The sequence below is a fragment of the Microcoleus sp. bin38.metabat.b11b12b14.051 genome (assembly GCF_013299165.1).
In the GTDB taxonomy this organism is placed as follows: domain Bacteria; phylum Cyanobacteriota; class Cyanobacteriia; order Cyanobacteriales; family Microcoleaceae; genus Microcoleus.
Genome location: NZ_JAAFKD010000004.1, coordinates 1 through 57,671 on the forward strand (window position 1 = coordinate 1; position 57,671 = coordinate 57,671).

The window sequence follows — 57,671 nt, forward strand, 5'->3', positions numbered from 1 at the left end:
TGGTTCGCGGATGCCGTCGATGTCCACGGGAGGGGCACCGATGAAGGCGATGACGTAGCAGATTGTGGCAGTGAGCAAGGTAGGAATCATCAAGACGCCGAACCAGCCTACATAGAGGCGGTTGTCGGTGCTTGTGACCCAGTTGCAGAACTGCGACCAGATATTAGCGCTTTCGCGCTGTTGTAAGGTTGCTGTCATGTGTTTATGATTGCTATTGGTTTTTCAATGTTCGGATGATGTTTCTATTATTAACGGTATCGTTAAGGTTTGTAAAGGGGTGTAACGACAGTTTAACTGATGAGGGTCATCAGGAAAGCTGATGAGGGTGACGGCGAGGGGGAAAAGTCGTGAAGCGTAGCTATCCCGTAGGGAATGGCCCGCATGAATTGATGGTTTGAGGATCGACTGGTATCTGGCACCTGTCGCGACAGTCATGCACGCCTGGCCGATGAGATGCCGGCCCAGAACCAGTTGATTGCTGGTGGAACCCTCACGTGCAGCGGTTCCGGGCTTTGGTGCAATATGGGAGATTGACGCACTACGCGCAATTTCTCGCAGTGGCCGCCATGTATATACAGTGTTTTGTAGGGGCAATCTCCGCCTCGGTAGCCACAATCGATCGGATGGGGTGCCAGTCTCAGCTAGGAAAATAATTGCAAAAAGAATATAAATGCGGGGCGGGGAATGCCAGTTAGAAGGCGATCGCCCCGTTTTAAACAGCTTGTTACTCAAGTCATATATATTAGAAAAATGCTGTCAGCCGTTGTGCATTTAAATTGTATATTTCGATGACCATCAAAAATCCTCTTCCTCTATCACCCTCTCCGCTTCTCCTCCTCTCCCGCTCGAACACCATACACAATCTAGATCCACAACAGCTTAGCAGTTGGGCGCCTAAGGCCGCTTCAATCAGAACAGCGATCGATCGACAATCCTAGCTAGTGCGCTCCGCCATGCACGAAAGTGTTAGTTGGTAGTTATAAAACCATCCGAGCCAATCGACTAGAAATTTTCTTTAAAAGACGATATAATAGAGTTGAGAATTATCACAATAAACAACTATCAATGCTTGCTAAAGTAACCCCAAAATAGTAAAATATATGTCAGAAAATTATATAAAATTAGATTACAAAGATTACGAGTCAGTCCAAAGCGAGCTAGAAACTCTCAAAGCGCGCGTTGCCGAACTAGAGTCGGCTACTAAACCAGAAGCGGCTAGAGTTGCCAAACAAAAGGCGCTGTTTGCTGTAGTGACCAAAATTCGAGAGTCTCTAGACTTAGATATTATTTTTAAATCAACGGCTAGGGAAGTGCGTCAACTTCTGAATGCGGATCGAGTGGCAATATTTCGATTTTATCAGGATTCAGGATTTGACGACGGAGAATTTGTGTCTGAAGACGTGCTGCCAGAGTTTGAGTCAGTAAAAGCTGTAAAGGTGCACGATCACTGCTTTGGAAAACAATATTCACTGCGATATCAGCAAGGAAGAATTCAGGCAGTTAATGATATCTATCAAGCCGGGTTGAGCGCTTGCCATATTGCAGTTCTTGCTCAATTTAATGTCCTAGCAAACTTGATCGTACCATTAGTTAAAGGCAAGAAACTTTGGGGATTGCTGTGCATTCACCAATGTCGCGCTCCCCGCCAGTGGCAGGAAGATGAAATTGAGTTTGTCAGTCAAATTGCGGTGCATTTAGGAATAGCAATACAGCAAGCAAAACTTTTAGATGAAGCTCAAAGGCGCTCGACAGCACTCCAGACTACTTTAGAGGATCAATTGCGAAAACGGACTGAAGAGCTGGTCAAGGAAGCAGACCGAGAACGAGCAATAACTCGGATGATTGACAAGATCCGCCAAACCTTAGATATGGAAACAATTTTCCAGACAGCAGCCACAGAAGTCCGCAAACTTTTGAATGTCGATCGCATTGCCATTTATCAATTCCGTGAAGACTATTTTGGCGACTTTATCTTTGAATCGGAATCCGGAAACTGGCCGAAATTGGTAGGCAGCGGCTGGGAAGACCCATACTTAAACGAACACCAGGGAGGCCGATTCCGGTACGCGGAAACTTTTATTGCTGACGATATCTACAATGCAGGACAGAGCGATTGTCACATAGAAGCTTTGGAATATTTTGGCGTCAAATCCTGTGCGGTAGTTTCTATTTTTAAAGGAGAAAAACTATGGGGATTGCTCAGCGCATTTCAACACAGAGGCCCGCGGCACTGGGAAGAAACAGAAGTCAAGTTACTGAATCAAATTGGCACTCATTTGGGAGTAGCTTTGCAGCAGTCGGAGTACCTAGAACAAATACAGTTTCAAGCTAAACAGCAGGCGAAAGCAGCGGAACAGGAGCGCACATTAACTAGAGTAATTGAACGGATTCGCCAGACGCTAAATATTGACAAGATATTTAGCGCTACGACTCAAGAAGTGCGCCAAATCCTCAACTGCGATCGGGTTGGAGTTTACCGTTTTTTCCCAGACTGGAGTGGAGAATTTGTGTCTGAATCGGTAGCAGAAGGTTGGATACCTTTAGTCACTGATAAAATTAAAACAGTCTGGCAAGATGATTATTTGCAAAAAACTGAGGGCGGCAGGTATCGCCATCAAGAAATTTTTGTAGTTGATGACATCTATAAAATTGGTCACTCTCCCTGTCACGTGGAAATTCTCGAACAAATTCAAGCGAAAGCATATTGTGTAGCGCCTGTTTTTGTGGGGGAAAATCTCTGGGGTTTGCTAGCAGCTTACCAGAACTCCGGCCCCCGTGAGTGGGAAGCGGGAGAAGTGAGGTTGCTGGCTCAGGTGGGCAGTCAATTGGGAGTAGCCATGCACCAAGCAGAATTGCTCGATCGCACTAAAAAGCAGTCCTGGGAATTGCGGACGACTTTGGCAGACTTAAATGCGATCGTTGACAATTTGGCTGACGGGTTATTAGTCACTGATATTGAAGCTAAAATCACCAGGTTTAATCCGGCATTGCTGGCGATGTTTGAATTGAAAGATGTTGACCTGAAAGGAAAAAAAGTATCAGAAATTTTTCCTAAAAAATTAGCTCAATTGGTCGAGGCGACAGAGCATCGAGAGGGAGAAATTGTGACGCTGGAAGTGGAACTAGGAAATTCTCGGATCGGTCAAGCTTTAGCGACAACTATCCTAAAAGAAGCGGTCAAAGACGAAGCAGATCGATCTCTCGGTTCCGTAATTTTGATTAGAGATGTGACGGTGGAACGAGAAGTTGATCGCATGAAAACTGACTTTCTGGCTACAGTTTCTCACGAACTGCGGACGCCTTTAACTTCGGTTTTGGGTTTTGCTTCGCTGATCAAAGAAAAGCTAGAAGAAGTGATTGTTCCAGCAGTTCCAGCAGAAGATAAAAAAATCAAAAAAGCCTTGAATAAAGTGGTAGACAATATCAACATTATTGTGTCTGAAGCTGAGCGGCTGACATCTTTAATTAATGATGTTTTGGATATTGCTAAGATGGAAGCAGGGCGGGTTGAATGGCAGTTAGTTCCGACAAATCCAGTGCAAATCTTAAAACAGGCGATCGCTGCCACCTCATCTTTACTAGAAAAAAATAATTTGAAGTTGATTAAAGATTTTAGTCCGGGACTGCCGCAGGTATTGGTAGACCGCGATCGCATGGTTCAAGTGGCGATCAATTTAATCTCAAATGCAGTCAAGTTCACAGAATCAGGTTCTGTCACCTGTCGGGCAAGAGTAGAGAGCGACGAGCTGGTTATTAGCATTATCGATACTGGCATAGGCATAGCACCCGAAGACCAAAGCAAAGTTTTTGAAAGATTTAAACAAGTGGGAGATATCCTGACAGAAAAGCCGAAAGGCACTGGCTTGGGGCTGCCAATTTCTAAACAAATCGTTGAACACCACGGCGGTAAAATTTGGCTAGAAAGTGAATTGTGCCGCGGCAGCACTTTTTTCTTTAGTATACCGCTAGTAAAAAATATTGAGTCGGTGGAAAAATACAAAAATATCAATGATTTAATCAGGCAACTAAAACAGCAAGTCGTCACGAGAACTCCGATCGGCTTTAAAAAAGACCAGCAGATTTTAGTGGTTGACGATGAGCCTAATATCCGGGAAATGCTGAGGCAGTCACTGGAACAAGAAGGGTACAAAGTGGCCGAGGCAATTAACGGTATAGAGGCGATTTCTAAGGCTAAAGCAGTCAAACCGGATTTAATAATTTTAGATGTAATGATGCCTCACATTGATGGTTTTGATGTGGCAGCAGTTCTGAAAAATGACCGGGAAACTCGGGGAATTCCGATTATCATCGTCTCCCTGATTCAAGACAGAGAAAGGGGAGGCCGTTTGGGGGTTGATAGATATTTTACGAAGCCTATAAATGTAACCGTGCTGTTAAAAGAGATCGGCTTGCTCCTGCGGCAAGAGATGTCAAATCAGACGGTGTTGGTTGTTGTTAGCAATGCTTCTGCTCTCAAAACTTTGTCAGATGCGTTGGTTTTTCAGGGATATAATGTGATCGAGGCATTTGATGCTCGCTCCTGCGTCGATCGACTTAGATCGATCGAGCCGGATTTGATTATTATTGACGAAGTGTTATCTCAAGATCAAGAATTGGTTAAAATTTTGCGGCTTACTCAGGGCTTGAAAAATGTCTCCATAATTGTTTTGGGAGATATTGCAGACGATAACGAGCACAAAAAACTAATTAATGAGGGATTGCTGTGAAAAAAGTTTTAATTGTGGATGACGAACCGAATATTCTGATTTTGATGGAGCAGGCTCTAGAAAAGTTGGAAGATGAGGATGATGTAGAGTTGCTGACAGCGAGAGATGGACTTGAGGCGTTGAACATAATTAAGGAAGAAAAGCCGGATTTGGTTTTTCTCGATGTGATGATGCCGAAAATGAGCGGGTTAGAGGTATGCAATACCGTAAAAAATGAACTAGGTATGGAGGAGGTTTATATTATTATGTTGACAGCTAAGGGACAAGAGTATGATAAGCAAAACGGTATGGCTGTAGGGGCAAATCTTTATATGACTAAACCTTTTCGCCCGAAAGAAGTGCTGGTAAAAGCTAGAGAAATTCTGGGTTTGATTGCAGAGATTTGAGTAGAGGCAGACTATTAATTGACAATAACATTATGTGGTGTTTTGTCGTTTGTGACTCGCTAAAAAACGAATACAATCCCCGGACTCCTGTGGTGGATATCCACCAATTTTAGACTAAGGTTAAAGCTCCCACATTCCATCTGTAGAGTCAATCTAACATCTAAAATCGTTAGACACTTCTCTAAGCGAGCGATCCCGTGCTCGCGAAGACCTCAGTCTAGAATCTAAAATCGACTGGCTGGTTAAAAATTAATGACTAACGCTCGATCGCTCACTCATGACTAATAGCAAAGTAAATGGTTCGCATCAACCTCAAAAAATTGATTTCTAAGAAAGATTTGCGGGTGGTTATTGAGGGCGCGCTCGGTGTTTTAGACGCTCCGATCGCTATTCGCAACTTTGAAGGAGCTATCTTATTTGGCGAACACTGTCAGAGTTCCTTCAATACGTATCCGATCGTCTTAGCCGATGAAGTTATCGGTTACGTAACTGGAACTCAAAAAGCCGCATTTATTGCGGATCTGCTGAGTTATGCTGCCAGTGCAGACTTGGATATAAGAACTTTGGCAGTAGATACTTTAGATAAGTACGAAGAAGTCAATTTCTTGTACGAATTTTCGAGCAAAATTGCTACTTGTTTGGGTGTTTCAGAGGTCAGTGAATTAGTGGTAACTGAAGCTAAAAAATTGATTGAAGCTACTAATATTTCGGTGATGCTGCTCAATAAAAAAGTTGGTAAATTGGAGATTATTTCGGCGCGCGGCAAAGAGTACAACCACAAAACAAAAATTGGGCCAAATATAGGGATAGCAGGTCATATTCTTGTTTCGGGAAAAGCAGAAATAGTTAATGATGTGTTGTCGGATCAGAGATATCTTCCGGGAGATAATGAGATGCGTTCTCTGATTTGTGCACCTCTAACCACTCAGAACGGTACGCTCGGCGTGATCAATATTAGTCATAGCGAACTTATTAACTATACTGCACAGGATTTAAAATTATTTACGGCTTTGGCTTCGCAAGCGGCCGCGGCGATCGAGAATGCACTTTTACATGAAAGTAAATTGAAGGAAGAACGAATTAAAAATAATTTGGAAAGATACCTTTCTCCGCAGGTGGTGCAAGCAGTTATCGAAGCTAAGGGAGAAATTTCTTTGAGTCCAACTAAGCGCAATTTAACGGTTCTTTTTTCGGATATTAGAGATTTTACTACTAAGTGTGAAGAGCTGCCTGCTGAAAAAATAGTGATGTATTTAAATGAGTATTTCACGGAGATGGTAGAGGTGATTTTTAGTCATGAAGGTACTGTGAATAAGTTTGTGGGAGATATGATTGTGGCAATGTTTGGGGCGCCTTCGGAAGTGGCAGATCGCGAAAGAAAGGCGATCGAAACGGCGATCGATATGCAGCGCCGGATCGAGAGAATGTCGATTCCTTGGATTACGGATAATTTTCTGACAGGTATTGGGATTAGTTCGGGGGAGGTAGTTGTTGGTAATATTGGTTCGCCACAGCACATGGACTATACTGCTATAGGGGATGAGGTGAATATTGCATCTAGGTTGCAGTCAATGGCTGAGGGAGGACAAATTTTGGTTAGCGATAGTGTTTACAGCGTTACTAAAGATATCTTTGAGTTTAGGAAAATTGGCTCGGTGATTGTTAAAGGTAAGAAGAAAGCTATCGAAACTTTTGAGGTGATTTATCACAAGTGAAGTCATTAGTCATTAGTCATTAGTCAGTTGTCATTAGTCAGTTGTCATTAGTCAGTTGTCATTAGTCAGTTGTCATTAGTCAGTTGTCATTAGTCAGTTGTCATTAGTCAGTTGTCATTTTAGCCTCCGAGCGAAGTTGAAGGCTGGTCAGTTGTCATTAGTCCTGCTGTCCAACGTCAGAAGTGCCAGCGTCCTCGCTCGCTTTTATAAACCCATGGGAGTTCCTCACTCGCACTACAAAAGCAAAAATAAGATGTTGCTGTCATTAGTCTGATGGCAGAATCAAGAGGGAATTATATCGAGTTTTGCAGTCTTGCTTGTTTATTTGCTAAGCTAGAGTTTGCGCTCTGTCAATAAACCTTAGATTTATGCACAGGTTATTAACTGGAAAACTGCGGGTAGACTGTTTAACAATACCGATCGCAAATCTTCCAGCAAATCTATCGGGTACTAAAATTGTACAGCTTACGGACTTTCACTATGACGGGGAGCGGCTGTCGGAATGGTTGCTAGAAGAGGCGATTGCGGCGGCGAATGAAGCGGAAGCAGACTTAATTTTTTTAACGGGGGATTTTATTACTTACGATCCGGCACCTATTCACGACTTAGTGCAGCGCTTGAAAAACTTGCAAAGTCGGGTGGGAGTTTACGCGGTTTTGGGAAATCACGACCACTATTTTCCGGGGGCAAAAATAGAGGTTGCTAATGCTTTGAATAACGCAGGTATTCGGGTTTTATACAATGAAGTAGTCTATCCTTTGGGGTCGGAATTGGCTTTAGTTGGGTTGGCAGATTTTTGGTCGGGCGATTTCCAGCCTGCACCTGTAATGGTATCAATAAGTCAGGGAATTTCTCGGATTGTTTTGTCTCACAATCCTGATACTGCGGAAAAGTTGCAAAAGTGGCGGATTGATTTGCAGTTTTCTGGACACACTCATGGCGGTCAAATTGTGATTCCTGGTATGGGGCCGTTGTATGCTTGGGTGAGAAAAATTGGTTATTTGATTCCTCCAGCAATACGAAAGTTCATTCCTTTTATGTCGGCTTGCGATCGAGTTGTTTGTCATTGGGAGTGGGCTAGCGGTTTGCATCAAGTTGGGAGTAATTTGTTATACGTGAATCGTGGTTTGGGAACTTATGCGCCGGGGAGGTTATTTTGTCCGCCGGAGGTGACAGTAATTACTTTGGTTTGTCCAGAACACTCGGCGGTTGAAACCGCTTCTTGTCAGACAAAACCCGCCTCCGCGGGTTGAAGATTGGAGGTATGGTTGAAATCGCCGTCTGATCTACGAGATTTTTTGGGCAATTCCTATTAATTTGCTTCTGCAAAGTTCTGAACACTCGGCGGTTGAAACCGCTTCTACACAAACAAAACCCGCCTCCGCGGGTTGAAGATTGGAGGTATGGTTGAAATCGCCGTCTGATCTACGAGATTTTTTGGGCAATTCCTATTAATTTGCTTCTGCAAAGCGATAGCCTCTCCCGTAGACTGTGTGAATTAGGACGGATTCGCCCGGTGATTCTATTTTTCGTCGCAGGAGGCGAATTTGAGCTGCTAATACGTTGCTGCTGGGTTTTTCTGCTTCATTCCACAAATATTGATGGATTTGTTCGTGTGTTAGCAATTGACCGGGATGTCGCATTAAGTATTCTAGTAATTGACATTCTTTTTCTGATAGGTCAATTGTCCGATCGCGCCGATAGGCTATTTGATTGTCGTAGTCTAGCTGTAAATCTGCAACTTGCAGTCGCCCGACAGCCATTTCGGGGTCAAAAGTTGGGGGGCGGCGCAGCAAGGCGCGGACTCTGGCGAGGAGCTCTCGCAGTTCAAAAGGCTTGACTAGATAGTCGTCGGCCCCTGCGTCGAGTCCCTGTACGCGATCGTCTACGGTGTCTTTGGCGGTGAGAAATAGGACTGGGGTATTCCGTCCTTGCGATCGCAATTGCTGGCAAATTGCTAATCCGGTTTGTCTCGGTAGCATCCAATCCAAAATTAGTAAATCGTAATTTCCCTGCATTGCTAAATTGTTACCGCTGGCGCCGTCAAATGCTACATCAACTGTATAACCTTCGCGGGTTAAAACTCGACTCAAAGGGTCAGTTAACTCAACTTCATCATCAACTAAAAGAATCCGCATTCTGATTTTAGATTTTAGATTTGAGCATGAATTGCGCCAAGCTTGCACCCAAAGCAGGTTTTGTAGGAGGGGCTTTCCCCCCGTGGCTGTCCCCATCAGTCGGGAGGTTGCGATCGCGAACTGTTTAGGTTAAGCAAACTGATTTTTGCTAGACTTTAAAATGTGGAATACTTTCCGATTCGTTGCAAGCTGCTGCTAGCCATTCCTGCATTGCAGGGAGTGCCAAAAGTGCCTCGCTATAAGCTTGTGCTTCAGAATCTAATTTGACTGCGTAGGTGACGAAACGCATGACAACGGGGGCAAACATAGCGTCAGTAACTGTGAATTTTCCGAACAGCATATCGCCGCCTGTTCCGAATTTTTGGCGACATTCACGCCAGATGGTGAAGATGCGATCGATCTCTGCTTCGACACCGGCAGTCATCCCTTCGCCGGGATAGCGGTTGCGGCAGTCCATCGGCATATTTTCGCGGAGATTTTGGAACCCTGCGTGCATTTCAGCACAGATGGAACGGGCGATCGCCCTTTGCGCGATATCAGTCGGCCACAAATGATTTGCAAAGCGTTCCGCAACGTATTCGCAAATTGCTAAAGATTCCCACACTTTCAAGTCGCCGTCAATTAAAACTGGCACCTTTCCCGAGGGAGAATAGCGCCGAATTTCTGCGTGGGTTATCGCCCCGTCTAGGGGAATTCTCACTTCGGCAAATTCCAGCCCAGCTTGTTTCATCGCCAGCCAAGGGCGCAGCGACCAAGACGAATAATTTTTGTTGCCGATTACCAGAGTTAGTTTGGTCATATTTTTGCTTTCAGCTATTATATATTCAGCCGACAATGGTTAATAAAATAATATTTTACTTTGCGCCTCAATACAATATATACACAAACACAATTATTAGCAATACCTAAACTTGTTTTGATATTTGAACATTTTGTGGTATTGTGGTTGAGGAAAAAGCTGTTTCCGCTCGGGCAGCGCCGATTCCGAATCCCAAATTCAGCAATTTAGAATTTCAGATCAATATGATTACCGTAGCACTTCCCAAAGGCGGACTGTTAGGAGATAGCATTCGACTGTTTAAATCCGTTGGATTAGACTTCAGTGCTTTTCTCGATTCCTCTAACCGACAACTGCAAATTTATGACACTACCGGAACTGCAAAAGCTTTACTGGTAAGGACGCACGACGTGCCGGTTTATGTGGAATACGGTCAAGCTGATTTGGGGATTGCTGGTTATGATGTTTTGCGGGAAAAAACTCCGAAAGTTGCAAACTTAATTGATTTAAATTTTGGCAAGTGTCGGCTGTCGGTGGCGGTGAAGGAATCTAGTTCTTATCGGCGCAGTGTGGATTTGCCTCCTCACGGTAGAGTTGCTTCTAAGTTCGTGCACTGTGCGAGGGAATATTTTCACAATTTGAATTTGCCGGTGGAAATTGTGCCGCTTTACGGTTCTGTGGAGTTGGGGCCGATTACGGGTATGTCAGAGGCGATTGTGGATTTGGTTTCGACTGGCAAAACTTTGCGCGAAAATGGTTTGGTGGAAATTGATATTTTGTTTCAAAGTTCGGCTTATTTGATCGGTCATCCTTTGAGTTACCGTTTGAATGCGGGCGGGGTTAATGAGTTGATTGGGAAGTTGAGAGAGCAAGTTTTGACAACTGTTTGATCTGTACTAAAATGAGAATGTTCTGATAGGTTCGTAGTGAGGACTTTAGTCCTTGGTTAGATGTACTAAAATGAGAATGTTCTGATAGGTTCGTAGTGAGGACTTTAGTCCTTGGTTAGATGTACTAAAATGAGAATGTTCTGATAGGTTCGTAGTGAGGACTTTAGTCCTTGGTTAGATGTACGCTAACATGAGAATGTTCTGATAGGTTCGTAGTGAGGACTTTAGTCCTTGGTTAGATGTACGCTAACATGAGAATGTTCTGATAGGTTCGTAGTGAGGACGAAGAGTGCTGATTGGCGCTGAGACTGAGGGCTGAAGTCCTTACTATAAACCTGGGAACGGACTGAAGTCCTCACTACGAACCTGGGAACGGACTGAAGTCCTCACTACGAACCTGGGAACGGGCTGAAGTCCTCATTACGAACCTGGGAACGGACTGAAGTCCTTACTACGAACCTGGGAACGGACTGAAGTCCTTACTACGAACCTGGGAACGGACTGAAGTCCTTACTACGAACCTGGGAACGGACTGAAGTCCTTACTACGAACCTGTTTTATTTAGCTCATTTCTGAGCTGGTATTTGTAGTAGGTATAAGACCTAATTTTTCCAGGCATTTTTCTATATAAAAACGGACGACTGTATCAGCAGGGTTTTGTTCGATTAGTTGCTGAAAATATCCTAAGGCGGCGGCAAATCTTTCGGATTGCCATCCTTGAATTCCTTTATCAAATAAAGCTTGGGTAAGCTGCTTCGCCTCGGAGTCGGGACTGGAGGCGGGCCAGATTTCGTAGATTTCAATGGCTTGCTGTTTGCCGCGCGGGATTACTCGATCGATCCAGCGATAGTAATAGTTGTTGCTGGGCGAATGGCAGTCGGCGGCTGTTGCGTGAGAAGTTGCAATCATCCTCTCCGGTGTTTCGGCTTCCAAGTCGCACTTTAATAATAGACTTTCTTGTGAGTTTGAGTTCGGATGTATGTTGTTGATAAATTCTCTGGCATGAAGGATCGCATTTTCGCTAACAATAATTTGACAACCGTATATTTTAGTTAAATTTTCTAAGCGAGAAGCTGTATTTACCACATCCCCGATTACTGTAGAGTCCATCCGGCGATCGGAACCTAACGTGCCAATCATGCCGATACCCGTGTTAATTCCCGTACCAATATTGACAGGATATTCTAAATTGTATTTGTGGCGGATCGCATTAAATTCCTGTAAACTTTCTTGCATTGCTACAGCGGCTTCGATCGCATTTATAGCGTGAGAGTTCGGCTGGTCGAATACTGCCATGATAGCATCGCCTAGGTATTTGTCAATAAACCCGCCGTGGGACGTGATACATTCGTTCATTTTAGTAAAAAAAGCGTTCAACCATTCAAAGGTTTCGCGTGCTTCTTGAGATTCGGCGATCGCAGTAAAGCCGCGAATGTCACAAAATAAAATAGTTAGTTCTTCTTCTGTGACATTGCCCAACTGAATTGATTCTATCCCTTTCGGGGCAATGCGTTCGAGAAGCTGCTCCGGTACAAATAGATGAAATTTTTCGGAAAGATATTCGTTAGCTTCCCAGGCTGCGGCGATTTGGCGCTTGCTTTGCTCTTTTACCTGCTGGTTGAATTGGGAAGATACAACTTGCGATCGCATTTGACTCAACTGCAAAATATTTTCAACTTTCGCCAGCAGCAAGCGACTGTTAAATGGCTTGGTTAAATAATCATCGGCCATCGTTTCTAACCCTCGGATGCGAGAGGTGTCATCATTGAGGGCTGTCAAAAAAATCACGGGTACAGTTTGCAATGCCGTATCCTTCCGCAGGAGATAGCACACATCAAAACCGTCCATGTCCGGCATCATAATATCCAGTAAAATTAAATCAGGTCGAGATGCGCGGGCGAGGGAGAGCGCTTCATCGCCAGATAGTGCTGATACTGTGGCGTATCCTTGCAGGTGCAATAACTCTTCCAATAAAATCAGATTAGCTGGCTCGTCATCAACCAACATGATGCAGGGCGACTTGTTTGACATGGAATATGATATAGTACATTGAATGAGAGCGGGTAACTTTCGCGCGAGTCACTCGAAACCGGGTTAATTCGTATATTTCTCGTTATTAAACTCGATATTTTTCGCAGGAACCGGGTTTCTGAGGCAAGTGCGCGCAAGTCCTACAGATATTTATCTACTATTGAGTTTAACCTTTCTAGTTAGAACTGGTAATGAATTGCATTGCTGGAACTATAAATAATTATTTATTGTTAGTTGAGAAAAGAACGGACTGTAGCGATCGCCAAATTCAGATCCAGCGGCTTGCTCAAATAAGCCGAAGCGCCAGCTTCCAAACAACGATCGCAATCGCCAGCCATCGCCATCGCCGTCACCGCAATCATCGGTACCGACTCCCAGACAGGATCTGCTTTGACTCGGCGCATCAACTCAAACCCGTCAACATCCGGCAATTGAATGTCCATCAAAATCAAATCCGGCAGCAACTCCGGTGCAGTAGAGGCGGCCAGAATGCGATCGACCATAGCCTTCCCATCCGCGATAATCTCTACCCGGTAGCCCTCCAATTCCATCACCTCAGAAATTAACATTTGGTTAAACGGCTGATCTTCGACAACCAAAATCCGCTTGCTGCCAATTGGTAGTACGATCGCAGAAGCAGGAACTAACTTAGAGTCCAAAGCACAAGCAGCAAAGCTGCCCAACTCTTGACGCATTTCCGTCAAAGGCAGCCAAACGCGGAACAGACTGCCGCGATCGCAAACAGATTGAAAAGAAACAGTTCCCCCGTGCAATTCAGCCAAACGTTTAGTTAAAGCCAAACCCAAACCTGTACCTTCGTGGCGCCTGCTGAGGGAAGAATCCACCTGTTGAAAAGGTCGAAATAGCAAGTGCCAGCGCTCTTGAGGAATGCCGATACCGGAGTCTTTCACCTCAAGACAAAAGTAAGGAGTGCTGGCATTTACCGGAGAACAATCAGGGCGGTAGTCGCCGTTCATTTCGCCACCGTAGGCCAGACGCCCGCTGAGTTTAACTTGTCCGCGTTCCGGGGTAAACTTGATCGCATTGGAAAGTAAATTAATCACAATTTGTCGCATTCGCCGCTCGTCGAGCAAAACTTTAGTAATGCGGTAGTCGAGTTCTAAAGACAAAGCGATGCGCTTTTTATCTGCCCGCGGCTGAATCATTTTTAGACAATCTGTAGCGAGTTCGTGAACGCGCACCGGCTGTAAATTGAGTTCTACTTTCCCGGCTTCAATTTTAGAAAGATCGAGAATATCGTTGATTAACTGCAACAAGTGCTGGCCGCTTTTTTCAATCAGTTCTACATAGTTGATTTGTCGATCGCTCAACTGGCCGGATGTTTGGCGCAGCAGCAAGTCAGAAAAGCCGAGAATGCTGTTGAGAGGCGTCCGCAATTCGTGGGACATCGAGGCTAAAAACTCGGATTTTAACTGAGAAGAATACTCTAATTGTTGGTTAACTTGGCGCAGGTGTTCTTGTGTCTGAGCCCGCTCGATCGCCGCCCCCAGAGTCCGACAAGCAGCCGTGAGCACTTCTTGGTGGAGGGAGGCTTGCAGTTTTTTGACATTGCGGGACTCCAGGGTGAGGACTCCGATGATGGTACCGTCGGTAGATGCGATCGGAAAAATGCCCAATTGTCCGATTCCCGGATGCCGAAATTCCGGCACAGCATTGGGATGTCGGGCATAATCATCGACAAACAAAGGTTTACCGCTTTCCACCACTTCCCACAGCAAACCAACGCCGTAGGGAATGCCTCTGTCGAGCAATTCTTGCATTTCTTTGGCTACTGGTTCCCCGTAACTAGCCAGAAATTGAGTTGAAACTTGGTTGGAAATTGCCGCCGCTTGCCGCTCTTTTCCCTTGCCGCTAATCACTTTTACATCTCCGAAAGCAGCATTCGTCGCTTCCACCAAATATGTGAGAGCAAACTGACCTATTTCTTGCAAACTGTGAGAGTTTTGCAGGCGTTCTGTTAAACCTAAAAGAAAGCTCAGCCGCCTGACTTCTGCATTCAAGCTAGCTTGGGATTTTTGGTATACCGTAACATCTCGAAAGGTAAACAGTCGCCCGCCGCTGTTGGTAATTGTGACGAAGACTTCCAAACAAACCGCATTGGATTGCTCGAAATAAAATGATAAACTTTCAGCCTGAGATGTTTGTAGTGCTTGCTGAAACTGTTCCCACTGCTGAAGGGATAAATAACCGCGATCGACAATTTCGGCAAACAGCAACTCGCACTTAGGCTGTGTAGCGAGCCATTCTGGGGACAGTCCCCAAGTCTCGGCCAATTTTTTGTTAAACAAAACTAAGCAGTCAGACGAGTCGAACAGAGCGATCGCATTGTCTACTTGGTTGAGTATCAGTTCTTGGTCTGCCCTCAACTGCTGCAAGTCTATCTCCATTTTGTCTCTGTCTGTAGCTCTTAGTTTTGTTGTCATAACTGTCTAAGGATATGGCATGAGTTATTTTATAACCCCTTACTTAATTTGACATATTTTTAGGTTTTTGGGCAGTGAGGGCGATCGATCGGCTTTGTGATCTGAGACACTTGTTGCGTGAGGACGGGCGAGGGGAGTGGTTTTTTGAGTTCCATTGTGCAACAAGTACGCGCGATCGCAGCTATCCCCAGGGTGAATCTACATGAAGAGTTCCATTGTGCAACTCGTGCGATCGACCTTTTTAGTTGCATTGTGCAAGAAGTGCGATCGACCTTTTTAGTTGCATTGTGCAAGAAGTGCGATCGACCTTTTTAGTAAATTGTGCAAGAAGTGCGATCGACATGAAGAGTTGCATTGTACAACTCGTGCGATCGACATGAAGAGTAAATTGTACAACTCGTGCGATCGACATGAAGAGTAAATTGTACAACTCGTGCGATCGACATGAAGACTTGCATCACACACTTAAGTAAAACTACTTGCATACAACACTTAGACTCACTTGAGGCAAGTTCGAGACGAAATTGTATTTTTTCCTGCTGTCGAATCACCAATTTTACAGTCAATCGCATACGATGTATAACCCTCAGCAACAATCTGTTTTGAAAAGCCCGTCAACTTAACTGACACTCGTGTAAAAATTCTGTAAACTTAACTTCATCGTACCTACATATAAATACCCATATTGTGTCATTTACCATGTTTTATTAACTTAAAGTAAGCAGAAATTACTAATGTATATGAGTTTTATTTATTAATAATATGTGTACGATAGTTTTTATAACTATTGCCAATCTATTTAATTACCGCCTAAGGTTGTCCCATCGCTATGAATCTCTTCGTTCATTAATCAGGGACATAAAAAGGAAGAGTTATGAACTACCGCCAAGAACGCTACGGTGACAAGCATTACTGCAAAAAATATAATTGCAGACACCCTTCAAAGCTCGAATACCATCAATTTTGTAGCAGTTTCTATCAAACAATTAGACCTAATCAGACTGGCGACTATAAGTTGGATTTTGTACCGCTGACGGCGAAGCAAATTGCTGATCAGCAAAGCCTACCGCAGCATTGGCGTCTACAAATATCCTACGGTTTTGGGCCTAGTGGAGTTCGGATGCCGGAAGATTATCGGTCGAAATCTGTGTTTGATTGGCCGATGTATAGACCAGTTCAGCACTATACTCAGCCAGTGCAGGGATATTACAAGTACACTTTGATTAAGTCGCCTGGAGAGTCGAGTGTTCGTGGCGGTAAATTGTTTTGGATGATGGTAATTGGTGCGGCGGTTTGGTTCTGGTTTTTCCGCTGATTGTCCGGTAATTCAGGGAGCGAGCGATGAGGTATTTTCTCCGGTTTTTATTGGCTTTAGTCATGGCGGCGCTCCTGGTAGTAACCTATGGAAGTATACAAGCTGTTGGCAATGAGCATTTAAAACATGAAAGGGTAGCAAAAATGACATCTCAAGCATCGAATTACAGCAATCAAGTTAAACAAGATGGTCTCCAACTGGAAATCATAGGGCCAGAAACTGTGGCACTATCCATCCCTGAAAACAAGCCCGGAGTCAATGCTCCATTGAGCTTTACTGTCAGGGTTACCAATAATACACAAGCCCCTATTCCATTCATAGATGATGATGCTTTAATTCCAGAAATATTTGGGCCATCTGGTCAACCACTGCACCGAGTAGAACCGATAAATAGGCAAGTTGGGAACCGAGAATATCATGGCTCGTTAGTTGGGGTCGGGCAGCAGACATCTCAATCTATGCAGGGAAGACTGTTTTGGAAAAATAATTTACTTCAACTGATATTACATCGCCCAACCTACGATGAAAGCCCTATTGACCTCGATAAATCTTGGTCTTTTGATACTGTGGGACCCGGAGACTATCAGATTCGATTCACTTCTGAAACTCCTACTGGGACGATGTTATACGTAAATCCATTTACTTTTGTTCAGACTAGACAACTAGAGAAGATAGAAGTAACTGGGACAGGTGAGTTGGTAACTCCCTTAGCTAATTTTGGGCTACTTCAACCTGTTGGATTGAATAACAGTGCAGTGGAAGTAGATGGTATTCGTTTTGAAACTTTCATACCGGAGCCATTGTTAACCGTGCCAAATAAGAGTGACAATTCATACCAATCTGTACAGATTGGTATGCGGATTACCAACAACACGCTAACCTCATTTTACTTCAGCTTTTATGGCAGTTTTGCCCCAAGTCTTGTCATACCAGATGGTCAAATATTGCGGGGAGGCTATATTAGCGACTGGATGAGAGGGCCTGAAGAATCTGATTTTCTGTTAGTCACACCTGGACAAAGTGTGACATTTTTTCCAGATATCGACCTTTGCTGGAGGAAGTGGGACCAACTTTCGCTTGGTGTCTCTGACGGCAGTGGTGGTGCATGGTCTTTTAACGAACTCAAGCCAGGTATATATCACTTCCGCTTCCGGTATGAAAATATCAGTAATACCATACAGCAGAAAAACCTTGCAGGGCAGTCGATCACAAGTCGGCCAATAGAAAAAGTTTGGACTGGGCGGGTGGATACTCCCTTTGTTGAATTCCGTATAACCCAGCCTTGAATGGCGAATCACTATTTCTTTTTATTTAATTTCAAAAGTCGGTAAAAACAATGCAATTCAGAGATTTTTTTTTCGTATTATCAACTAGCTTAATAGCCACGCTTTCCTGTCAATCTAGTAGTGCGTTTACTCTCACACAGAATCGTGGACTATTCAATTACATATCTGAGTCTGAATTGCCCAATGGAAAAGGCTATACTTCTTTAAATGTACTAGATCCAGATGACCCTTTTAACTTAAGTAAGGCTAGCCCCTTCGTTAGCGAGATAAAACTAGGAGGTAGAAACAGATTCCTAGAAAACTTAAGAATAGTTTACGGAGAAGAAGGTTGGACTTTTAAGAAAGGACAGAATTTAAAAGGGAGTTTTAATGTCAAGCTTCAGTACCCATGCGGTATTAAGACTAATTGCGGTCAGGGTACTAAATTAACCCCAAGTCAGGGGGGAATTGGCTCTGCACTTAGTTTGATTTACCGTCCCGGTACAAGCAAAAGACAGCCTAATCCTGACCCTAAAAATAGCTAAAATTTACTTTATTGGATTCAGCGCGTTACTACTAACTACCCAGGAAGTGAGAAAATTGGACCAGTCGGTGCTACGATAAGCTATATTGACAACATTCCTCTTCGGGGGCAGAATGAGGGGAGAAATAGTCTCTCTCCATACTATGGTTCAGGCAATCCTCTGAAGCCAAATGGTTTATTTGAAGATCGCCCCTTTCGCCCCTATGAAATCACAAATTTAAATCGAAATTATTTCTGGACTGCGGAACTTTACCTAGCTCAAGCGAATCCAAAGAATCAACAAGAAGTCACGATTTATAACGGAGTCAAATGGGGTTGGGTGTACGAGTATTTTCCTGATAAAAATCCTGTTCCCATCCCTGCTCCTGTTCCAAAGCCAACTCCGACTCCAGTTCCAGTTCCCCAGGAAATTTGTCCACCACCACCAGGTTTCTTTAATAACAGCGGTAGCGTGATTATCGCCAGCAGTAGCAGCGGTGGTGGCGGGATAGGTTGTGTCACACCATCGCCGTCACCATCACCAACACCAAGACCATCGCCTACTCCCATCCCCAGTCCGCGTCCAGCACCAAGCCCTCGTCCAGCACCAAGCCCTCGTCCAGCCCCCAGCCCGCGTCCAGCCCCCAGCCCGCGTCCAGCCCCCAGTCCGCGTCCAGCACCAAGCCCGCGTCCAGCACCAAGCCCTCGTCCAGCCCCCAGCCCGCGTCCAGCACCGAGTCCCAGTGGTGGCGGTCGTCCGATTCGGGCGGTTCCCGCTTCTTCTCTCAGAAGCGCTAATGCCCTTACCTTACCCCAGAAGCCACTTTTTGAAAGTGCTAACCAAGGTAACAATAACTACGCCACCGATTACGTGGACGTAGCAAGCGTCAGCCGCGATTTACTTGTCAGTCCAGAACTATCATCAACTCCTAGCAACTCTGAAGATGTAAACGTAGCTAGCATCAGTGGGGAACTGCTAAAAAATCCAGAACTATCATCAACTCCTAGCAGCGAAAAGAAGGTAGATTTAACTGACATCAGCAGCAATCTACTCCTTGATTCAGAACTATCATCAACAGACAACAACGAAAACCAAGTTGATTTAGCAAATATCAGCGGCGACTTACTTGAAGACCCAGAATTATCATCAACAGACAACAACGAAAATGAACTTGATTTAGCCAGCATCAGTGGCGACTTACTTGAAGACCCAGAATTATCATCAACAGACAGTAACGAAAATGAACTTGATTTAGCAAGCATCAGCGGCGACCTACTTGAAGACCCAGAACTAGCCTCAGAGGATAACAACTCCCTAGCATCCAAAACTACAAACCCTAACGACGATGCCCTCCCCGCCGAAGCCGTTCCCGAACCCACCACCGGATTAGGTGCTTTCTTAGCACTCGGTGGATTAGGTTTACTCAAAAAGCTCAAAAACAGGAAAACCAAAGAGTAATGAAAACCCTTTACACCATCCTGTACGCCCTCAGCATCATCCTCATCAACCCCTGGGGAACTACGCGGGGGCTCATCTGGACATCGCCCAAAGTATTGATTATTTGGCTCATAATTTCCCTCAACATCGCGCTTTTATTATCGCAAAAAACATCGATCGCAATTCCCCAAAACTGGAAAAATAGCCTGATACTTTGGACGATATTTCTCTCCATAGGAGCCATCTCTACCCTGCACAGTCCCTTCCCTTTAACCTCTTTTCTCGGTCAAGACCAAATGGGCGACGGTTGGCTCTACTGGCTGTTAATCGCTGCCTTTACTCTCAGCAACAGTTTGCTCTTAATCGCACGCCCGCAACTGATCAATTCACAATTCCAAGGATTGCTAATTGGTGGTATTATTCTCGCCATCAGTATCTTTCCCCAAATCATGGACTGGCGCATCGACTACACCGCTACAATGGGCAAACTAATTAGGGGCGATGTTTTAGCTAGCAGTATTTTTCAAGGACAACAACCAATAGGATTGTACTCTCACCGCGGCCACGCAGCTATAGTTTTAGCGTTGACGGCAATTACTGCGATTGTCGGTTGGTTTTGGAGATTTACGAATACTACATTAACTGCTATTACTTTGATTTTAACTGTTCCGGCACTGCTACTAACTTCTACTCGCAGTGCAATTGTAGCTTTGATTGTTGCCTGTGCTTATTTGTTGGGACGACCTTATTACAAAATTATCACCGCCATAGCTCTCCTGGGCGCCCTCGCTGTGGGCATTATGACTCTCAACAGACCCCTTAACTGGGAAAAACCGAGCATCGAACAAGTCATGTCCAGCCGATCGCCTATGTGGGAACTCGCAGCCAGAGGTATCAAAAAACGCCCGTTATTTGGATGGGGATTTGACGGCTTAGGGATTGCCTATCCCTATATCAGGAATCCTCAAGTAACTCCGAGAGTTGTCAACTTGAACGAGTTTACCTACGACTATATTAACATAAAAGGTGAAATTAGCACCAGAGAAATTCCTACTTATAAAGCTCACAATTGGATTTTGGATACAACGGTATCAGTTGGGATTTTGGGGCTGATTGCTGCGATCGCACTTTGGGGATATTATTTCTCTTTGGCGCTGCAATCTTCCATTCGCGGGATTGCAGCCATTGCTATTGCTTATCTGGTTTTTGCTGTGACTTGGTTCGATGGTGCTCAATACGCACATATTGCCTGGTGGACGCTCAGTTTCGCCACAGTTAGATATCCTTATTCTCAAGATAACGAGAAAAGAAGATTGATTTCAAATCAAGTTCAGGTTTATATATTTTTGAGTTTATTTATTATATCGTTGATCGGAAGTTTTTATGTAGGTAATTTCAATAACATTAACAACTTTATTGTCAAAGCAAAATCATCGCTATTTCCCGGACAACTGTTAGGCTGCGGAAGTTCCAGCGGCGGGCCGACGGATAATCCCATAGATTCTCGATACGGCAAAAAATCTTATCCTTGGACATCGGAAATTAAATGGAGTTGCGTATACAATATCCAAGATTTTCAAGGTGGCACTCTGATTGACAAGTTTAACTTTGTCAGAGATATTGCTGCTGCTAACGGTGGCGGAGTTATCTATTTTCCAGCGGGGACTTATGACTTTGCAGACAGTATCTATTTGAAGTCGGGAGTAGTCATTCGAGGGGAAACTCCGCTAGCAAATGACGCCAAACAAAGTTTGTACAATCCTCGGACAAAATTTGTGTTTCCTAAATACAAACCGCAACTTTCAGGGAAGGGAACTCTCAACAGCACGGCTTTTAAAAGAATCTTTACTGAAAATCCTAATACTGATAGCAATATCGGTGTTGTCAATCTAGATATTAACCGATCGCCAATTTACTTGCTCAGCAACCTCGACTACAGTCAAAATAGCAATATTGTGGTTTACGGCCTCCGCAGCAATAACGTTGCCGAACCCAGCCCCTCAGTCCCAAACCTGAATTTTCAAGCAGCGTGGCAGCGATATGCCAATCCCTATGTCGCTAATATCAAAATTAATGCTTTGGCTAATGTGTTAATTGCCAACAATCGGCTTAACGATAGTATCACAGATAATTACCAACAACCTGAATATCAAGTAAAATCTGGCGAGTCTGGCGCGATCGCCCAATATGATGTTAGATTCGACTACAGCAACCATTTCGGTATTTTAGTCAACCGTTCCAAGGCTGGCAAATCTGAAGAAAGTTTTGTGCCGGCGGCGGAACCAAAGGCTGAGCCGGGTTTGTTTCGCAAAGGGATTGCGATTCGCGATAATTGGGTTTATCATACGATGAGGGCGGGAATCCGAGCGTCGGGCAATGGCTTGGTTGTCAAAAATAATGCGATTAGAGATGATGCTCGCAAGCGCTGGTGGACGGATGAGACAGGCGCGCGAGTCGCTGGAAAAGAGACGAGTTTTAACAGTCGGGCGATCGAATGGGCTGGCTGGAATGTTTTAATCCAAGATAATGATTTTCAAGTGTACAGACATCGACTGAAAAATTCAAAGTTTCTCAGCAATGATGGAGGGGGAATTGTGATTCATGCTTGCTGCGGCGGAACTTCGGTTCAGCAGGCGAATATTGTAGGTAATTCTGGCAATTCTTACATTGGGATTGTTGAAGTTCCTCGGATTCGAGATGTGAGGATTTTTGGGAATAAGTTGTTGTCGAATGTTAAGGGCGATTGGCCTTTAATTTATGTGAAGGCGGATACTGAGCAAAAAAATTATGGGATGCAGAATGTAATTGTAGAAAATAATACGATTAAAGGGAGTATGTTAGCAGTCGCGAGTCAGGGAGGAAGGGGAAATGCGATTAGAAGTAACAGCGGTTTTAATGTTGGTTCGATTAAATTTTCTTGTCACGTTGCGGTTAGTGAAAATCAGGGGTTTGGAAGTTTGCCTTGCTGGCGGCGCAGAAACATAGACGGCGGTTGAAACCAGGTTTACAAAAACGAAGACGGCGGTTGAAACCAGGTTTATAAAAAAGAAGACGGCGGTTGAAACCAGGTTTACAAAAAAGAAGACGGCGGTTCAAACCGCGCCTACAAAAACGAAGACGGCGGTTCAAACCGCGCCTACAAAAACGAAGTCTGCCTCCGCAGACTCAAGAGCATAATATAAATAATCTAATAGGGTTCACTTAGCCTACAAAAAAGAAGACGGCGGTTCAAACCGCGCCTACAAAAACGAAGACGGCGGTTCAAACCGCGCCTACAAAAACGAAGTCTGCCTCCGCAGACTCAAGAGCATAATATAAATAATCTAATAGGGTTCACTTAGCCTACAAAAAAGAAGACGGCGGTTCAAACCGCGCCTACAAAAACGAAGACGGCGGTTCAAACCGCGCCTACAAAAACGAAGTCTGCCTCCGCAGACTCAAGAGCATAATATAAATAATCTAATAGGGTTCACTTAGCCTACAAAAAAGAAGACGGCGGTTCAAACCGCGCCTACAAAAAAGAAGACGGCGGTTGAAACCGCGCCTACAAAAACGAAGTCTGCCTCCGCAGACTCAAGAGCATAATATAATCTTCACAATCCCTTCTTCAGCCCGCGGAGGCGCGTGAGTGTTTGTATAGAACCCATTTGACATCTTTGAGTTTTTGGGTTGGGTGACGAGAAATACCGAGATTAACCCGGTTTCTGAGATTTACGCCCGGGGCAAGAAACCGGGTTTCTACGAGTTTTTGGGTTGGTCACGAGAAATACCGAGAGAAACCCGGTTTCTGAGATTTACGCAGAATAGATCTCAAATGGGTTCTATAGACGCGGTTAAAACCGCCCAGTCTTCTTGTTAGTGTTTCTTAGGATTTTTGGGAAAAGGAATTCCTAAACTTTCATGGAAAACAAGCTGAGTTTTATACGTCAAGCGGCGGTTGACTTGTTTGATAATTTTTTCCAAAAGCGCATCGCCGGTTTTTTCAATTAGAGGTTGAGACATCGATCGAATAAACTTAGGAAAGCACACCCCCACGGCTAAATCCAGTTTCCACGTCGCACTGGTAATCGCAGGCGGTAGCTGGGCACGTTGCGAGGCGGGCCAATCGGCGGCAAACTCGTCAGATGGTATCTCTACTAGCTTCATTGCCGATCGAAAATCCACTTCATATCCCGGCGCTGTATAATTGGGAACCGGAATAGTCTTAATCAAATAGCGGCCTTCAGCGTCAGGTGGGAGCAACTCTAAACCGATTCTCGCTTCAACTCGGTAGCCGAAGGCCCCAAAACGCCCGATTAACAGATCATAGCCGTTTTCGCCGATCGGCTCAGCCTTCATCGGCAAAGCGCACTGACAAAACCAATTCTTGTGGTTGTTCAAATGCTGCGCCACTGTAGCAGCATCCGCGTACATCTCCATGCTGTCTTCAAAATGGGTGTGAAACCAAATCGGTTCAGCTTCCTCTGCTGCATCCGCACCTCCACTTTGGGGGTTTCTGAAACTCGGATCTGGGTAACAATTTTCGTCAGAAGCTTCAACAGTTTGATATTCAGCGGAATCCTGCCTCATCGTATGCTCTCCTGTAATACACGCCAATCGATCGACTTGGGAATGTGGTAAGGGAGGAAACTCCCTACAATTGAGAAATAGATAGTAACAAAACTTACCCTAGACCAGCATAACTCGACTTATGAAAGCATTTGTAGCAGGAGCCACAGGTCAAACTGGCCGCCGAATTGTCACAGAATTAGTTAAGCGGGGCATTCCCGTGCGCGCCCTAGTCCGAAATCTAGAGACGGCTAGGCAAATTTTACCACCGGAGGCAGAGTTAGTTACTGGAGATGTATTAAATGCGACTTCTCTGGGCGATGCCATAGGCGACAGTACGGTGTTGCTCTGTGCGACGGGGGCGGCCCCAGGTTTTGACCCAACTGCGCCTTACAAGGTAGATTTTGAGGGTACTAAAAATTTGGCGGAGGCAGCTAAGGCTAAGGGAATTGAGCATTTTGTGCTGGTGACTTCTCTGTGCGTTTCTCAGTTTTTTCACCCGCTAAATCTGTTTTGGCTGATTTTGGTTTGGAAAAAACAGGCGGAGGAATATTTGCAAAAATCTGGTTTAACTTATACGATCGTCCGTCCGGGCGGTCTCAAAAATGAGGATAATTCAGATGCGATCGTCATGAGGAGTGCGGATACGCTGTTTGAAAGCAGCATTCCCCGCACTAAGGTAGCTCAAGTCTGCGTAGAAGCGCTATTTCAGCCGGCTTCTCGTAACAAGGTTGTGGAAATTGTGGCGAAGTCAGAGGCCCCGCAAAAGAGTTTTGAGGAGTTGTTTGCTGGCGTGGTTTGATTGAATGAGTAGCTTGGGTTCGGTGCGTCAGACAATAACCATTCGACTAGAGTCAAAAATTTGGGCTGACGCACCCTACAACTTGAAAAAAACCCGGTTTTTGTCTAAATTATGAACTACCTGAAGTTGAGCGCTGGTTCTTTACAAAGGTTAACAGCATCCAATTCTGTGAATTTGCCATCCGAGTATTCGGCTCTGACATCAAAAATACAGCCCGCATCCACGCCTTCGTAGTCACCTTGATTCCACTCAAAATCTGCCTTTTCCCGATCGGCAATGGGCCCACCTAGCTCGTTTTCTCCCCACGTATTCTTACTGGGAGCAGACATATAGACGGCTGTCATCGTCTTGCCGCTGTTGTTGATCACGGCAACTCTCACCACCCGAGCGAAAACACTAGGTGCTGTCACCCCTAACAGCGACAGGGACAGCCCCGCAGCGATCGTGACTTTGCTTAATAACTTGTTAACCATTGACCAATCAACCTCAACATTAGATATCCTCCAAGCTTAGCTTTATACTTGAGAACTCACAAGTAAGAGGCGTAGGGTGCGTCAATCTGAGCGCCCAAGCGCAACTACGTACCTTAGAGAGCGCCCAAGCGCAACTACGTACCTTAGAGAGCGCCCAAGCGCAACTACGTACCTTAGAGATTAGAGAGCGCCCAAGCGCAACTACGTACCTTAGAGAGCGCCCAAGCGCAACTATAGCGGTTCTCAAAAAAGTGAGGATAGCCATAGCCATAGCCCTATGCCATAGCCATAGCCATAGCCCTATGCCATAGCCATAGCCCTATGCCATAGCCCTATGCCATAGCCCTATGCCCTATGCCCTATGCCCTATGCCCTATGCCCTATGTACGTACCTGAGTGCAATTTTTCGATCGCCAAATCTGGCAAAATCTTAAGAGTTTGACAATCCGCCATGGAAATTTCCCTCTCTCAGCATGAAAACTCTCAAGTGGCCAGCTTGGTTCCCCTATCCGATTTCGTGGTTAAGGGCATTTGCTCTTGCTCAGAGTTTTAGTTTTGTCCTTCGCAGGGGCATTCCTTTCGCCAGCGACGATCTCGGCTTTCTGACTGTACTGCTGGCGGCTTGGCTGATTCAGTTACCTTTGTTCTTTGTCGCCCACTTTTTAGCAGTCAAAATCCTCAATCCTTTACTGGCTATGCTGCCGGCTCGCTTTCGGGTGGCGCGGAAGTTCAAGCGGCGGCATACTGGAGTGCGATCGCACTTGCGAGAAGGTTTGAATGCTGTTGTAGTGATTTTCTTTGCCTTTAGCCTAGGGCTGTTGGTGCAACTGGCGATTTATTATTGGCCCGCGCGATCGATCGATCCAGCGCAAATGCTCGCAGGAATCTCTACTTTGACAAAGGTGGCGATCGCGGGTGAATTCGATTTCTGGCTGGTAAAATTGGCGGGGGTTTTATCGAGTTTAACGCTATTAGCCGCGCCGTTATATCAACACGATTTTCGGGTGCGCCGGATGCGGGCGGCTAGAAAATTAGCCGAAATCACCGAAATGGAAATGACTGCATTTGAAACCGAGAAAATCCGCCGCCGTAAAAAAAGTTTGCTGAGGCGATCGGAAATTCAAATCCTAGGATTTCTAATTGCGATCGGCGCTGTCATTAGTAGCGCTGTTTTTTTGGTAGCCAATTTGCGCGGAAATCAGCAGTTTTCGCAGTCGGCGAGTGAAGTGAGAAAAATGCCACCGCTGGCGATGAAAACCGGTGATCCTTACATTCGAGCTTTGATGCGGACTATTTCTGCTAGCGAGTCAAATGTTTCTCGGCCTTATCACGTTGTTTACGGCGGCAAATATGTCTTAGATTTGAGCCGTCATCCTGATTGGTGCGTGAAAATTGTCAACGGCCCAAATGTCGGCAAATGTACCACAGCAGCGGGTAGGTATCAATTTTTGACTTCAACTTGGAAAGATAAAGCGAAGCGATATCACCCGCAGCCTGGTAATTTTGTATTGTGGCAAGATTACAGTTTTGAACCGGAATATCAAGATGCTGTGGTTTATGCTTGGTTGAGCGATCGCAAATTTTGGAAAGCCGATATTCCTGAGATGTTGCGCCAGGAAAAATTAACTGAGGTTTTGCGGATGTTGTCGGGAACTTGGACAAGTTTGGGATATGGAATTGAGAACAATTCAATGAGTTCTAGTTTGCCCAAAGTCTACCAGAAAGTGCTGCGAGAAGAATTGGCAAATGCTGGCTCTTAGGAAATTAGATCGAATCCGCAACAACCCAAAAAATCAAATAAGTACGTTCGTAGTGCGGACTTTAGTCCGCAACAACCCAAAAAATAAGTACGTTCGTAGTGCGGACTTTAGTCCGCAACAACCCAAAAAATCAAATAAGTACGTTCGTAGTGCGGACTTTAGTCCGCAACAACCCAAAAAATCAAATAAGTACGTTCGTAGTGCGGACTTTAGTCCGCAACAACCCAAAAAATCAAATAAGTACGTTCGTAGTGCGGACTCAAGTCCGCAACAACCCAAAAAATCAAATAAGTACGTTCGTAGTGCGGACTTTAGTCCGCAAAATAAAACTTTAGGAATGACTAATAACTTATGTAGCTGTTGTCTGTGCTGCTGCGGGCGATCGGGTAAAACCAACAAACTCTGTAACAAATCAATAAGAGTTGTTATGCAGTTTGATAAAAGTTATGATGCAGTTTAACTTGATCCCTGCCTATCATGAATAATTATTTCATGGTTTCATATATTTTGCCAATCTGAGTAATAATAGAAATATTGACTAAGCCCCGAGAAATTTGGCGGCGCAACTCTACGGATAAAATTAGGATACTGCTATGTTTTGGCTGAACCGGGAAACCAGAAATTTAGGGCTAGTCGAAACCAGCAATAGGGAGATGCGAGGCTCTAGAACCTCGGCTGCTAAAAATACCCGCACAGTCCGATCGCGAGTTTACAAAGATGAGGCTTTAGTGTCGGCGACACTGGCGGGACTTCCGGCTCTTTTGGCATCCCTAGAAAGCTTTCGCGAGTAGAGTTTGACAATTTCTGTTGTTAAACGTCGGGATCAGACTGAACTAAACTATTGCCAGACACCGGAAAAGATATTCTTGACGGCGATCGCAATTCGATTTAAGTCTTCTTTCAGCAGCGGGGGCCAAGAAACTCCTCTGCGAAGTCCAGCCTCAAATTGCAGCAAACTTTCTACTGAGAGTAAATGCAGTGCCGAGATTAATTGGCGATCGAGCATTGGAGATTCTTGCAGCCCATCAAACAATATTTTTAAAGCTAATAAAATCGATGTCACCTGTCCGGGAACGGGGGGCTGACCTTGTTTGAGGCGCATCAGGAAGGCGTCGGGATTTTTCTTGGTTTCGAGGGCTGTTCCTTGGTCGATCAGAAAACCGCGGGCTGTTTTGTAATCCATTGGACGTGCGATCGATCTCCTGTAATTAATTTAGCTGGCATTATATCATCTTTTGGCGCGCTAAATTTGGTAATATAGCAGATATTGAAGGCAAAAAGGCGATCGACAAGGCATTCGGCAGAAGCAACTTGTGAGGTGTCCGTAGCTGTGTAGTATACAGCTCTCGTAAGTTGCCGCGCGGCCTACATCTCTCGGAAGGTGCGCCGCCGCGCACCCTAAATCTAACCTTGGTAGTTATAAGTCAATACGGTTCACTTAAGATTGTCATTGCGAGGAACGAAGCAAACAAGAGTATCTATTTTTCATAGTGTTTTACCCCCAAGACGGCATTAAGTAAACCCTATTGAGTTATAAGTAAGTTTATACAACGAAAAAATAAAACAATGGCAAAGCGGCGGGCAAATAGCAGAAAAATCAAAATTTATCGCTACTCGTGGCTGCTTTTTTTGTGCTTGAGTTTCCTGTTAGTTCCATTCATCAAAACAATCGGCGCCGAAACGAGATTTCCCCCGCCCGCTCCTATTGCAAATAACGCTAATTTGGGAGCTAGAATTCAAAGGACGATGGGTTTGCTGGCCACCAGCACTCCCACACAACGCCACCAAGTACGCATCCTATTTTACGGTCAATCGATCACTCAGCAAGATTGGTGGCAAGATGTCGCGCAAGATTTAAAACAGCGATTTCCGTCGGCAGATTTGATTGTCGAAAATCGCGCGATCGGAGGATTTTCAGCCCCGATTTTAATCCGTCCCAGCGAACACGATTTGTATCCTTTTTATCCAGACTTGCTAATTTTTCACGTCTACGGAGGCGGTGAAGATTACGAAGCGATAATTGCCAATATCCGCCGCCGCGCTACTAGCGAAATACTGTTGCATTCAGACCATATCGACTGGATGCCTACAGGGAACAGCGACGATCCAGAACAAGTTAAAAGATACGAATGGCACAACACTCATTCTACTAAATGGTTGCCTGAGTTAGCCGATAAATACGGCTGCGAAATCGCGGAAATTCGCACACCTTGGCTCAGATATTTGAAAGACAATCGCTTGCGGCCACAGCAGCTATTGAGCGACTCGATTCATCTCAACAATTGGGGAAATTTTCTGCTAGCGGCTCTGATTAAACCGCACCTGCGATACAATCCAAATCTGCGTCAAACCGCGCAGCAGGATTTAGTCAAAACCTATACAGTTGGTAGCGATGTTAAGTGGCAAGATGGTAAGTTGGTTTTGGAGTTTGAAGGAAATCGGATAGATGCGATCGCCGATAAAACCTTCAACGGCAAGGCAATTTCTGCTAAAATTGCGATCGACGGCAAAAAACCCTCAGAATTTCCCGAACTTTACAGCATCACCAGACCCAGCCCCAGTCTTGGCGTCGGTTGGCCCGCAATCATCCAAATATCCAATCAAAAACCGCTCATCGTCGAAGATTGGAAAGCTACAATCACTGAGATTAACAGCGATGCTACCAAGTTTAAATTTGATGTGGTAGGTTCTAAAACAGGTTACGACGGCAGCGGTACAAACGACAAAATGTTTGTCTCAAACTCGGGCCGCGTGGTGATAGAACCAAAAAACTGGTGGCTGCAAAATGCCTACGAATACTCTAAAACCCCTACTCCGAAAGGGTTTGAGATTTTTTGGCAAGTTAAGCCGATGTTTGTTGATGCCTACATTCCGCCACAAATTGGCGATCGTACCCGCGAGTATCCTACAACATTGGCTCAGAATTTGAGCAACTCCAAACACATCCTCGAAATCATCCCCGACACAAACGGGACAGTAGCCATTCAAGCAATTCGAGTCTATCGCCCTCCTGATATTCCTGCACCATAAATCAGGACTTTCATTCCTAATTACGAACTTAATTTATCTAATTATTTCTTCAACCTGCGGAGGCAGGTTTCGTTTGTGTAGACGCGGTTTCAACCGCCGAGTCTTATCAAGAATTTATCAATTTCTCGTAATTTTCAAAAAAACTAAAATATTTACTACGAATTTAATTTATCTAATTATTTCTTCAACCTGCGGAGGCAGGTTTCGTTTGTGTAGACGCGGTTTCAACCGCCGAGTCTTATCAAGAATTTATCAATTTCTCGTAATTTTCAAAAAAACTAAAATATTTACTACGAATTTAATTTATCTAATTATTTCTTCAACCTGCGGAGGCAGGTTTCGTTTGTGTAGACGCGGTTTCAACCGCCGAGTCTTATCAAGAATTTATTAATTTCTCGTAATTCCCAACTCGTGAAACATCAACAGCGATAAAAAGAAATCCGCGATAAAAACAAATACCCAAGAAGTCACAACCGCAGCCGTTGCAGCTTGACCTACCCCTTTCCCTCCGCCCGCCGTCGTCAAGCCCCAACCGCAACCAACAAGCGCAATTATCAACCCAAAAATTACACTCTTAATCGCCACAGTTACTAAATCCCAAGGCCCCAAAAAAGTCCGCACCGATTCCAAAAATACCGACGGTTCCAACTCATAAAATTTAACCGCCACAAACAGCCCGCCCAAAATCCCCACCGCCACCGAAAAAATAGTTAAAATCGGCAGCATGACGCAGCAAGCTATCACCCTCGGCACTACTAAATAATCAACGGGATTTGTTCTCAACATATACAGGGCGTCTATTTGTTCAGTCACCTGCATTTCTCCTATCTCCGCGGCAAAAGCCGAACCTACTTGTCCCGCCACCACGCCCGCCGTTAAAACAGGTGCTAACTCGCGGCAAAACGCCACAGCAAAAGCACCTCCCACCGCCCCAACCGCCCCAAACCGAATCAATTCTCTAGCTGATTGAACCGTGAAAATCATGCCTGCAAAAAAAGCTATTAGCAGCACGGAACGCAAAGAATCCAAGCCTACTGTTACTAAATGTTCCATGATTTTGCGGCGGTCTATTTTGCCGCTAAGTACGCGCAGCAGCACTTGGCCGCCTAGGAACAGCGTCACTAAAAACCGCTGAAACCACCTGTTATTGAAGGTTTCATCAAAATGTCGATCGCGCTTTTGGTACTTTTTAACCAATGACTGACGGCTCGCGATTAATTGCAAACATGGCGAAGCACTGCCAATACTGAGATTTCCGCCAATTATACAGCAATTATTGCACTATTTGTCAATATATATTTTTTACCTCTGCCAGCACTTACGATTTTAGCTTTTAGATTTTAGACTGGTACAGATTGCTTTTCTGTATATCAAATCTGGATACGATTTGAAATTTTATATATTATGTCGCATCCAGATTAACCGCACTACTAACCTTACTTTTGTTGGCGTCAACGTAGCACCAGGTAACAATATAGCGGACGCCAGGACGCACTACGAACCGTACTTGTTGATGAGAATCAACCGGAAATAATATGACTGATAGCACTTGGCATCACAAACATAACAATGTGCAAGCTCCAAATCATGCTGATTATTAAGTCTTTCCAATTGTGCCATCCAAAATCCAAAATCAGATGCTTACTCAGCTAACAACAAATCGATCAACTTATCCAACTCTGCATCATACTTTTCGGCTTCCTCCTTGCCAAGGCTCACCAGAGTCGATATTTGCTCGAACGACGCACCATCAAGCGGCAGCGGTTGTTTATTGCTCAAATCTGGACTAATTCTCAAATATTGATTGGGCTTGTCAATTGCATCAAAAATTTGGAGCATTTGATAATTTACAGTTTCAGCAACTCCTGTCATCATGATACTGATCAAAGGCTGAACCCACTCTACTTTACCCCAATCTTTCACTTCTTCATAGGGGAATTTTTTCTGAGCTTCTCCCGTCCCCAACGATAAAATTACCATGTCTTTTGCTGTCGGGCCTTTGTCGGGGCGAGAGTCGGGAATTCTAAATTTATTTCGGACTTCCGCATATGCACAAAGTGCGGGATTGTTTGCGAATACTCCTCCGTCAATTAAAGCGTAGGATTCCTTTGTCAAAGAGTAGATTTTGGGAAGTTCAAAGTAAGAGGGAGCGGCAGATGTGGCTCTGGCAATATCTCTGATCGAATAGTTTGCTGCTGGATATTTTTTAGCATCTATTTGATTGAAAAAGTGAGCTTTTCTTTTTTCGACATCGTAGGCGGTAATTAAACAAGGTTTCAGCAGTTGGCTGAGTTTGCAATCTTTAAAAGTTTCCAAAAAGAATTTTTCTAACGCATCGCTCGGATATTTCTCATCTATCAAACCGTCTAAAGATTCGAGTTTTTTCAAAAATGAACTCTGAAAAATGTCGATGCCACTATTGATCGAAAAATTAACCGCGTCTTCGGCAGTCCACCGAGGTCTGCTGGGATTTTTGGCATCGGGACACAAATAGATGCAGGTTAAAATCCCTCCCGCACTTGTGCCGGCAATTAAATCAAAATAATCAGCTATTCTCGCATCTGGGTTGCCAGTTTTCTGTTGCAGCTTTGATTCAATGGTAACTCCCACTTGTGCGGGAATAATCCCTCTCATTCCGCCTCCATCTATGGAGAGAATTCTCGTAAATTTAGCCATAATTGTTCCCTGTTATCGATGTTTTATTGTTGCGTACAGTTCCGACTAAAAACATCTGTCTGTAACTAAAAGCGCGGTCAGTAATAGATGCACGGTTAAATCTATAGCCTTTGTTAAAAAGATGAGGTATGTCTGGTAATGAGTAATGGGTAAGAAAGCGCGAAATCAGATGCCAAACGAGGCAAGCTTTTCGGTGATTACCGATTACCCCAAACCTCCGCGAATATTTTTGATAACTGCTATTAAATTTAACATTTCAAATCTAAATTTAATTGGCTGGCTGCGAGCGTGTAGCGAAAAATGTATTCGACAATTTCTACATAATTGTAGGCGGCTGCTGGCGAGTCGCCCCAGACGGTGATGCCGTGATCGCGAATTAATAAAACTGGTACAGAGGCCGATGAAACTGCAAAATATTCGCTAATTTCCTTGGCTATTTTAGGCACTTCTAAATAATTTGCAAATAGGGGTATCGCCACCTGGGGGTTTTCCTCCCACACGCCTAAACCTTTGAGCATTTCGATCGCAGGTAAAGGCACTGCATCGGCTGCTGTCAGCCGAGAAACTAAATTTGCCTCGATCGAGTGCACGTGGTAGCAAGCTTTAGCGTCTGGAAAACAATTATAAACGGCTAAATGAATGCTGGTTTCGGCGGAAGGGCGGGCTTCGGGAACAGGTTGCTCGACGATCGCACCGCTGGAACTCATTCTGATAAAATCTGAAGCAGTTAACTGCCCTTTCTGGCGGCCGCTAGCAGTAATCCAAAAACTGCCATCGGGTAAGCGGGCTGAAAGATTGCCAGCAGTCCCAGCCATCCAACCGCGATCGTAAAAATGTTTGGCTGCTGCAATTAAATCCGATCTCAAATCCCCACTCATTCTCTGCTAATCCTCAGTTTTCGATCTATATTTTGATGTTCGTAGGAATTATCCTGGTCTATCTAAACGTAGGGTATCAATGGCGCACCTTAGCAATATATATCGCGTAGAGTGCGATTTTTGTACAATTCCTAGTTGAATGTTAATTCCATTTCTGGGACAAATGTTCCAACACGTCAAAAAAATTATCCCATTTAGTGTAAGGCTTTTGCTGTTCGTCGAGATACTCAGCCAGTCGATCGCGCGCAAACACCGACGAAGCCTGCAAAGCCATATTAAAATCCGTCAGCGAATCTCCGATCGCCACCTGTTCCCCCGCCGGATGCAGGCGCATCACCCGCACCTTAGACACCAATTCTGAATCTCCTTCAAACTCAGAATTGACTTGCAAGCGAGGGCCACTAGCATCCACATCCACAGCATAAATTGCGATCGCCCGGTGTACCAAATCACCCATCACTGCCTCTACCATAATCCGCAGCCCACCGGAAACGATCGCAAAATGCACCCTTTTATCGTCCAAAAAATCCAGCAATTCCACCAATCCCGGCCGCATCAGCTTTCCCCTAGAAAATTCCCTAATTTCCTCGTAACATTCCGAGGGAATAGACTCTAGTAACTGCCGCACACCCGATCGCAAGCTTAGCCTTCTGGCGTACATTTCCGGCATCAGTTGAGACGACAATTCCGGTGCGAAACGCTTCAGCATTGCTACAAAAGTTTCCTCAACCGTTATTGTGCCGTCAAAGTCGCAGAATACCACCCGTTTCTGATGGTTCGGGATGGGAGATTTTGGCTGGTCATCGGTCATTGTCAGTCGTACCTTTCGAGAACGGGAAAAGTTTATACCAATTCATCGTACACCGAATAGTTGACTGTTGACTGTTGACTGTTGACTGTTGACTGTTGACTGTTGACTGTTGACTGTTGACTGTTGACTGTTGACTGTTGACTGTTGACTGTTGACTGTTGATTGTTGATTGTTGATTGTTGACTGTTGACTGTTGACTGTTGACTGTTGACTGTTGACTGTTGACCGCAGGAAGAAGGAATAAGAAAACTGTCGTCTTCCGAAAGGGTTTCAAGAATTAATAACTTTCTGACCTTCACAGGAATTGCTATATATAATAGCTACCCGCTGTTTGTTGGCAATAGCCCGGAGGATTCGGTCAAGAATCTTCGAGATCGTCGTCGAGATCGTCATCAAGATCGTCTCCGAGATCGTCATCGAGATCGTCTCCGAGATCGTCTCCGAGGAATGCTTCTACATCCTGCTTTTGATTTTTGGTCTTTTGGGGAGTAGCCTTAGCAGGCAAACAGATTAAATTGTCATCCTCAGTATTAATCAAACCTTTCGATCGCAACTTACCCATCAGCCGCGTCACCGTCACCCGCGTCGAACCGATAGCGCTGCCAATTTGAGCGTGAGTCAAAGCCCAAGGCAGCCTGTAGCCCCGAACCAGATCCGGTTCTGCCTCACTTACGTAAGGTTCCCCAAATTCTTCGATCAACAAAGTGAGAAAACCCAGCAGTCGGTCGATCGTCCGGCGCTGTCCCAAAGTGCTCAGCCACAGAAGTTTCCGCTGGTGTTGGTAGCGAAACGCATCCAATATTTCCCTGCGGAAGTGAGGCCAATTATCCAAATCGTGCCAATACATCCACACTACGTGAGTTTGATCGGCGTGAGCGAAAGCCTGGAGGGTAAACGGAGACTGAGCCACCAGTTCAAAGGGCTGACCCGCGCCGACGAAGCCCAAAAAAGCTTCTTCTGTGGTTTTGGGAGCGGATTTTAACCCCGGCTTCGCTGTGGCGCTGACTTGAGCGCTACCTACGAGCCGCACAGAACCTTTCTGGACTAAATACAGCAGTCCGGGTCTGGCGGGAATCTTCTCGTCTTTGCTAAAAGTCCGGCAGCGGTAGTGTTCCTGGGCCCAGTCGATAATTCGTTGCCAGGTGATAAAGGGTCGATCGATCGTCTCTACAGGAGTGGAAAGTGTTGATTGCATAAGTGAGGCTCTGGGATATATTTAGTTAGTGAGAAAAACAGCTTTTTCCAGCTTAGGCATACAATGTGAGACAACCAACCCCCGATCGAGCTTGCACACTTCTGAACTGTGCTGACTCTTCTGATTTTTACCGAAAAATTCAATGTAGCAAAAAATACATCAAAATAGTATAATTCAGCAAACACTCATCGTAAATTATTGTATATTTTGCCGAAAAATGGCTATAAAGCTGATTGCTTCGATGTAGCCCACCCCCCAGAAGCCGATCGACCATCTCTGATATCAGCAGTTTAACGTACAACTATAGCGCTAGCGGTAACACTCTTCAGTCACTTTTACCGCAAAATGAGCCAATATGGATACACTAAATGTCTTTCAGTGCCCGGAAGTTACAGTGAAACGTTTCTTGCTGGCAAAGTTCCAAGGCGCGATCGCCCGGGGAGGGACGATCGGCGAAATTCCGTTAAATCGGGGTAAAAATAGCGTGCGGGTGGTGTACGTGTCGGCGATCGCCCTGAAATTGGCTAAAAATTGGCAGCAGACACCGCAGGCGATCGCAGCACAGTTGGTCGAAACTCTCCAACCGCTGTGCTGGCCGGATTTCACCGTTAAAGCCCTATCTGCGGGCACGATTGAGCTGGAGTTGACTGATGCCGGTTTAGCCCTGTGGTTGCAGCGTTTAGCTCAAATTGCCCTCCCTGTACCAGAATATCGCATCTTATCTGCTGTTGTGTCTGCCGATCGACTGTTTCCGATTCAGTACAGCCACGCGCGCTGCTGTTCCCTGCTGCGAATGGCCCACCGCGATCGGCTAATTTCGATCGCCAACCCCGATGTCACCACAGCACCGCAAATTTGGTCGCTGGCGGCCCCAAATCCTATCCCCTGGATTGACGGGGGTGTAGTGCGGTTAATCGATCGAGCCGAATGCAATTTAATTTCGCAACTATTAACAGTGCTAGACAATTTATCTCCTATTTGGGAAGCAGAAAACCGCGAAAAACCAATCGATCATTTAAAATTAGCTAATACTTTGAGTCAAGCATTTCAGACTTTTTACAGTCAATGTCGGATTTGGGGAGAAGTTAAAACAGAAACACCAAAACTCGCCCAATCCCGACTGGGTTTAGTATTAGCAACTCAATCCTTGCTGCGGTTTATCCTAGAAGAATTATTAAACGCGATTGCTCCTATAGAACTTTGAATAAGGAAGATTAGCAACGAGCAATGTACGGGATGTAACGGATGTCAAGGATAGAAGTAAGAATCTTTTACTTAGGATCGCGAATTAAATAACTTACAATTTTTATTGTTATTGTGGGATGGGCGGGAGAGCCCGTCCAAAAAGGGCGGGCTCTCCCGCCCATCCCACAAACTTGTGTAAGCAAAGGTAGGGACACGGCAGTGCCCAAGGAGTGTCAACTTAAGGTCAAACCCAGTCAGAGACTGTTGTTTGACTATTAGGATCAGATCCCCCCGGCGCCCCCCTTAAGAAGGGGGGGACAATAGTCCGATCAAAGTCCCCCTTCTTAAGGGGGATTTAGGGGGATCTAGACTTAGGTAAAAGCGAGAGAGACCAAGGCTTTCAGCCTTAAGTTGACACTCCTTGGGCAGTGCCGTGTCCCTACGGGGATTTATCGATATGAAATGTACTTCATAAACGTTAAATTCGTTATAAAATTCGTTACCGAACTGCCTTCTAATTAATTCTAGGAGCCAAACTTTGTGATTGTGGAGGTTTCGGACAAGTTTTATTTTTCCAATCACACTGATAGAGATGTTCTTTTTGCCAGCTCAAAGGAATTTCCAACAAATCGCGAGTACCCGTAACACCCTGACCGAAAAATAGCAGCAGGGCGATGCAGTTTAAAACAGTGTGAATTTTCCGCCAGCGGTGCGCTCTATCGTGATAAATTTCCGGCGCAATTGCCACCGAAAAAACCATCAACAGCGCCGCCGCAATCCCGTAATAAAAATGAGAAACCAGCCATTCATCGTCCCTGCGAAAAATCCCCTCCTGGAATCCCAAAACCACCAAACCAACACCAGTTAAAGTAGCAAAAACACCTCGCCAAAGTTTCTGTCTTGCTTGATACAAAAATACCAAAGAAGCAATTGTCGCGGCAAACATCAGTGCGATAAAAACTACTTGAGTGGGGGATTTGTCCCACAGATTTTTTTCCAAAATACTTTTAAAATAAATAGAGTAAGCCAGAGCAATTAACGTAATTCCGACGAGCGCCCCAGTCAGCAACTGGCCCAACTTCAAATGCTCCGGGCCAACAACCGGCGGAATTTTGCTTTTACCGCCGTCAGCGACTTGCAGCCTGCGCTGGCGAGTTTGCCACGCTGCATTCACCACAGTACCAATAATCGGAAAAACTACCGCCACTGCGATCACCGGATGCAGGAGTGCCATAACATCTGCGAGTTCCATATTGAATATCCCAAAATAATGCCTGCATCTAGTTTAAGGCGTTGCAGGCGAGAGTTGCTCTGCTTCAAATTGGGCGATCGGCAGCGTTACGGTAAATGTACTACCCACGCCTTCTTCACTGCTCAAAGCAATTTCGCCGCCGTGCAAGTCCACACATTTTTTAACAATACTCAGCCCCAGTCCAGTACCGGGAATTATACCCACATTTTTCGCCCGATAAAACGAATCAAACAGCCGTTCTTGGTCGGCTAAAGGTATGCCAATTCCGGCATCGCTTACCGAAAAAATCACCTCGTTTTCCGTAACTTTTAATTCAAGAACCACTTCAGTATTTGCGGGAGAATACTTAATAGCATTTGACAGCAAATTGCTCAGAATACGCCGCAGCAAACTTGCCTCCAAACAAGCCATCGCCGATGGACTGTGATTCACAAAAATCAGCTTCACCGCATCAGCTTGAGCCTTCAAATTCAGGCTGCTCTGAAATTCCAAAACCAACTCATTACAGAATTTAGTTAAGTCTAGCTGTAGCAAGCAAAACGCGATTTTTCCAGACTCCGAGCGGCCGAGTAGCAGAACATCATCTAATAACTGATCGATGCTTTTTGCTGCAACTTGAGTTTTGTCAAGCAGTTCTTGTGTTCTATCATCAGATAGTTTCGATTTGTATCTAGCAAGAACTTGCGTAGTGCCGATAATGAAGTTTAAAGGATTGCGAACATCGTGGGCAATCATGTACAGCAAAGAGGTTTTCATATCGTTGAGCTCTTTGGCTGTTTGCAAACTGCGATCGAGTTGATCGTGAGACAATTTGAGAGTTAAAGACAACTGGCGCGCTCGCAGCAAAATCTCCACCCGCGCTTGCAATTCTATCTTCTCGATCGGAGCAATAATTAAATCGTCAATAGTTTGCCAAATAAATCGCGTTGCCATCCCGACATCCGAGCGAGATGTAATCAACAAAAAAGGCAAGCATAGCGGGTCTTCTGCCTGTTTTTGGGCTGCGATCCACTGCCAGTGTCGCTTCAAGGCAAGACCGTCAATGATTCCCAGGTCAAAAGATTGATTAAATGGTAAAATTTCATCAATATTTTCTGTATAATTTGGCAGCAATACCTCATAGTAAACTGCCAGCCATTCTAATAACAAGCGGCGATTTTCTTTCTGTTCGACAAGCAATAAAATTTGACTCACGTCGGTTCTCCTAGCAAGCTGCGTACAATAGACAGCAAATCTTTAACGATCAAAGGTTTGACCAGCATACTTCGAGCACCGCGGGAGAAGCTTTCGTGCTGAATCGCCGCGCTTTGTTTGGGGGAAAGTATCAAAAAAGGGATTTGGTGATTCCGCAGTTGTTCGCAGCAGTCCCAAATCTGGCGATCGAAACCAGAAATATCTACTAAAGCCATCCCAATTCTAGCAGGTTCGCCGATCGCTCGTGCAACATCTTCCAAGCTACAAGCGCCGAGGGTCTGGTATCCTTCTTTATGGAGAAATTGTGCTACCAGTTCCAAGTTTCGCTGATTGCGGTCTACCGCTAAAATTATTGAGTTGGTAGTCATCGCTCAGCGTCCTCTGACGATTTTAGATTTTAGATTTTATAATTGGGAATTGTCTATTATAAATACTTTTACAGCACGGGCAAGTGAATCACATTATTTTTTAATAGTTTTAATAATACCATTTATAAAAAATATTACTACACCAATCTCCAATCCGCAGCATAGGTTCGTAGTGCGGACTTCAGTCCGTTCTTAGTCCGAGGACACAATTCCAAACGATCGAACCGTTTTTGTGATGGCAATCGACCGCACGCGATCTGACACATAATTTATACACTCAATAATTATAACAACAGTTGCTCAAACTAATATTAACTTACTTGGGCGGTAACTATTATGTCAACCATAAAAAGTATTGCTCCCATTAATAATTAAAAAGATATTTTATTTCCCTAAATAGCAGCAGGACAAGGGAATGCCGTTTCCCTAAAGATGGCATCGGCTAATTTATAGATAGCAATTTTTTTCATAATAGGTATTATTGAAATTAGAAAACTACACAAGTTTACCACTAAATTTAACTTTTCCAAGACTGAGGCTGCTACGTGGCTGCGCGGTGCGGGCGCTAATTCTATTGCTGAGGTGCCAGGTGTACCCAGTCGTAAAGCAGTCGGTTAGCCGCCGCTTTGATTAGCTACAATTGGCTGCAAAAAACACGGCAAACCCCGATTCAATCTTCACCCTCTACCACGTCAACCCACACCGGCGCCGAGCTTAAAATGCCGCGCAGTCCCCGTATAGGTTTACTGACTTTGATACCGTAGCGAGTAATATCGAGTTCTCGCAGAGTTTTCTCGAAATTGCTGACACGTTTTTTAATGACGCCGATCGCCTTGCGGATTTCCGTTCTATTATGAAGTTGGCGCTCCAGATAGCGGATAAACAGAAGATTGTCAGCCAAATAGCTAATTCCGATCTCAGTCAGCCGAAAATCTCCGCTAATCCCTTCTATCTCATTAATCAAGATCACCGTAACTCCCATATTCTTGAGATACTTGCACAAAGCGTGCAAATTGTTCACCAAATCTTGACCCCGCATCGAAAGCTGATAGCCAGAAATACTGTCAATCATCACAATCCGCGTCTTTTCCTGCTCCACCTCTCGGCGTACCATATTCGCAAACTGATCCGGCGAATACAGCAAAGGTTCCACAGCTATCACCGAAAGACTTCCCTGAGCCATCATCGCCCCAACGGGGATGTTAACTGATTCGCAGCGGCGCAGCAGAGTAGAAATTGACTCCTCAAAGATGTAAACTACCGATCGCTCCCCCCTTCCTGCTGCTTCCTTCATAAACTGAATCCCCACCGTCGTCTTACCCACCCCGCTAGGCCCGCTAATCACACTCACAGTACCCCGTTCCAGTCCCCCGTGCAGCAGTTCGTCCAATTCTGGAACTCCAGCAGAAATCGGTTCCGCCACAAAATCCTGTTGGTAATTGTCCGGAAGCAGCCGCGGAAACACCTCCATCCCAGCCTGAGTCAGGCGCAGCGAATGGCGCCCGTCGCGGAAGTTGGAACCGCGCAGCTTAGTGACAGACAGAGTGCGCCCTTCGGGCCGCAATTCCAAGTAAATTACGCCATCGCTGATGAATTGCAAATCGTCGTCGGGAGCGCTTAATGTACCTTCTGACGTGAAAACCACCGTCGCCCCCCCTTCCACCAAAAACCGCAGAAAAGACAAAACCTGCTTGCGAAACTGAAACTCATCCGCAGCCAAATAGCGAAATTGAGTAATCGCATCCAAAAACACCCGTTGCGGCTGGATAGCTTGGACTCGCTCAATAATTTTTTGGGTAGTCGGTTCTCGTTCAACTTCCGACGGTGAGAAGATGTCGTAGGTTTGAACTTCGGTAAAAAATTCAGAGGATGGGCTCAAATCGAGGAAGGCCATCGCCTCGATGTCAAAACCGAGACTTGCGGCATTAGCGCGCAATTGGGCTTCCGGTTCTCCTAAAGTAATAAACAGGGGCGTTTCTCCCAGAGCTATACCAGCAGCCAAAAAATGAAAGCCCAGTGTAGTCTTCCCAGTACCCGGGCCGCCGCGTACCAGATAAGAGCGCTGAGCAATCAGGCCGCCGTCAATAACTTCGTTCAGACCCGTAATTCCTACCGAAACTCGGTTTTGAGACATTTGTTGGTTCATGTTTTGGATATCGGGCCCGTATTAATATTTAATGGTTCTAGGCAGTATTTTGATTATTTTTTTACCGGGCGTCCGATAACCTTCATGAAATCTTTTTCTACCGAAACCTACGTTAGCATACAAGAATTAGAAAATATTGTCGGCACTGCTGGCATCTGTCAGCAGCAAGATATAGAGGCTTTTTGGCAAGAACGGGTAGAAAAAGCAGTTGCGCCGGGCACTTCAATAGCTTGTACAGTTTACCCCCACACTCAACAAGAACTCGCGGCCGTTATTGCTTGGGCCAGCAAAAATCGCTGCGCCGTCTTGCCTTGTGGTAGCGGCAGCAAACTCGATTGGGGCAGTTTAGTTCAATTAGATCCCGTCAAACCCCCTGACCGAGAGCTTTGTGAACCCTCTTTCTTACAGGGGTCAGGGGGGCTCATTGCCGTCAGTACGGCGCGCCTCAATCGCCTGGTAGAACACGCTGTGGGCGATTTAACGGTGACGGCCGAAGCGGGGATGAAGTTTGTTGATTTGCAGGAAATTTTAGGAGCATCAGGTCAATTTTTGCCGATCGATCCAGCATATCGGCAACAGGCAACTTTAGGCGGAATTATCGCTACGGCTGACACAGGTTCTTTACGACACCGCTATCGAGGCGTGCGCGATTTGTTGCTGGGAATCACATTTGTGCGATCGGACGGTAAAATTGCCACAGGCGGAGGTAGAGTTGTCAAAAATGTCGCCGGTTACGACTTAATGAAACTGTTAACCGGCGCTTACGGCACCTTAGGCGTCATCAGTCAAGTAACTTTCCGAGTTTATCCGCTACCGGAATCATCGGGAACTGTCATACTGACAGGTGAAACGAATGCTTTAGCCGAAGCTGCTCAAATCTTGTTATCTTCTGCCCTGACACCGACGGCTGTGGATTTGCTATCACCGCAGTTAGTAGAAAAACTGAATTTAGGTAAAGGTTCGGGATTGGTGGTGAGGTTTCAAAGCATCGGCGAAAGCGTGAAACAACAATCAGCCCGCTTGCTAGAAGTTGCCCAAAAGTTGGGTTTGCAAGGCACAAGCTGCCGCGACAACGACGAGGATCAATTATGGCAAAGATTGCCAGAAACAGTCTGGAATTATGCCCAGAATTCCCCAATTATTTGTAAAATAGGCATCAGACCCTCGGAAGCAGTCAAAGCAATTAACGAATTGCCAGTACAGGACGCTTTGATTCATGCAGGCAGCGGTTTGGGGGTGTTGCGGTTTGAGACTGCGACTGCCGAAACGCTGTTGCAGATACGTAGAAAGTGCGAAGCTAAAGGCGGTTTTCTCACCGTTTTAGTAGCGCCGACCCAGATCAAGCAAGAGTTAGATGTTTGGGGCTATACTGGAAGTGCGATCGATCTAATGCGCCGGATCAAGCAAGAGTTTGACCCGGAAAATATTTTAAATCCAAATCGCTCAATCTTAAAAGGTTCGTAGTGAGGACGGAGAGTCCTTCTTAAATCCCATGAATAGGACTCGCATTCTCCACTACAAACTAGGAATTTAAGGTTCGTAGTGAGGACTTAAGTCCTTCTTAAATCCCAGAAAAAGGACTAAACTCCTCACTACAAACCAGGAATTTAAGGTTCGTAGTGAGGACTTAAGTCCTTCTTAAATCCCAGAAAAAGGACTAAAACTATCCCTACGAACCAAAGGAATTAGGTAATATAGCAACCGCCACATCGGGCGCGGACATAAATAATCTCATGAATAGAGCCGATACCCATCAAGCATAAATGGTTTGATTCCCGTACTATGCAATTGTCAACTGTCAACTGTCAACTGTCAACTGCTATATATGCAAATTCCCGAAACATCTCAAATTCCCAGCGACGATTTAAGACCAGCAAAAGAAAGCAATTTCCTAGCACAAAATCCCCACTTGCAAACTCTCGAAATTCCCGGTTTTGACGCCAACAATCCGCCAGATCCCAAATTAATCGATACCTGCGTCCACTGCGGCTTTTGTTTGTCAACTTGTCCGAGTTATCGCGTACTCGGCAAAGAAATGGATTCGCCGCGAGGCCGCATTTATTTAATGGATGCAATCAACGAAGGCGATGCACCTTTAAACGAAGCAACTTCGCAGCATTTTGATACTTGTTTGGGCTGTTTGGCCTGCGTGACAACTTGTCCGTCTGGCGTGCAGTACGACAAGTTAATTTCTGCAACTCGCCACCAAGTTACCAGAAATCAAAAACGCACTTTTTCTGACAATGTAATTCGCACTCTGATTTTTAATCTCTTTCCTTATCCTCACAGATTGCGGCCGTTGCTGGTACCGCTGTTTATTTATCAAAAATTAGGACTTCCAAAACTAATTCGGAAAACAGGTTTGCTAAAAAAAGTATTTCCTCGCTTGGCGGCGATGGAATCAATTTTGCCGAAGGTAACAGTCGATTCTTTCCGGGATAATTTACCGGAAGTCATTCCCGCACAAGGGGAGAAACGCTATCGAGTTGGCGTGATTTTAGGCTGCGTGCAGAGGTTGTTGTTCTCGCCTGTTAATGAGGCTACGGTGCGTGTTTTGACGGCTAACGGTTGCGAGGTTGTGATTCCAAAAAGTCAAGGATGCTGCGCTGCTTTACCGGAACATCAAGGACAAGCCCAACAGGCGAAAGCTTTGGCGAGACAGATGATTGATAGTTTTGAAAATACTGGTGTTGATTTTGTAATTATCAACGCTGCGGGTTGCGGCCACACTTTGAAAGAGTACGGTCACATTTTAGCAGATGACCCGGAATATCGCGAGAAAGCTGAGAAGTTTGCTGCTAATGTCAAGGACGTACAAGAATTTTTGGCAAGTGCGGGAATTACGGCGAAACTCAATCCTTTGATTGAGGGAGATTTGACAATTGTTTATCAGGATGCTTGTCATTTGTTGCACGGACAAAAGATTAGTTTGCAGCCGCGCCAGTTGTTGCAACAAATTCCTGGTGTGAAGTTGAAAGAACCTGTGGATGCTGCTTTGTGTTGCGGGAGTGCGGGGGTTTACAATATGCTTCAGCCGGAAATTGCTGATGAGTTGGGCGTGCAAAAGGTGGAGAATTTGTTGAATACTGGGGCCGAGTTGATTGCTTCTTCTAATCCTGGTTGTTCTTTGCAAATTAAGAAGCATTTGGAGTTGCAGGGGAAATCTGTGACTTTGATGCACCCGATCGAGCTTTTGGATTATTCTATTCGTGGGGTGATGTTGCAGAAGCATTAGTTTTGTAGGGCGGCCGGTGTCCGCCCTGCTGTTGACAGTTGACAGTTGACAGTTGACAGTTGACAGTTGACAGTTGACAGTTGACAGTTGACTGTTGACAGTTGACTGTTGACTGTTGACAATTGACAGAACAAAGAGGGAAGAAGGGGAGAATTGACTAATGACCAATAACCAATGACAACTGACCACTGACCAATAACCAATGACAACTGACCACTGACTACTGACTACTGACTAATTCCAACCTCAAAAAATGTACTTGTCCCGAAGCTTCCGCCGCCACAATTGTTACCCCATCCGGTGCAATAGCGCAAGCTTTCAAAGCACTATCTCCCCTAAAAGTAGCAACTACTTTTCTACTCAACAAATCCCAAACTTTGAGAGTATTGTCATCTGAAACGGAAATTACCTTATTTCCCAGCGTCGCTACAGATGTTACCGCATCGGCATGACCTGCTAAAGTAAAAGCTTCTTTTCTACTTGACAAATTCCAAACTTTTATAGGTGTTTCTCGCCCGCCAGAAATTGCCCATTTGCCGTCCGCCGTAACTGCCACAGCATTTACAAAACTCTCATGACCTTTGAGGGTAAAAAGTTGATTTTTGACGGCAAAATTCCAGAAAGTTGCCAAAATATTCTCGTCTTTCCCCAAACTCCAAACTTTTAGGGTTTTGTCGCCCGCAGCCGAAATAATCCGCTTACCGTCGGGAGTAACTGTCACAGCTTTTATCCCGTCGGTGTGACCGATAAATGTCAAAACTTCCTCTCCTGTTTCCAAATTCCAAACTTTAATAGTTTTGTCGGCAGAACCTGAAATCGCCAGCTTGCCGTCGGGGGTAACAGCAACAGAATTCACCCAATCTGTATGACCTGTGAAAGTAAATATTTCCTGTCCGGTTTCGAGATTCCAAACTTTAACAGTTTTGTCGCCGGAACCTGAAACTATTTTCTTGCTGTCCGGGGTGACAGCGATTGCTTTTACCCAGTCTTTATGACCGGGAATAGCAAAAAGTTCCTCTCCATTTTCCAGATTCCAGACTTTAATGCTGTTGTCTCCAGAACCGGAAATAACTTTCGTACCGTCGGCAGTGACTGCTACAGCATTTACCCAATCATCGTGACCGGCATAGGATAAATTTTCTTGGCCTATTTCTAAGTGCCAAACTTTGAGAGTTTTGTCAGAGGAACCTGAAACTATCCGCTTGCCGTCGGGGGTGACGGCTACAGCATTCACTGGGGCGATGTGATTGGTAAAAGTGAAAAGTTCTGCTTGTGTTTCCAGATTCCAAACTTTTAGCGTTTTGTCGCCTGCTGCGGAAATTACCCGTTTTCCGTCGGGAGTGACTGCCACAGCTTGGACGAAGCTGTTATGAATTCCTAAAGTAAAAAGTTTTTCTCTCCGACTCAAACTCCAAACTTTGACTGTGCCGTCATAACTGCCGGAAATTATTTGTTCGCCGTCGGGAGTTACTGCTACAGCTTTTACCCAATCTGCGTGATCCGTGAGGGTAAATAGTTCTTTTCCTGTTTCTAGGTTCCAGACTTTAATGCTGTTGTCTCCTGACCCGGAAATCAACCGTTTGCTGTCGGGAGTTACTGCTATGGACTGCACAAAACTGCTGTGACCTTTTAGGTTGAAAATCACTTCTCCTGTTGCTAAATTCCAAACTTTTATGCTGCCGTCCCACGAACCGGAAATTACTCGCTTGCCGTCGGGAGTTACTGCTACTGCTTCTACTGCAAAAGTATCGCCGGCAAATGTCAATATTTCTGTTTTAGTTGCTAAATCCCAAATTTTAATAGTATTGTCCCAAGAACCGGAAATTACTTTAGTTCCGTCTGGGGTGACGGCTACAGCATTGACGTAGGTAAGATGACCTTTGAGGGTGGCAAGTTCTTCTCCTGTTTCTAAGTGCCAAACTTTAAGAGTGTGGTCGGATGAGGCAGAAATTGCTTGCTTGCCGTCTGGGGTGATTGCTACTGCTTGCACCCAATCTGTATGTCCGGTGAGGGTTCGCAGCAATCTTCCGCCCGGAGGGGTAAAGCTGGGCGTTAGTGGCCGCAGCCACGGATTTTTCTGATGTTTTGCTTGCGCTAGCAGTGCTTGAATTTCTGGAATTTCAAAGCGCATTAAGCGGGCAATTAGTTGGGCTGCTAGTTGCGTTGGATCTTTGGCTATAATGTGTGAAGAAAGCCGGATTGCTTCTTGGATTAATTTGAGTTTGTCTGCTTTTTGTTCGGAGCTGATAATATCTGGACAGGTTGCTAGATCGTAATCTTCTATTAGTGCTTGTACTCCAGATGCCGACAGCTTTGCTTCAATAAAATTGTAATCTGTTAGTAAGCTGTATAATTTTTCTGAATCAGAAGTCGCTGCTAGCTGACTTGGCAGAATTCCCAAACAGTGCGTCTGTTCGGCGGGCTGCATTTGATCCAGCCCATGTGTAAAGTCGCTCATAAATTTGTGATGTCTTTTTTAGTGATGTCTTTTTTAAATGTATGCGATCGCTAGCTGCACCTTGCTGGAAATTCGATGGAGAAACTTTTCTCGCTTACTTAGCATGGCATATTTGAATGCTATTTTGCTAGCGATGTGCTGCCATTGTTTGCCCGATATTTGAATCGAGGGCTGGTTTTTTAGTCTGAGTCTGCCTGGAGTATTTTAAAGCAGCCCCATTACCATAAACAGCAGCCGATATCATTACCTCAACAGCGCTAAATCTAGGGAGCGATCGACAAAAGCTGACATAGATCGTTGCTTTTCTTAATATAGCTGGTCTGTTGCCAATGATTCTCGATCGCCCAACAGTGTGATGCGATTTGAGATATTACATCTACTTCACACATAAATCTGGGAAGTTGAACTTTTATGAAAATTTTGGAGTTCCCAGACGCGCCAGCCCGTGCTGGTAGCAGTTTTTGGGCGGATAGAGGCTAAAAACTTTGATGTGTGGCAATCCTATTTGATGTGGGAACAAGACTTTTTTAAGGCAACACTTTTGTACCAGAAGGCTCTAATTTTGTATTTATAGCAATCGCCACACCGGTGAGGACATAAATAACCTCATGAATAGAGCCTAGAGCCTGTAGCAGAAACGGTTTGATTTCCTTGACGAAGCAACTCTTCGACTTCGCTCAGCGCAAGCTGTCCACTCTTCGACTTCCCTCGACTTCGCTCGGGACAAGTCGCTTTTCGCGCAAGCTGTCCACTGTCAAGCGGCCCACTGCTATAGCAGGCGCAGCCAGTGAGGCAAATGTTGCGCCGATTGGGTGAAGCAACTCAAGGGCACCTGCAATCTGGTTCGCCCAAACCTCGCGGAAACCTTTGCAGGCGCGCCCCATTCCTTTAAAATAAATTATGGGACTTGCACTCTTAAACCGGGTTGATAGCTAAAATCTTTGGTTTGACCGCTAGGTGCACAGGAGGAAACTGGGTTTCTGACTCCAGAGGGCGCAAGTCGCGAGAATCAAGAACTATTTAGGTTTAGAGACAAATTTCATGGATGTTAGCGAGTTTTTTGAGTTAAGTGCAGGCAAATGGTTTTCGCAACGTACCGTACACAATCTTAAGTCGGGCGAATTGCAGGCAGGTAAATCTGACCTCAAAATAGAAATACTGACAGCTAGCGATGCAGCAGTCGTTGAACTTTGCCAACAACATTCGATTAACCCGGCCTCAACTGGGCTAAAGGGCGTTCGGATTAGTTGGGACGGTACTGCCGATCGCGCTGCTGCCAAACAAATTGGTTCTACAATATTAGCGATCGTACCCGATCGGGAGAATCCCAGCGAAGGCAAAGTGTTGCAAGCCAAGGGAAACACCCGCTACGTCATGGGCGGCGACGACGTGCTGACATTGATTACAGAGTCAGATACTGTTCGCGCCGAAGAAAGGCTGTGGTATCTCATCCCTAACCTGCGCCTGCGTACTAGCGTTGTCAAGCAAGCTAACGGTACGGAACAAGCCTCTTTTTGTTCGGAAATTCGGATGGGAGGAAGCCCGAAAACTTAACACGCTGTAGATTTTAGATTTTGGGATTTGACATTTAGTCTACAGATAAATTTGGGAGTTCTAACTTTGACGCCAAATTTTTGACTGTTGGCAACTTATAGTATTTTCCCAAAATCATCCAACTGTCGGCCGGCTCGGACAGCCGGTGCTTTGAGATAAAAGGAGGCTCTTCTTCGCCAATAATCTGCGTTACCAGTCCGAGCGAAAGTAACAAGCCAAAGTCCGGCCTTGTATCTGTTGTTGGGTCGATCGCACGCAACTATCTAATTCGCACGACAGCTTATTTCTGCTTTCTGCTTTCTCCCTTTTTCCTGCGGCCTTCTCGGGCAACGGCTTTTAATTTACTGTGAAAATCAGTGTGCTTGGCAACTGGAAAGGATTTAGTTGCGGGTTTGTCTGCTAAGGAGCGATCGGGTTCAGCTCGATCGGCTAGGGCAGTAACAGCCACATCTTCATATACTACAACTTCTGTATTTTCTTTGGTGCGATCGTCGGCTGCGGGCAATTTTTCTGTTTCCTGCGCCTCTGGGTTAGGGACTGCTGCATCTGGCGGGCGATCGATTTTTGGCGCCATCGCATCCACCACATCTAACTCTGCAACACTGACTTCAGATGCTGCTGGATGGGATGGTGATAAAATTATATTTTCCTGCCGTCGCCCTGCCTCGCTTTCAAAGGTTAAATCCTGAGGAAAATTGTTGCATACCAAGCGTTCAAACTCGCGATTGAAATGATAGAGCGGTTCGCCTATCCGCTGCCACATACTCAAGAGCTGTGCCACAGAAACAGCCTTGTAGCGCCCTTGATAAAGCGCTTCAACTACTGCTAAGCGCAGCCACTGACCGGGATACTTTGTCAGCCATTCACCCGCCAATTTCTCTGCTTTTTTGCCACCTAGGTCAAAACCGTAGTGAACCAGCAGAGCCGCCGCTTCGGCAGATATTGCCCTCACTTCTGTCATGGGAATTGGTAATTAGTCAGTTGTCTGTTGTCTGTTGTCTGTTGTCTGTTGTCTGTTGTCTGTTGTCTGTTGTCTGTTGTCTGTTGTCATTGGTAATTGGTTATTGATCGGTCAGCATTCAGCATTCAGCATTCAGCAGTCAGCAGTCATTTGTCATTTGTCATTTGTCATTTGTCATTGGAAAATTTAGTAATTGACAATTGGATAATTTGTAATTAATAATTATTGGTGATTTTTTTAGCAGCTTCATTATTACCAATGACTAATGACAAATGACCAATGACAACTGACAACTGACCACCCTTCGACTTCGCGAGCGGGTAAAATGACCAATGACTAATGACTATTTTACCCAATTAAATTAATCTGATAAACGCACCCCTCCTTCTACTGTTCGCACGTCCCCGGAAAAAGGTTGGGGAGTGCCGTTCCAGTTGAAGTCGCTAATTCTAAAAGTCAGGCTGCCGACTTGACGCTCAGGATTAAAACGCAAAATAATTGCGTAGCTGCGGCGGCTGTATTCCAGAGTGTAGTTGGTACTGATTGTTTCCTTGCTCTCTAAATTAATAGCACTTTGAAACCCGACTCGAAAGCCTCCGTAAACTTGCTGCACAAGTCCAAAAGACAAGACTTTCAAATCTACTAGCCGATCGAACAAATAAGGCGATACCCCGTCCCGCGACACCTGAGTGTAAGTCACGTTAAATCCAGTGTAATCGAGGAAAGGGCGGGAGAAATGACCGAACTGCCCTTGAAGGCCGATGCTGCTGGCGATCGAATTTTGTCTGTCGCCGCTGCTGTAATATGAGCCAACTCCTCGGACTCCCAGGGCCAGTTGCAAGAAAGGAACTACTGGCGTCCGCGTGTACTTCAAACCTTGGGTGGGAGTACGGGGTAGCGGCTGACCTTGCCACAGGTTGAAGCCGCGGCTGAGGGCGATGCTGGCTTGGGCGCGACCCAAATCGATGCGGTTGTTTTCGCGTACTGGTGGGAGCAAGTCGGGTCGATCGGTGTCAGCATTGATAAATTGATACCCGGCTTGGTAGCTGAAATTGATGCCCGTGCTGCCGATTTGCATCTGCGGGGAAGTGAGGACGGCTCCGAGACTGCTCTGCACGGTTTGCTCGCCGAGAGAACCGTTAAAGAGCCGATCGCGATAACTGTATTCTGCCGCTAAAGAGTGAGTGCCGATCGACTGGCGCAAGCGCAAATTGCCCCGAAAGGTGTTTTCTGGCAAATTCGGGAAATTGTCGAAAGTCAGAAATATTGCCGAGCCTTCGATGTTGGTGCGCGGGCCCAGGCTAGCGCCCAAGCGGGCTTTGAGTCCGTAGCTGTCGGGGAAAAATGGATTGCCGCCGTGCTTTTCCAGAGCCCGCTGTAGGTAAATTTGGGGAGTCAGAGTCAGTCGCACCGGCCCGTTTTGCAATACTTCAAAACCGCACTCGGCGAACAAACCCCCTCTGTCTCCGGCGTCGTAGCCAAAGTTCAAACAGGGGCCGTTCTTCTGTTTGCTGTCAAAAACTTGGCGCCGGGGATAGACGGGTATTTTGACGCGGTTGTCAAACACGAGGCGGGGGGAATTTGTGACCAGTTCCTCAGCCGTGGGCGAAATCCTTCTAATCGTCGCTCTGCGGGCCCTGTATTCAAGTTCTGGCGGGGAAAACGGGTCGTTAGTTATCCGAATGTTGGTGGCTACCCGGCTGCCGTCTGGCAGCAGTTCGAGGCGTTCTGCTTCAAAACGGACGCGGTTGACGGCGCCGGTAACTTGGGGGGCGGCTAGCTGTCCGCCCCCGCCGACGGTAATATTCGCGGCTCCGGACGATTTGACTCCGCGCACGGGCTGTTGGCTGGTAATTCGATCGCTCAGGGGCTGTTCGAGAATGGTGCCGGCACTGATATCTGTGGGGAGTGTCGGGGTTAATTCGCTGCCTGCTGCGGGGAGGAAAAGTTCGCCGCTGGCTTGTTCGACGGCGCCGGAGTTGAGGCCGAGATTGAATTCCATCTGCCTGCCCCGGATGACTTGTTGCCCGCGGGTATAGGCGACATTACCGGATGCTATCACTTGGCGGGTGACTAAGTTGACGATCGCGCGATCGGCATCAATCACGGTTTGGCGGAAGCGCACAATCACCCTACCCACCGCCGTGACAATTTGCTGCTTGTCGTCAAATTCTTGGCTGTCGGCTTTAATTTCGATCGTATCTGCCGGACTCACCGGAAATGGTACCGTGCGTTGAGATGGAGCAGTCCGCACCCCTGGTGGCGTGCCTGGTTTAGGCTTGGGTTTCGGTGTCCCGGGCGCTGAGGGCGCGGGCGGGGTGCCAGGTAGGGGGGGAGTACCTGGTGTAGGAATCTCGAACTGGGGCTGCTGGTCGCGCGCTGGAGGTGGTTCTGGTTCGGGAATATCTGGAGCAACAGGGGCGCTATCTTCTAATTGCCTGCCTTTTGCCTGATACCCGTTTTCCTGTGGCGCAACAAGATTACTTTGCTGCGGTTTATCCTCGGTTCTGAGAGCCTCTGGGGTCGGTTGTTGATTTTGGCTGGAAACAGCCGTTTCTGCTGGTGCTAGCGGATAAGCAGTAAACGAGGCGTCTTTTGGAGCTGGGGCTGTTGCTGTTGGCTGACGCCCAAATTCCGCTACTGCGCCCCCGCTGTCTGCGGTGGCTAGGGGGTCGCCGATTGCGAGAGGTTGCTCTGCTGCTGGAGCGGTACCGAGGAGTGCGACACTGGTTGGTGGTTGAACTGGTGTGGGTTGGGGTTCGAGGATTTCTGAGCTTGATTCCGGTATTTCTGGGGCGGGGCTGCGGGTGTCAGAGTCGCTTTTTGCCACAGTCAGGGCTGCTTTCTTGGGCTTTGCGATGTAGATGACGGCAGATGGTTCGGGCGGCGGTACCGGATAGGGCATAGTTAAAACAGGTGAGTCATCCGATTTGAGATTTCTGATTTTAGAGTTTTTTTATAGCGGGCAATTTATCGTTCAAATTTTTGCATTTAACGGGCAACGTTTCAAGGTTAACCGAAAATCTTTAAAGATTCAGTCTGTTTTAATCTACTACGGGGAGTGAAGGACAAGCTAAAAGCCGTCCATAACTTGCAAGAACGGCTTGGTGCGGTTATTGATGAGGGGGAAAAGCCGTCCTCAAAGGATGGGGCTTGTATCCCTTTGTTTCTGTCATTTTTTGCGGGTTGACCGCCTAATTCTGGGGGTGCTGTGTGGCACCCCAGGCTGGCCGTCGATATAGTTTGTTTATTCCATGTCTCTGCGGTTGGGGTTCCGGGCTGGGTCATTGGACAAAAATCCAAATATGAACAGGGAAACAAAAAATAGAACAACTACATTAACTACGATTTTGAGGGTTAGCACGCTAGGGAGTCTCCAAAGATGGCATCATACTGAGCTGATTTGCTGCTGTTGCCGCAGCTTTTTTATCATAAGCTAAAGATTAGTCAATTTTATCTTTGGTGTTGAGGATTTTTGGCAAGTTAATTTTTGCCCAATTCCAGATTTGCTCGGCGATTTTTTCGATGCGTAGCATGACGAGATCGAGCCATTCGAGCACTTGTTCTAGCGGGTGCTTAATGTATCCCATCGATTCGGCTTTTGTTTCTAGGTATTCGTCTTCGGGTTGGGCCGCCACACTCTGATTTTTTGCTTGTGCTGTTGTTGTGACGGGGCTGTACCGGCTCGTTGGCTGGCTGATGGCTGCTGGTGATTTGCCTGTTGGTGTGGTGTTGGAGTTTGTGTGTTTTGACACTTGGGTTTCCTGGGCACACCCTGGGGTGGATGCTGTTGCAAGTGGGGAGCTGTTTTCGGGAGTGACTGCTAAATTTGATGTTGCTGCGGGTTGATTGTTTGGGACTTTGGTCGCCAGCAGGCTTTGTTTGAGCTGCGCTACCAGGCGGTGAATTGCTTCTGGGTAGGGGGATGTTGGGATCGCGGTCGATCGACCTTCTCCTATTTCTTGCTTGACTTTAGGGATATTTTGTGATCTGTCGCTCTGAGCTGTTGCTTCTGCTGCGATCGACTGCTGCGGTGCTGCTTCCCCGAATAAGTCTTCCCACTTCAGCCACGGTCGATCGCCCTCTGGGGATTTTTCGGCTTCTTCTCGCTGGCGCTGTTTTAAATAATACTGGATTGAGACGGATTTCTCCGTGTTATCACTGGCAGCAGTTTCTTTGCCCAGCAGGTTGTCTACTGACGACCAAATCATTTTTTCGATGTTTTGAGCGTATTTTTCCAGGATTTCACGGGCGGAAAGACCTAAGTTATTTTCCGAGTTCGATGTGTTATTTGTTACCTCCGGGTTGGTGGCTGCGGTTTTGGCGGTGGGGGGGAGGCTAAATTCTTCGAGGTTGACGGCTGCGCGATCGAGTAAGGTAACAAATGAGATCGGATTGCCGGAGCGATCGAATTTGCTGTTAAAATTATTTGGTAATTCTGGGGTAGGGCTGTCGGTTGCCTTTGATGCAGCAATCGACTGCTGTGGGATGTTGGCGATCACGATCGAGGTGGTGGCTTTTTCGAGTAAGATAGCGTTGCGGTCGATCGCGGATTTGACCGCTAAGATTGATTCTCCAAACTGATTTCTTTTCAGAGCAACCGGACTCGTCTGAAGCCAAGCCATCAATTCCCAAAAACGTCGCATTGGTGGAAGCTGAGCTTTTTTGGCTGCCGATGCTAAACCGAGATTAAATTTTAATTCTTTTTGAGTAATTTCGCGCCGTTCTTGCCCGCAGTTGGCGACTTCCCAAGTAATGCGACTTTCCAGGAATTCTTGCTGTTGGGGTGTCAACATATCTAAAATCCGATTTTCACCTCCCACCAAGACTAAAGTGCGGGCGGGGATAAAACTGGCGATTCCTTGAACTTTTGGCGGGCTGGTTAATTTAGTTTTAGCCAGGGGGTATTTGCCGGCGGAAGTTGTTCGATCTTTGGCGGTTTGTAGGCTAAGATTGATTGCTGCTTTGGAGGTGGCTGCGGTATTTTCCTGGATTAACTGCGGGAAGCTGGCTGCTGTTGTGGCGGTTTGCGACGAGTTTAGCAGATTTTCTGCCAGGTACAAAATTTGGGCGATCGAACTTTCTTCGGAGTTTTCCGGCAAATACCAATTTTCCGACAAATCAGGATTGTCGCCGGCAAATTCTTGAAGTTCCGGTAAATCTATAGTTTGACTCGATTCCCGCAACTGTCGGCTCAGCATTCGCGAACTTTGAACGAGCAAGTAAGCTGGATAAAGTAGAATTTGGGTAGTGCTGAGGGTGGCTTGCTTGATTTGTCGCCAAGTGCGATCGCAATTATCGGCGACTTGGCGGGACTGTTTGGATATAAAATTTAATAGTCGGCTTTGGTATGGGCCGTAGTAGCCGTTTGACATAAGTTTAATTATTGAATTCAGGTTTGAGATTCGCGCCGGAATTTCTGAATTTTGCAGTAAAATCAAACCAGGAGCTTAATCGCAGTTTCAAAATTTCTGAAACCTTTATTTCTTCGCGTCCTTCGCGTCTTCGCGGTTCAATTCCGATCCCGATTCCTACGCAACTCCTATTTTAGCTAAAAATGAACGCTTCTGTGCCACCTGCTAGCAATAATATTTCTGAAGTTGTCAAGAAGTTGCGCCGCCTCAGTCAAGTGGAGGTTCTGTCTGGTTGGAAATATTGCGATGGGGACTCGGTAGGTATTTCTAACGCAAAGGTGGCGGAACTTAACGGGAAAGGACATATTGCTTGGCCGTCTGGGAAGCAAGTTGTTTTTTTGGCGCAGAAATTCGTGATTCCTGACAATTTGCACGGCTATCCGCTGGTGGGTTTGCGGTTGCTGTTGGGCTTGACTTGGTGGGCAGAAGATGCTGCAATTTTTGTTAACGGTGAGTTAGTCGGACAAGGTGATTTGTTCGATTGTGCCGATCGAGTTTTGTTGAGTTCGTCGGTAAGTCCGGGAGATGAATTTTTGGTTGTGTTGCGCTTGATAAGCCCCGGCCACGACAGCGGTGCTCTAGTGCGATCGATTTGTTTGTACGAAGCTGCCGATCCTGGTTGTTTCGATCCGGGCTTTGTGGCGGACGAATTAGAGATTTTGCAACGGGCGATCGATCAAAATTTACCAAATCAAATTTTTTCAGGTTTTGCCACACTAAATTTAGCAAGCAGTCCAATTTTTGTCAATGCCCAACTGCTAAAATCTCAGATTGATTTGGCGGTGGGTAATATTGATTGGTCTGCTTTGCCGAACCGACAAAAGTTCGATCGCTCTTTGTCTGTTTTGCGGCACAATTTACTGGGATATCTGCGGGCTTTTTCTGAAGAGTTGGATGCTTTAACCGCAGAGGGCGCTGAGGACACGGAGGGAGGAGTTAGTGTTGCTTTTTCTGATGTTGCTGAAAATCATCATGGTACATCTATATATATCAGGGAAAATCCTGAGTGTTCCTCTTTTTCTGAAGAGTTGGATGCTTTAACCGCAGAGGGCGCTGAGGGCGCTGAGGGAGGAGTTAGTGTTGCTTTTTCTGAGGTTGCTGAAAATCATCATGGTACATCTATATATATCAGGGAAAATCCTGAGTGTTCCTCTTTTTCTGAAGAGTTGGATGCTTTAACCGCAGAGGGCGCAGAGGGCGCTGAGGGAGATATTGGTGTTGCTTTTTCTGATGTTGCTGAAAATCATCATGGTACATCTATATATATCAGGGAAAATCCTGAGTGTTCCTCTTTTTCTGAAGAGTTGGATGATTTAACCGCAGAGGGCGCAGAGGGCGCTGAGGGAGGAGTTAGTGTTGCTTTTTCTGAGGTTGCTGAAAATCATCATGGTACATCTATATATATCAGGGAAAATCCTGAGTGTGCTTCTTTTTCTGAAGAGTTGGATGATTTAACCGCAGAGGGCGCAGAGGGCGCTGAGGGAGGAGTTAGTGTTGCTTTTTCTGAGGTTGCTGAAAATCATCATGGTACATCTATATATATCAGGGAAAATCCTGAGTGTGCTTCTTTTTCTGAAGAGTTGGATGATTTAACCGCAGAGGGCGCAGAGGGCGCTGAGGGAGGAGTTAGTGTTGCTTTTTCTGAGGTTGCTGAAAATCATCATGGTACATCTATATATATCAGGGAAAATCCTGAGTGTGCTTCTTTTTCTGAAGAGTTGGATGATTTAACCGCAGAGGGCGCAGAGGGCGCTGAGGGAGGAGTTAGTGTTGCTTTTTCTGAGGTTGCTGAAAATCATCATGGTACATCTATATATATCAGGGAAAATCCTGAGTGTGCTTCTTTTTCTGAAGAGTTGGATGATTTAACCGCAGAGGGCGCAGAGGGCGCTGAGGGAGGAGTTAGTGTTGCTTTTTCTGAGGTTGCTGAAAATCATCATGGTACATCTATATATATAGGTGAAACTGGCGATATAGCTTTTCTCCATCAAGCAAGGCACTCGCCAGCCAATCAGCAATCAGCAATTACCAATCAGCAATTACCAATCAGCAATTACCAATCCAGACCTGACTCACTGAAA

44 protein-coding genes and 1 pseudogene (1 of these 45 running past the window's edge) are annotated in these 57,671 nt (G+C 45.7%); 20 read left to right on the top strand and 25 right to left on the bottom strand.

Annotated features, from left to right (window positions below; translation table 11 throughout):
• Window positions 1-198 (bottom strand): annotated as a pseudogene (locus tag QZW47_RS06085) (photosystem II q(b) protein); the annotation flags it as partial.
• 24 nt (window positions 199-222) lie between these two features.
• On the bottom strand, window positions 223-732 hold the full coding sequence (locus tag QZW47_RS06090) for a hypothetical protein (RefSeq protein ID WP_293125080.1): 510 nt from the start codon (window positions 730-732) through the stop codon (window positions 223-225).
• Window positions 733-1,100: 368 nt separating this feature from the next.
• On the opposite strand from QZW47_RS06090, the gene QZW47_RS06095 reads away from it, so the two are divergent.
• From QZW47_RS06095 to QZW47_RS06110, 4 genes are all read left to right on the top strand, one after another.
• Window positions 1,101-4,727, top strand: a complete 3,627-nt coding sequence (locus tag QZW47_RS06095; RefSeq protein ID WP_293125082.1) for a GAF domain-containing protein — start codon at window positions 1,101-1,103, stop codon at window positions 4,725-4,727.
• Window positions 4,724-5,113 (top strand): response regulator, encoded by a 390-nt coding sequence (locus QZW47_RS06100; RefSeq protein ID WP_293125084.1) that lies wholly within the window; start codon window positions 4,724-4,726, stop codon window positions 5,111-5,113. The genes QZW47_RS06095 and QZW47_RS06100 overlap by 4 nt, the downstream gene beginning before the upstream one ends.
• Before the next feature lie 296 nt (window positions 5,114-5,409).
• Window positions 5,410-6,828: an adenylate/guanylate cyclase domain-containing protein gene (locus QZW47_RS06105; protein ID WP_293125086.1), complete on the top strand. Its 1,419-nt coding sequence runs from the start codon at window positions 5,410-5,412 to the stop codon at window positions 6,826-6,828.
• 368 nt (window positions 6,829-7,196) lie between these two features.
• Window positions 7,197-8,081, top strand: a complete 885-nt coding sequence (locus tag QZW47_RS06110) for a metallophosphoesterase (RefSeq protein WP_293125088.1) — start codon at window positions 7,197-7,199, stop codon at window positions 8,079-8,081.
• A gap of 198 nt (window positions 8,082-8,279) precedes the next feature.
• Here QZW47_RS06110 and rppA read toward each other — a convergent pair whose 3' ends face one another.
• The gene (rppA, locus tag QZW47_RS06115; protein WP_293125090.1) at window positions 8,280-8,966 is read right to left on the bottom strand and encodes a two-component system response regulator RppA; all 687 of its coding nucleotides are present in this window, start codon (window positions 8,964-8,966) and stop codon (window positions 8,280-8,282) included.
• Between the two features lie 148 nt (window positions 8,967-9,114).
• Complete coding sequence (locus QZW47_RS06120; protein ID WP_293125091.1) at window positions 9,115-9,765, bottom strand: glutathione S-transferase family protein; 651 nt, start codon at window positions 9,763-9,765, stop codon at window positions 9,115-9,117.
• Between the two features lie 224 nt (window positions 9,766-9,989).
• Between QZW47_RS06120 and hisG the strand changes: the two genes are divergently transcribed.
• Entirely contained in the window at window positions 9,990-10,634 is a 645-nt protein-coding gene (hisG, locus tag QZW47_RS06125) for an ATP phosphoribosyltransferase (RefSeq protein ID WP_293125616.1), read from the top strand.
• Window positions 10,635-11,195: 561 nt separating this feature from the next.
• Here hisG and QZW47_RS06130 read toward each other — a convergent pair.
• Both QZW47_RS06130 and QZW47_RS06135 read right to left on the bottom strand, forming a co-directional pair.
• Complete coding sequence (locus tag QZW47_RS06130; RefSeq protein ID WP_293125093.1) at window positions 11,196-12,665, bottom strand: response regulator; 1,470 nt, start codon at window positions 12,663-12,665, stop codon at window positions 11,196-11,198.
• Between the two features lie 230 nt (window positions 12,666-12,895).
• Window positions 12,896-15,109, bottom strand: coding sequence for an ATP-binding protein (locus QZW47_RS06135; protein WP_293125095.1), 2,214 nt, complete (start codon window positions 15,107-15,109; stop codon window positions 12,896-12,898).
• 156 nt (window positions 15,110-15,265) lie between these two features.
• Here QZW47_RS06135 and QZW47_RS06140 point away from each other — a divergent pair, with 156 nt between their 5' ends.
• Window positions 15,266-15,424: a hypothetical protein gene (locus QZW47_RS06140; RefSeq protein ID WP_293125097.1), complete on the top strand. Its 159-nt coding sequence runs from the start codon at window positions 15,266-15,268 to the stop codon at window positions 15,422-15,424.
• Here QZW47_RS06140 and QZW47_RS06145 read toward each other — a convergent pair.
• Complete coding sequence (locus QZW47_RS06145) at window positions 15,421-15,594, bottom strand: hypothetical protein (protein WP_293125099.1); 174 nt, start codon at window positions 15,592-15,594, stop codon at window positions 15,421-15,423. The genes QZW47_RS06140 and QZW47_RS06145 overlap by 4 nt on opposite strands.
• Before the next feature lie 389 nt (window positions 15,595-15,983).
• Between QZW47_RS06145 and QZW47_RS06150 the strand changes: the two genes are divergently transcribed.
• From QZW47_RS06150 to QZW47_RS06165, 4 genes are all read left to right on the top strand, one after another.
• Window positions 15,984-16,424 carry a hypothetical protein gene (locus tag QZW47_RS06150; RefSeq protein ID WP_293125101.1) on the top strand — a complete coding sequence of 147 codons (441 nt, stop codon included), beginning with the start codon at window positions 15,984-15,986 and terminating at the stop codon, window positions 16,422-16,424.
• 50 nt (window positions 16,425-16,474) lie between these two features.
• The gene (locus tag QZW47_RS06155) at window positions 16,475-17,710 is read left to right on the top strand and encodes a hypothetical protein (RefSeq protein WP_293125103.1); all 1,236 of its coding nucleotides are present in this window, start codon (window positions 16,475-16,477) and stop codon (window positions 17,708-17,710) included.
• 842 nt (window positions 17,711-18,552) lie between these two features.
• A complete protein-coding gene (locus QZW47_RS06160; protein ID WP_293125105.1) occupies window positions 18,553-19,671 on the top strand; it encodes a hypothetical protein in 1,119 nt (372 codons plus the stop codon).
• Entirely contained in the window at window positions 19,671-22,646 is a 2,976-nt protein-coding gene (locus QZW47_RS06165) for an O-antigen ligase family protein (protein WP_293125107.1), read from the top strand. The genes QZW47_RS06160 and QZW47_RS06165 overlap by 1 nt, the downstream gene beginning before the upstream one ends.
• An 859-nt stretch (window positions 22,647-23,505) precedes the next feature.
• Here the strand turns inward: QZW47_RS06165 and QZW47_RS06170 are convergent.
• Complete coding sequence (locus QZW47_RS06170) at window positions 23,506-24,219, bottom strand: DUF1997 domain-containing protein (protein WP_293125109.1); 714 nt, start codon at window positions 24,217-24,219, stop codon at window positions 23,506-23,508.
• Between the two features lie 121 nt (window positions 24,220-24,340).
• Between QZW47_RS06170 and QZW47_RS06175 the strand changes: the two genes are divergently transcribed.
• Window positions 24,341-25,000 (top strand): NAD(P)H-binding protein, encoded by a 660-nt coding sequence (locus tag QZW47_RS06175; RefSeq protein WP_293125111.1) that lies wholly within the window; start codon window positions 24,341-24,343, stop codon window positions 24,998-25,000.
• A gap of 116 nt (window positions 25,001-25,116) precedes the next feature.
• On the opposite strand, the gene QZW47_RS06180 is transcribed toward QZW47_RS06175, so the two are convergent.
• Window positions 25,117-25,473: a hypothetical protein gene (locus tag QZW47_RS06180; protein WP_293125113.1), complete on the bottom strand. Its 357-nt coding sequence runs from the start codon at window positions 25,471-25,473 to the stop codon at window positions 25,117-25,119.
• Window positions 25,474-26,528: 1,055 nt separating this feature from the next.
• Between QZW47_RS06180 and QZW47_RS06185 the strand changes: the two genes are divergently transcribed.
• From QZW47_RS06185 to QZW47_RS06195, 3 genes are all read left to right on the top strand, one after another.
• A complete protein-coding gene (locus QZW47_RS06185) occupies window positions 26,529-27,233 on the top strand; it encodes a glycoside hydrolase family protein (protein WP_293125618.1) in 705 nt (234 codons plus the stop codon).
• A gap of 98 nt (window positions 27,234-27,331) precedes the next feature.
• Entirely contained in the window at window positions 27,332-27,568 is a 237-nt protein-coding gene (locus QZW47_RS06190; protein ID WP_293125115.1) for a hypothetical protein, read from the top strand.
• Window positions 27,569-27,826: 258 nt separating this feature from the next.
• On the top strand, window positions 27,827-28,024 hold the full coding sequence (locus QZW47_RS06195; protein ID WP_293125117.1) for a hypothetical protein: 198 nt from the start codon (window positions 27,827-27,829) through the stop codon (window positions 28,022-28,024).
• A 47-nt stretch (window positions 28,025-28,071) separates the two neighbouring features.
• On the opposite strand, the gene QZW47_RS06200 is transcribed toward QZW47_RS06195, so the two are convergent.
• Window positions 28,072-28,416 carry a Dethiobiotin synthetase gene (locus tag QZW47_RS06200; RefSeq protein ID WP_293125119.1) on the bottom strand — a complete coding sequence of 115 codons (345 nt, stop codon included), beginning with the start codon at window positions 28,414-28,416 and terminating at the stop codon, window positions 28,072-28,074.
• Between the two features lie 383 nt (window positions 28,417-28,799).
• On the opposite strand from QZW47_RS06200, the gene QZW47_RS06205 reads away from it, so the two are divergent.
• Window positions 28,800-30,263 carry an SGNH/GDSL hydrolase family protein gene (locus tag QZW47_RS06205; RefSeq protein ID WP_293125121.1) on the top strand — a complete coding sequence of 488 codons (1,464 nt, stop codon included), beginning with the start codon at window positions 28,800-28,802 and terminating at the stop codon, window positions 30,261-30,263.
• A 387-nt stretch (window positions 30,264-30,650) separates the two neighbouring features.
• Here the strand turns inward: QZW47_RS06205 and QZW47_RS06210 are convergent, their stop codons facing one another.
• From QZW47_RS06210 to QZW47_RS06235, 6 genes are all read right to left on the bottom strand, one after another.
• Complete coding sequence (locus QZW47_RS06210; RefSeq protein WP_293125125.1) at window positions 30,651-31,460, bottom strand: MlaE family lipid ABC transporter permease subunit; 810 nt, start codon at window positions 31,458-31,460, stop codon at window positions 30,651-30,653.
• Between the two features lie 444 nt (window positions 31,461-31,904).
• Complete coding sequence (locus QZW47_RS06215) at window positions 31,905-32,939, bottom strand: patatin-like phospholipase family protein (protein ID WP_293125127.1); 1,035 nt, start codon at window positions 32,937-32,939, stop codon at window positions 31,905-31,907.
• 248 nt (window positions 32,940-33,187) lie between these two features.
• Complete coding sequence (gene mtnB, locus QZW47_RS06220; RefSeq protein ID WP_293125132.1) at window positions 33,188-33,817, bottom strand: methylthioribulose 1-phosphate dehydratase; 630 nt, start codon at window positions 33,815-33,817, stop codon at window positions 33,188-33,190.
• Between the two features lie 142 nt (window positions 33,818-33,959).
• Window positions 33,960-34,628, bottom strand: coding sequence for an HAD-IB family phosphatase (locus QZW47_RS06225; protein WP_293125139.1), 669 nt, complete (start codon window positions 34,626-34,628; stop codon window positions 33,960-33,962).
• A gap of 32 nt (window positions 34,629-34,660) precedes the next feature.
• The gene (locus QZW47_RS06230) at window positions 34,661-34,927 is read right to left on the bottom strand and encodes a hypothetical protein (RefSeq protein ID WP_293125145.1); all 267 of its coding nucleotides are present in this window, start codon (window positions 34,925-34,927) and stop codon (window positions 34,661-34,663) included.
• Between the two features lie 59 nt (window positions 34,928-34,986).
• Window positions 34,987-35,823, bottom strand: a complete 837-nt coding sequence (locus tag QZW47_RS06235; RefSeq protein ID WP_293125147.1) for a Crp/Fnr family transcriptional regulator — start codon at window positions 35,821-35,823, stop codon at window positions 34,987-34,989.
• Window positions 35,824-36,178: 355 nt separating this feature from the next.
• On the opposite strand from QZW47_RS06235, the gene QZW47_RS06240 reads away from it, so the two are divergent.
• Entirely contained in the window at window positions 36,179-37,027 is an 849-nt protein-coding gene (locus QZW47_RS06240; protein WP_293125149.1) for a DALR anticodon-binding domain-containing protein, read from the top strand.
• Window positions 37,028-37,522: 495 nt separating this feature from the next.
• Here the strand turns inward: QZW47_RS06240 and QZW47_RS06245 are convergent, their stop codons facing one another.
• The 4 genes from QZW47_RS06245 to QZW47_RS06260 form a co-directional block, all read right to left on the bottom strand.
• Window positions 37,523-38,260, bottom strand: coding sequence for a DUF4079 domain-containing protein (locus QZW47_RS06245; protein ID WP_293125151.1), 738 nt, complete (start codon window positions 38,258-38,260; stop codon window positions 37,523-37,525).
• Window positions 38,261-38,293: 33 nt separating this feature from the next.
• Window positions 38,294-39,454 carry a HAMP domain-containing sensor histidine kinase gene (locus tag QZW47_RS06250; protein ID WP_293125152.1) on the bottom strand — a complete coding sequence of 387 codons (1,161 nt, stop codon included), beginning with the start codon at window positions 39,452-39,454 and terminating at the stop codon, window positions 38,294-38,296.
• On the bottom strand, window positions 39,451-39,822 hold the full coding sequence (locus QZW47_RS06255) for a response regulator (protein WP_293125154.1): 372 nt from the start codon (window positions 39,820-39,822) through the stop codon (window positions 39,451-39,453). The genes QZW47_RS06250 and QZW47_RS06255 overlap by 4 nt, the downstream gene beginning before the upstream one ends.
• A 670-nt stretch (window positions 39,823-40,492) precedes the next feature.
• Window positions 40,493-41,968 carry an ATPase domain-containing protein gene (locus QZW47_RS06260; RefSeq protein ID WP_293125157.1) on the bottom strand — a complete coding sequence of 492 codons (1,476 nt, stop codon included), beginning with the start codon at window positions 41,966-41,968 and terminating at the stop codon, window positions 40,493-40,495.
• 84 nt (window positions 41,969-42,052) lie between these two features.
• Between QZW47_RS06260 and QZW47_RS06265 the strand changes: the two genes are divergently transcribed.
• Both QZW47_RS06265 and QZW47_RS06270 read left to right on the top strand, forming a co-directional pair.
• Entirely contained in the window at window positions 42,053-43,432 is a 1,380-nt protein-coding gene (locus QZW47_RS06265; RefSeq protein WP_293125159.1) for an FAD-binding oxidoreductase, read from the top strand.
• A gap of 361 nt (window positions 43,433-43,793) precedes the next feature.
• The gene (locus tag QZW47_RS06270) at window positions 43,794-45,203 is read left to right on the top strand and encodes a heterodisulfide reductase-related iron-sulfur binding cluster (protein ID WP_293125161.1); all 1,410 of its coding nucleotides are present in this window, start codon (window positions 43,794-43,796) and stop codon (window positions 45,201-45,203) included.
• Between the two features lie 220 nt (window positions 45,204-45,423).
• On the opposite strand, the gene QZW47_RS06275 is transcribed toward QZW47_RS06270, so the two are convergent.
• Window positions 45,424-47,661 (bottom strand): hypothetical protein, encoded by a 2,238-nt coding sequence (locus QZW47_RS06275; RefSeq protein WP_293125163.1) that lies wholly within the window; start codon window positions 47,659-47,661, stop codon window positions 45,424-45,426.
• Between the two features lie 1,041 nt (window positions 47,662-48,702).
• On the opposite strand from QZW47_RS06275, the gene QZW47_RS06280 reads away from it, so the two are divergent.
• Window positions 48,703-49,215, top strand: a complete 513-nt coding sequence (locus QZW47_RS06280; protein ID WP_293125165.1) for a phycobiliprotein lyase — start codon at window positions 48,703-48,705, stop codon at window positions 49,213-49,215.
• A 280-nt stretch (window positions 49,216-49,495) separates the two neighbouring features.
• On the opposite strand, the gene QZW47_RS06285 is transcribed toward QZW47_RS06280, so the two are convergent.
• From QZW47_RS06285 to QZW47_RS06300, 4 genes are all read right to left on the bottom strand, one after another.
• Complete coding sequence (locus QZW47_RS06285) at window positions 49,496-50,176, bottom strand: hypothetical protein (RefSeq protein ID WP_293125167.1); 681 nt, start codon at window positions 50,174-50,176, stop codon at window positions 49,496-49,498.
• A 361-nt stretch (window positions 50,177-50,537) separates the two neighbouring features.
• Window positions 50,538-53,081, bottom strand: coding sequence for a DUF3769 domain-containing protein (locus QZW47_RS06290; RefSeq protein WP_293125169.1), 2,544 nt, complete (start codon window positions 53,079-53,081; stop codon window positions 50,538-50,540).
• A gap of 342 nt (window positions 53,082-53,423) precedes the next feature.
• Window positions 53,424-53,540: a photosystem II reaction center protein I gene (locus QZW47_RS06295; protein ID WP_039887172.1), complete on the bottom strand. Its 117-nt coding sequence runs from the start codon at window positions 53,538-53,540 to the stop codon at window positions 53,424-53,426.
• A gap of 79 nt (window positions 53,541-53,619) precedes the next feature.
• Complete coding sequence (locus tag QZW47_RS06300) at window positions 53,620-55,551, bottom strand: hypothetical protein (protein WP_293125181.1); 1,932 nt, start codon at window positions 55,549-55,551, stop codon at window positions 53,620-53,622.
• Between the two features lie 1,895 nt (window positions 55,552-57,446).
• Here QZW47_RS06300 and QZW47_RS06305 point away from each other — a divergent pair.
• On the top strand, window positions 57,447-57,671 hold the start of the coding sequence (locus QZW47_RS06305) for an alpha-mannosidase (protein ID WP_293125620.1). Its footprint extends 2,949 nt past the window's final position; 225 of the gene's 3,174 nt are visible here — the first part of the coding sequence; the start codon lies at window positions 57,447-57,449; the stop codon falls past the right edge of the window.

Coding starts and splice junctions, on each gene's coding strand:
- QZW47_RS06260 (WP_293125157.1), bottom strand. CDS start 41,968: ATGAACCAACAAATGTCTCAAAACCGAGTTTCGGTAGGAATTACGGGT.
- QZW47_RS06130 (WP_293125093.1), bottom strand. CDS start 12,665: ATGTCAAACAAGTCGCCCTGCATCATGTTGGTTGATGACGAGCCAGCT.
- QZW47_RS06300 (WP_293125181.1), bottom strand. CDS start 55,551: ATGTCAAACGGCTACTACGGCCCATACCAAAGCCGACTATTAAATTTT.
- QZW47_RS06205 (WP_293125121.1), top strand. CDS start 28,800: ATGGCAAAGCGGCGGGCAAATAGCAGAAAAATCAAAATTTATCGCTAC.
- QZW47_RS06185 (WP_293125618.1), top strand. CDS start 26,529: ATGACTGCATTTGAAACCGAGAAAATCCGCCGCCGTAAAAAAAGTTTG.
- mtnB (WP_293125132.1), bottom strand. CDS start 33,817: ATGAGTGGGGATTTGAGATCGGATTTAATTGCAGCAGCCAAACATTTT.
- QZW47_RS06245 (WP_293125151.1), bottom strand. CDS start 38,260: ATGGAACTCGCAGATGTTATGGCACTCCTGCATCCGGTGATCGCAGTG.
- QZW47_RS06235 (WP_293125147.1), bottom strand. CDS start 35,823: ATGCAATCAACACTTTCCACTCCTGTAGAGACGATCGATCGACCCTTT.
- QZW47_RS06105 (WP_293125086.1), top strand. CDS start 5,410: ATGGTTCGCATCAACCTCAAAAAATTGATTTCTAAGAAAGATTTGCGG.
- QZW47_RS06195 (WP_293125117.1), top strand. CDS start 27,827: ATGTTTTGGCTGAACCGGGAAACCAGAAATTTAGGGCTAGTCGAAACC.
- QZW47_RS06240 (WP_293125149.1), top strand. CDS start 36,179: ATGGATACACTAAATGTCTTTCAGTGCCCGGAAGTTACAGTGAAACGT.
- QZW47_RS06270 (WP_293125161.1), top strand. CDS start 43,794: ATGCAAATTCCCGAAACATCTCAAATTCCCAGCGACGATTTAAGACCA.
- QZW47_RS06110 (WP_293125088.1), top strand. CDS start 7,197: ATGCACAGGTTATTAACTGGAAAACTGCGGGTAGACTGTTTAACAATA.
- QZW47_RS06215 (WP_293125127.1), bottom strand. CDS start 32,939: ATGGCTAAATTTACGAGAATTCTCTCCATAGATGGAGGCGGAATGAGA.
- QZW47_RS06265 (WP_293125159.1), top strand. CDS start 42,053: ATGAAATCTTTTTCTACCGAAACCTACGTTAGCATACAAGAATTAGAA.
- QZW47_RS06175 (WP_293125111.1), top strand. CDS start 24,341: ATGAAAGCATTTGTAGCAGGAGCCACAGGTCAAACTGGCCGCCGAATT.
- hisG (WP_293125616.1), top strand. CDS start 9,990: ATGATTACCGTAGCACTTCCCAAAGGCGGACTGTTAGGAGATAGCATT.
- QZW47_RS06145 (WP_293125099.1), bottom strand. CDS start 15,594: ATGCAAGTAGTTTTACTTAAGTGTGTGATGCAAGTCTTCATGTCGATC.
- QZW47_RS06120 (WP_293125091.1), bottom strand. CDS start 9,765: ATGACCAAACTAACTCTGGTAATCGGCAACAAAAATTATTCGTCTTGG.
- QZW47_RS06165 (WP_293125107.1), top strand. CDS start 19,671: ATGAAAACCCTTTACACCATCCTGTACGCCCTCAGCATCATCCTCATC.
- QZW47_RS06285 (WP_293125167.1), bottom strand. CDS start 50,176: ATGACAGAAGTGAGGGCAATATCTGCCGAAGCGGCGGCTCTGCTGGTT.
- QZW47_RS06200 (WP_293125119.1), bottom strand. CDS start 28,416: ATGGATTACAAAACAGCCCGCGGTTTTCTGATCGACCAAGGAACAGCC.
- QZW47_RS06280 (WP_293125165.1), top strand. CDS start 48,703: ATGGATGTTAGCGAGTTTTTTGAGTTAAGTGCAGGCAAATGGTTTTCG.
- QZW47_RS06150 (WP_293125101.1), top strand. CDS start 15,984: ATGAACTACCGCCAAGAACGCTACGGTGACAAGCATTACTGCAAAAAA.
- QZW47_RS06255 (WP_293125154.1), bottom strand. CDS start 39,822: ATGACTACCAACTCAATAATTTTAGCGGTAGACCGCAATCAGCGAAAC.
- QZW47_RS06290 (WP_293125169.1), bottom strand. CDS start 53,081: ATGCCCTATCCGGTACCGCCGCCCGAACCATCTGCCGTCATCTACATC.
- QZW47_RS06095 (WP_293125082.1), top strand. CDS start 1,101: ATGTCAGAAAATTATATAAAATTAGATTACAAAGATTACGAGTCAGTC.
- rppA (WP_293125090.1), bottom strand. CDS start 8,966: ATGCGGATTCTTTTAGTTGATGATGAAGTTGAGTTAACTGACCCTTTG.
- QZW47_RS06275 (WP_293125163.1), bottom strand. CDS start 47,661: ATGAGCGACTTTACACATGGGCTGGATCAAATGCAGCCCGCCGAACAG.
- QZW47_RS06225 (WP_293125139.1), bottom strand. CDS start 34,628: ATGACCGATGACCAGCCAAAATCTCCCATCCCGAACCATCAGAAACGG.
- QZW47_RS06180 (WP_293125113.1), bottom strand. CDS start 25,473: ATGGTTAACAAGTTATTAAGCAAAGTCACGATCGCTGCGGGGCTGTCC.
- QZW47_RS06170 (WP_293125109.1), bottom strand. CDS start 24,219: ATGAGGCAGGATTCCGCTGAATATCAAACTGTTGAAGCTTCTGACGAA.
- QZW47_RS06135 (WP_293125095.1), bottom strand. CDS start 15,109: ATGACAACAAAACTAAGAGCTACAGACAGAGACAAAATGGAGATAGAC.